Annotated in this window: 54 protein-coding genes (2 of these 54 only partly in view); 39 read left to right on the forward strand and 15 right to left on the reverse strand. The window is 64.6% G+C overall.

Translation table 11 applies throughout. From position 1 onward, the window contains the following. The 3 genes from MWN76_RS04355 to MWN76_RS04365 all read right to left on the reverse strand — a co-directional run. On the reverse strand, window positions 1-1,959 hold the 5' portion of the coding sequence (locus MWN76_RS04355) for a TonB-dependent receptor (protein ID WP_250459628.1). 945 nt of this gene lie to the left of the window's left edge; only the first 1,959 of its 2,904 coding nucleotides appear in the window; the start codon lies at window positions 1,957-1,959; the stop codon falls past the left edge of the window. Between the two features lie 122 nt (window positions 1,960-2,081). Next, a complete protein-coding gene (locus tag MWN76_RS04360; protein ID WP_250459629.1) occupies window positions 2,082-3,116 on the reverse strand; it encodes a FecR family protein in 1,035 nt (344 codons plus the stop codon). A 462-nt stretch (window positions 3,117-3,578) separates the two neighbouring features. Further along, a complete protein-coding gene (locus tag MWN76_RS04365; RefSeq protein WP_250459630.1) occupies window positions 3,579-4,106 on the reverse strand; it encodes an RNA polymerase sigma factor in 528 nt (175 codons plus the stop codon). Window positions 4,107-4,429: 323 nt separating this feature from the next. On the opposite strand from MWN76_RS04365, the gene dnaX reads away from it, so the two are divergent. From dnaX to MWN76_RS04415, 10 genes are all read left to right on the forward strand, one after another. Continuing rightward, the gene (gene dnaX, locus MWN76_RS04370) at window positions 4,430-6,571 is read left to right on the forward strand and encodes a DNA polymerase III subunit gamma/tau (RefSeq protein ID WP_250459631.1); all 2,142 of its coding nucleotides are present in this window, start codon (window positions 4,430-4,432) and stop codon (window positions 6,569-6,571) included. Then, window positions 6,568-6,912 (forward strand): YbaB/EbfC family nucleoid-associated protein, encoded by a 345-nt coding sequence (locus tag MWN76_RS04375; protein WP_250459632.1) that lies wholly within the window; start codon window positions 6,568-6,570, stop codon window positions 6,910-6,912. The genes dnaX and MWN76_RS04375 overlap by 4 nt, the downstream gene beginning before the upstream one ends. 17 nt (window positions 6,913-6,929) lie before the next feature. Beyond that, the gene (recR, locus tag MWN76_RS04380) at window positions 6,930-7,535 is read left to right on the forward strand and encodes a recombination mediator RecR (protein ID WP_250459633.1); all 606 of its coding nucleotides are present in this window, start codon (window positions 6,930-6,932) and stop codon (window positions 7,533-7,535) included. A 55-nt stretch (window positions 7,536-7,590) separates the two neighbouring features. Then, complete coding sequence (gene rnd / locus MWN76_RS04385; RefSeq protein ID WP_250459634.1) at window positions 7,591-8,721, forward strand: ribonuclease D; 1,131 nt, start codon at window positions 7,591-7,593, stop codon at window positions 8,719-8,721. Continuing rightward, window positions 8,718-9,014, forward strand: a complete 297-nt coding sequence (locus tag MWN76_RS04390) for a YcgL domain-containing protein (RefSeq protein ID WP_345780047.1) — start codon at window positions 8,718-8,720, stop codon at window positions 9,012-9,014. The genes rnd and MWN76_RS04390 overlap by 4 nt, the downstream gene beginning before the upstream one ends. A gap of 12 nt (window positions 9,015-9,026) precedes the next feature. Beyond that, window positions 9,027-9,485, forward strand: coding sequence for a YcgN family cysteine cluster protein (locus MWN76_RS04395; protein WP_345780048.1), 459 nt, complete (start codon window positions 9,027-9,029; stop codon window positions 9,483-9,485). A 21-nt stretch (window positions 9,486-9,506) separates the two neighbouring features. Continuing rightward, complete coding sequence (locus MWN76_RS04400; protein ID WP_250459635.1) at window positions 9,507-9,887, forward strand: hypothetical protein; 381 nt, start codon at window positions 9,507-9,509, stop codon at window positions 9,885-9,887. 244 nt (window positions 9,888-10,131) lie between these two features. Continuing rightward, complete coding sequence (locus MWN76_RS04405; protein WP_250459636.1) at window positions 10,132-10,812, forward strand: YEATS-associated helix-containing protein; 681 nt, start codon at window positions 10,132-10,134, stop codon at window positions 10,810-10,812. A gap of 154 nt (window positions 10,813-10,966) precedes the next feature. Beyond that, a complete protein-coding gene (locus MWN76_RS04410) occupies window positions 10,967-11,812 on the forward strand; it encodes an AAA family ATPase (protein ID WP_250459638.1) in 846 nt (281 codons plus the stop codon). A gap of 160 nt (window positions 11,813-11,972) precedes the next feature. Next, window positions 11,973-13,163 carry a vWA domain-containing protein gene (locus MWN76_RS04415; protein WP_250459639.1) on the forward strand — a complete coding sequence of 397 codons (1,191 nt, stop codon included), beginning with the start codon at window positions 11,973-11,975 and terminating at the stop codon, window positions 13,161-13,163. Between the two features lie 99 nt (window positions 13,164-13,262). Here MWN76_RS04415 and MWN76_RS04420 read toward each other — a convergent pair whose 3' ends face one another. Continuing rightward, complete coding sequence (locus tag MWN76_RS04420; RefSeq protein WP_250459641.1) at window positions 13,263-14,738, reverse strand: peptide MFS transporter; 1,476 nt, start codon at window positions 14,736-14,738, stop codon at window positions 13,263-13,265. 229 nt (window positions 14,739-14,967) lie between these two features. Here MWN76_RS04420 and hrpA point away from each other — a divergent pair, with 229 nt between their 5' ends. The 7 genes from hrpA (at window position 14,968) to MWN76_RS04455 (ending at window position 24,352) form a co-directional block, all read left to right on the forward strand. Further along, a complete protein-coding gene (gene hrpA, locus MWN76_RS04425) occupies window positions 14,968-18,891 on the forward strand; it encodes an ATP-dependent RNA helicase HrpA (protein ID WP_250459643.1) in 3,924 nt (1,307 codons plus the stop codon). 354 nt (window positions 18,892-19,245) lie between these two features. Next, on the forward strand, window positions 19,246-19,527 hold the full coding sequence (locus MWN76_RS04430; RefSeq protein ID WP_250459650.1) for an HvfA family oxazolone/thioamide-modified RiPP metallophore: 282 nt from the start codon (window positions 19,246-19,248) through the stop codon (window positions 19,525-19,527). A 108-nt stretch (window positions 19,528-19,635) separates the two neighbouring features. Beyond that, window positions 19,636-20,487, forward strand: coding sequence for an HvfB family MNIO-type RiPP peptide maturase (locus MWN76_RS04435; protein ID WP_250459651.1), 852 nt, complete (start codon window positions 19,636-19,638; stop codon window positions 20,485-20,487). Continuing rightward, complete coding sequence (locus MWN76_RS04440) at window positions 20,474-21,241, forward strand: HvfC family RiPP maturation protein (RefSeq protein ID WP_250459653.1); 768 nt, start codon at window positions 20,474-20,476, stop codon at window positions 21,239-21,241. The genes MWN76_RS04435 and MWN76_RS04440 overlap by 14 nt, the downstream gene beginning before the upstream one ends. A gap of 161 nt (window positions 21,242-21,402) precedes the next feature. Further along, the gene (locus MWN76_RS04445) at window positions 21,403-22,329 is read left to right on the forward strand and encodes an MlaA family lipoprotein (RefSeq protein ID WP_250459655.1); all 927 of its coding nucleotides are present in this window, start codon (window positions 21,403-21,405) and stop codon (window positions 22,327-22,329) included. A 24-nt stretch (window positions 22,330-22,353) separates the two neighbouring features. Beyond that, a complete protein-coding gene (locus MWN76_RS04450; protein WP_250459657.1) occupies window positions 22,354-23,535 on the forward strand; it encodes a PP2C family protein-serine/threonine phosphatase in 1,182 nt (393 codons plus the stop codon). A 298-nt stretch (window positions 23,536-23,833) separates the two neighbouring features. Further along, the gene (locus MWN76_RS04455; RefSeq protein WP_250459659.1) at window positions 23,834-24,352 is read left to right on the forward strand and encodes an STAS domain-containing protein; all 519 of its coding nucleotides are present in this window, start codon (window positions 23,834-23,836) and stop codon (window positions 24,350-24,352) included. A 161-nt stretch (window positions 24,353-24,513) separates the two neighbouring features. Here MWN76_RS04455 and MWN76_RS04460 read toward each other — a convergent pair whose 3' ends face one another. The 3 genes from MWN76_RS04460 to dusA form a co-directional block, all read right to left on the reverse strand. Next, the gene (locus MWN76_RS04460; RefSeq protein ID WP_250459660.1) at window positions 24,514-24,975 is read right to left on the reverse strand and encodes a tellurite resistance TerB family protein; all 462 of its coding nucleotides are present in this window, start codon (window positions 24,973-24,975) and stop codon (window positions 24,514-24,516) included. Then, a complete protein-coding gene (gene tal / locus MWN76_RS04465; protein ID WP_250459661.1) occupies window positions 24,956-25,936 on the reverse strand; it encodes a transaldolase in 981 nt (326 codons plus the stop codon). The genes MWN76_RS04460 and tal overlap by 20 nt, the downstream gene beginning before the upstream one ends. A 71-nt stretch (window positions 25,937-26,007) precedes the next feature. Further along, window positions 26,008-26,985, reverse strand: coding sequence for a tRNA dihydrouridine(20/20a) synthase DusA (gene dusA / locus MWN76_RS04470; RefSeq protein ID WP_284500093.1), 978 nt, complete (start codon window positions 26,983-26,985; stop codon window positions 26,008-26,010). Window positions 26,986-27,428: 443 nt separating this feature from the next. Between dusA and MWN76_RS21340 the strand changes: the two genes are divergently transcribed. Beyond that, window positions 27,429-27,593: a hypothetical protein gene (locus tag MWN76_RS21340; RefSeq protein WP_250459663.1), complete on the forward strand. Its 165-nt coding sequence runs from the start codon at window positions 27,429-27,431 to the stop codon at window positions 27,591-27,593. 58 nt (window positions 27,594-27,651) lie between these two features. Here MWN76_RS21340 and MWN76_RS04480 read toward each other — a convergent pair whose 3' ends face one another. Together MWN76_RS04480 and MWN76_RS04485 are read right to left on the reverse strand one after the other, a co-directional pair. Next, complete coding sequence (locus MWN76_RS04480; protein WP_250459664.1) at window positions 27,652-28,860, reverse strand: glycerol-3-phosphate dehydrogenase/oxidase; 1,209 nt, start codon at window positions 28,858-28,860, stop codon at window positions 27,652-27,654. Beyond that, window positions 28,844-29,533, reverse strand: a complete 690-nt coding sequence (locus MWN76_RS04485; protein WP_250459665.1) for a glycerophosphodiester phosphodiesterase family protein — start codon at window positions 29,531-29,533, stop codon at window positions 28,844-28,846. The genes MWN76_RS04480 and MWN76_RS04485 overlap by 17 nt, the downstream gene beginning before the upstream one ends. Window positions 29,534-29,922: 389 nt before the next feature. Between MWN76_RS04485 and motA the strand changes: the two genes are divergently transcribed. The 14 genes from motA (at window position 29,923) to MWN76_RS04560 (ending at window position 45,874) form a co-directional block, all read left to right on the forward strand. Beyond that, window positions 29,923-30,795, forward strand: coding sequence for a flagellar motor stator protein MotA (gene motA / locus MWN76_RS04490; RefSeq protein ID WP_250459666.1), 873 nt, complete (start codon window positions 29,923-29,925; stop codon window positions 30,793-30,795). Further along, the gene (gene motB / locus MWN76_RS04495) at window positions 30,792-31,646 is read left to right on the forward strand and encodes a flagellar motor protein MotB (RefSeq protein ID WP_250459667.1); all 855 of its coding nucleotides are present in this window, start codon (window positions 30,792-30,794) and stop codon (window positions 31,644-31,646) included. Before motA ends, motB begins: the two co-directional genes overlap by 4 nt. A 2-nt stretch (window positions 31,647-31,648) precedes the next feature. After that, entirely contained in the window at window positions 31,649-33,694 is a 2,046-nt protein-coding gene (gene cheA / locus MWN76_RS04500) for a chemotaxis protein CheA (protein ID WP_250459668.1), read from the forward strand. Then, complete coding sequence (locus MWN76_RS04505; RefSeq protein ID WP_250459670.1) at window positions 33,691-34,179, forward strand: chemotaxis protein CheW; 489 nt, start codon at window positions 33,691-33,693, stop codon at window positions 34,177-34,179. The genes cheA and MWN76_RS04505 overlap by 4 nt, the downstream gene beginning before the upstream one ends. 5 nt (window positions 34,180-34,184) lie before the next feature. Then, window positions 34,185-35,825 (forward strand): methyl-accepting chemotaxis protein, encoded by a 1,641-nt coding sequence (locus tag MWN76_RS04510; RefSeq protein WP_250459672.1) that lies wholly within the window; start codon window positions 34,185-34,187, stop codon window positions 35,823-35,825. Next, window positions 35,822-36,682: a CheR family methyltransferase gene (locus MWN76_RS04515; protein WP_250459674.1), complete on the forward strand. Its 861-nt coding sequence runs from the start codon at window positions 35,822-35,824 to the stop codon at window positions 36,680-36,682. Before MWN76_RS04510 ends, MWN76_RS04515 begins: the two co-directional genes overlap by 4 nt. Before the next feature lie 211 nt (window positions 36,683-36,893). Next, window positions 36,894-37,949, forward strand: coding sequence for a protein-glutamate methylesterase/protein-glutamine glutaminase (locus MWN76_RS04520; RefSeq protein WP_250459676.1), 1,056 nt, complete (start codon window positions 36,894-36,896; stop codon window positions 37,947-37,949). Window positions 37,950-38,145: 196 nt separating this feature from the next. Beyond that, window positions 38,146-39,885, forward strand: coding sequence for a methyl-accepting chemotaxis protein (locus tag MWN76_RS20910; protein ID WP_284500094.1), 1,740 nt, complete (start codon window positions 38,146-38,148; stop codon window positions 39,883-39,885). An 89-nt stretch (window positions 39,886-39,974) separates the two neighbouring features. Continuing rightward, on the forward strand, window positions 39,975-40,361 hold the full coding sequence (gene cheY / locus MWN76_RS04535) for a chemotaxis response regulator CheY (protein WP_250459678.1): 387 nt from the start codon (window positions 39,975-39,977) through the stop codon (window positions 40,359-40,361). Window positions 40,362-40,389: 28 nt separating this feature from the next. Beyond that, window positions 40,390-41,079: a protein phosphatase CheZ gene (cheZ, locus tag MWN76_RS04540; protein WP_250459680.1), complete on the forward strand. Its 690-nt coding sequence runs from the start codon at window positions 40,390-40,392 to the stop codon at window positions 41,077-41,079. A gap of 211 nt (window positions 41,080-41,290) precedes the next feature. Further along, window positions 41,291-42,427 carry a flagellar biosynthesis protein FlhB gene (flhB, locus tag MWN76_RS04545; protein WP_250459682.1) on the forward strand — a complete coding sequence of 379 codons (1,137 nt, stop codon included), beginning with the start codon at window positions 41,291-41,293 and terminating at the stop codon, window positions 42,425-42,427. Then, entirely contained in the window at window positions 42,424-44,508 is a 2,085-nt protein-coding gene (gene flhA / locus MWN76_RS04550; RefSeq protein ID WP_250459684.1) for a flagellar biosynthesis protein FlhA, read from the forward strand. Before flhB ends, flhA begins: the two co-directional genes overlap by 4 nt. Next, the gene (locus MWN76_RS04555) at window positions 44,505-44,906 is read left to right on the forward strand and encodes a flagellar protein FlhE (protein ID WP_250459686.1); all 402 of its coding nucleotides are present in this window, start codon (window positions 44,505-44,507) and stop codon (window positions 44,904-44,906) included. Before flhA ends, MWN76_RS04555 begins: the two co-directional genes overlap by 4 nt. Before the next feature lie 263 nt (window positions 44,907-45,169). Further along, complete coding sequence (locus tag MWN76_RS04560; RefSeq protein ID WP_250459688.1) at window positions 45,170-45,874, forward strand: RNA polymerase sigma factor FliA; 705 nt, start codon at window positions 45,170-45,172, stop codon at window positions 45,872-45,874. A gap of 268 nt (window positions 45,875-46,142) precedes the next feature. Here the strand turns inward: MWN76_RS04560 and traF are convergent, their stop codons facing one another. From traF to flgA, 6 genes are all read right to left on the reverse strand, one after another. Further along, the gene (traF, locus tag MWN76_RS04565) at window positions 46,143-47,309 is read right to left on the reverse strand and encodes a conjugal transfer protein TraF (RefSeq protein WP_250459690.1); all 1,167 of its coding nucleotides are present in this window, start codon (window positions 47,307-47,309) and stop codon (window positions 46,143-46,145) included. A gap of 18 nt (window positions 47,310-47,327) precedes the next feature. Then, window positions 47,328-47,726, reverse strand: coding sequence for an energy transducer TonB (locus MWN76_RS04570; RefSeq protein ID WP_250459692.1), 399 nt, complete (start codon window positions 47,724-47,726; stop codon window positions 47,328-47,330). 227 nt (window positions 47,727-47,953) lie between these two features. Next, window positions 47,954-49,198 carry an EAL and HDOD domain-containing protein gene (locus tag MWN76_RS04575; RefSeq protein ID WP_250459694.1) on the reverse strand — a complete coding sequence of 415 codons (1,245 nt, stop codon included), beginning with the start codon at window positions 49,196-49,198 and terminating at the stop codon, window positions 47,954-47,956. Between the two features lie 90 nt (window positions 49,199-49,288). After that, window positions 49,289-49,738 carry a flagella synthesis protein FlgN gene (locus MWN76_RS04580; RefSeq protein ID WP_250459698.1) on the reverse strand — a complete coding sequence of 150 codons (450 nt, stop codon included), beginning with the start codon at window positions 49,736-49,738 and terminating at the stop codon, window positions 49,289-49,291. Beyond that, on the reverse strand, window positions 49,735-50,019 hold the full coding sequence (gene flgM / locus MWN76_RS04585; RefSeq protein ID WP_250459699.1) for a flagellar biosynthesis anti-sigma factor FlgM: 285 nt from the start codon (window positions 50,017-50,019) through the stop codon (window positions 49,735-49,737). The genes MWN76_RS04580 and flgM overlap by 4 nt, the downstream gene beginning before the upstream one ends. Window positions 50,020-50,128: 109 nt before the next feature. Beyond that, entirely contained in the window at window positions 50,129-50,824 is a 696-nt protein-coding gene (flgA, locus tag MWN76_RS04590; protein WP_250459701.1) for a flagellar basal body P-ring formation chaperone FlgA, read from the reverse strand. 149 nt (window positions 50,825-50,973) lie between these two features. Between flgA and flgB the strand changes: the two genes are divergently transcribed. From flgB to MWN76_RS04625, 7 genes are all read left to right on the forward strand, one after another. Next, window positions 50,974-51,381 (forward strand): flagellar basal body rod protein FlgB, encoded by a 408-nt coding sequence (flgB, locus tag MWN76_RS04595; RefSeq protein WP_250459704.1) that lies wholly within the window; start codon window positions 50,974-50,976, stop codon window positions 51,379-51,381. A gap of 16 nt (window positions 51,382-51,397) precedes the next feature. Further along, the gene (flgC, locus tag MWN76_RS04600) at window positions 51,398-51,802 is read left to right on the forward strand and encodes a flagellar basal body rod protein FlgC (RefSeq protein WP_250459706.1); all 405 of its coding nucleotides are present in this window, start codon (window positions 51,398-51,400) and stop codon (window positions 51,800-51,802) included. Beyond that, on the forward strand, window positions 51,802-52,479 hold the full coding sequence (gene flgD, locus MWN76_RS04605) for a flagellar hook assembly protein FlgD (protein WP_250459708.1): 678 nt from the start codon (window positions 51,802-51,804) through the stop codon (window positions 52,477-52,479). The genes flgC and flgD overlap by 1 nt, the downstream gene beginning before the upstream one ends. Window positions 52,480-52,495: 16 nt before the next feature. After that, window positions 52,496-53,686 (forward strand): flagellar hook protein FlgE, encoded by a 1,191-nt coding sequence (gene flgE, locus MWN76_RS04610; protein ID WP_250459710.1) that lies wholly within the window; start codon window positions 52,496-52,498, stop codon window positions 53,684-53,686. A gap of 184 nt (window positions 53,687-53,870) precedes the next feature. Next, window positions 53,871-54,626 (forward strand): flagellar basal body rod protein FlgF, encoded by a 756-nt coding sequence (locus MWN76_RS04615; protein WP_250459712.1) that lies wholly within the window; start codon window positions 53,871-53,873, stop codon window positions 54,624-54,626. A gap of 146 nt (window positions 54,627-54,772) precedes the next feature. After that, window positions 54,773-55,555: a flagellar basal-body rod protein FlgG gene (gene flgG, locus MWN76_RS04620; protein ID WP_250459714.1), complete on the forward strand. Its 783-nt coding sequence runs from the start codon at window positions 54,773-54,775 to the stop codon at window positions 55,553-55,555. 289 nt (window positions 55,556-55,844) lie between these two features. Beyond that, window positions 55,845-56,333, forward strand: the 5' portion of a protein-coding gene (locus MWN76_RS04625; RefSeq protein WP_250459716.1) for a flagellar basal body L-ring protein FlgH. 84 nt of this gene lie beyond the right edge of the window; 489 of the gene's 573 nt are visible here — the first part of the coding sequence; it begins with the start codon at window positions 55,845-55,847; the stop codon falls past the right edge of the window.

Consider the following 56,333-nt stretch of genomic DNA (forward strand, 5'->3'; position numbering starts at 1 on the left):
TACCGGGCGCCAGCGCAGGGCGATCTTGGGGTTGATGGTGCTGCCGAAGTCGCTGTAGTTCGAGAAACGCGCGGCGCCGTCGATCCACAGGGCGTCTTCTACCAGCGGGACCGAGAGTTCGGCAAAGGTTTCGGCGATCATGCGCTCGCCCTGGGCGGATCCCGCCGCGTGGCCGCCGACAAACGACAGTCCATTGGCATCGTTGGAGCGGAAGTCGATCGACTCGCGGCGAAACTCGACACCGGCGGCGCCGAGGATATCGCCGGCGCCGGTGCTGCGGAGCACGCCGTCCGCTACATAGACCAGCGACAGCATGCGTGAACTGCCTTCGATCAGGCTCTCGCCGCGCACATAATCCAGCTGCTCGCTATCGATGCTGCCGCTGGGGCCCAGCAGGTTGACGGCGACGCAGCCGCTTTGCCGGTCGCAACTGGCCGGCCCCTTGAGTCCCGCGGAGAGCCTGTAGGGGTCGATCAGGTTGCTCAGGCTCTCGGAGGCGCGGGTGTAGTGCAGCGCCGCGGCCAGCTCCCACTGCCAGTTGTCCCGCATTCCCTTGAGGCCGGTATTGAGGCGCCAGGTATCCGTGCGGTCCTGCTGTTCCCGGGGGCCCAGCTCGAGCACCCGCTTGCGCACATCGGTGATTTCCTGTCCGAAGGGGTTGTAGGCCTGGTCCGCGGCAATGGTCAGGTCGCCGTTGTCGAAGCGGGTGAAAACCGGTGTCGGGGCCAGTGTGGTTTCGGCCCAGGTGCGGATACCCATCGCCTCGACGAAGGCGAGCGCATTGTCACCCAGGTCGATATTGCCCTCCAGGTAGAGGGACTGCCGTTCGGACGGCACGACTGCGCTGGTGTACTCGCTGTAATCGTAGCGGTCTTCCTGGGTCCAGGTCCGGTAGCCCCTGTCGCTGTCGTTGGTCACCACGGTGTCGGCGTCCAGGGCGATAAAGGCGCCGGGGGACGCCGCCGAGCGCAGGTCGGTGCCGCCCCGCGAGCGGTTGTCGGCGGAGGCGGAGAGGTCGCGATCGCGGCTCATCAACGCCCCTTGCCGATAGTGCGCCAGGCTCAGCATCATGTGACCGAGCTCGCCGCTTTTGCCCCAGGTCAGGTGAAAGGATTCTGTCTGCTGGTCGCCGGCTTCCGCTGCACCGTAGTAGCTGTTGATCGACAGCCCCTCGAAGTCGCGCCGCAGGATAATGTTGACCACGCCGGCGATGGCGTCGGAGCCGTAGACCGCGGAGGCGCCGTCCTTGAGGATCTCGATCCGGTCGATTGCGGACAGGGGGATGGTATTCAGGTCCGCCGCCTCGCCGCCAAAACCGTTGCTGACGATACGCCGGCCGTTGATCAGCACCAGGGTATTGCTGGCGGGCAGGCCGCGGAGGGTGACCGTCGCGGTGCCATCGCCACCGTTGCTGACCGAGGTGCTGGTGGAGTTTCCGGACACTGCCGGCAGGAATTTCAGCAGTTCTGCGACAGTCTGCGCGCCGGTGATTTCCAATTCCGGCTGGGCCAGCACGTCGATGGGTGCGTAGCTATCCAGTTGGGGGTGGCGCAGGTGGCTGCCGGTCAGGCCGCGGCCGGTAACGGTGATTTCCTCCGTGCGGGCTGCCTCACTGTCGAATGTTTCCTTTTCGGGCGTCTCCACTTCGGGGACAACGGCCACCGCGCCGGGGCCGACACGTTCGTAGGTGAAGGGGGACTCCTGCAGGAGCTGGCGCAGGATAGGCTCGAACTTGCCATCTTTTGTCGCGATCGTCTGTTCGGGAAGCCGATAACTGTCCGCCGCCGAGGCCTGTACCAGAACCGAGATTTTGCACTGGCGGCCGAGCGAGATCAGTGCCCGCGACAACTTGCCGGCGGGCAGGCGCACACCCGTCTCGGGGCAGGTGGCGAAAGCCCCTTCCGAAAACAGTATCAAAGTGGTCAGGGTGGCCAGCGATAGCGTGGCCCGGCGCCGCATGCTCAAGTCTCTGCCTGTCTGCCCCGCCGTGCGGGTTTTTATTTGTTGTAATTCAGTGTGGCGGGCGGAAAGAATCGGCCGGTTGGCTGAACAATAAATGATCGCCCGAGCGCTTTTATAACTCAGTTGCGTCGGGGAGACAAGAGAGTCAGGTTAGGGTCGCTGCGGTCCTGTTCCAGGCCCAGGGCGGTGGCGATGGCCTTGAGGGTGTTGTCGGGATCGGAGAGTTCGAAGGTGCCGGACAGCTTGTGATCGCGGACACTGGGTTCTGCTGCGGCGGGCACCTGCAGGTAGCGGTTCAGTTCTTCCAGGGCGTCGGCCAGCGGCGTCTGCTCGAAGACCAGTACGCCGCGGGTCCAGTCCAGTGCCTCATCGGCGGAGGTGGCGCTGACTTCGCCGAGGCCGGTGCCGGAGACGCTGACTTTCTGGTCCTTCACGAGCCTGACGGATTCCGGCCGCAGGCCGCTGCCGCTCTCCGCTTCGCTGACGGCGACAGTGCCGCCGGTAACGGAGACGCGGGTATTGTCCGGATTGCGCTCGATATTGAATTGGGTACCCAGCACGCGGATATTGGCCTTGCCCGCGGCCACCGTGAAGGGGCGGGCGGTCTGGCGGGCCACCGCGAAATAGGCTTCGCCGCGCAGCAATTCGGTGCGGCGCTCCTCGCGGCTGTAGGCCACGCGCAGCTCGGTATTGGTGTTCAGTTGCACCCGCGAGCCGTCGGTGAGTGTCACGGTGCGGGTCTCGCCGACATTGGTGGCGTACACCTGGCCGGTCGGCTTCTCACCGGCCAGCCACTGGTTGCCGATCCAGAGGGTGACGGTGAGGCAGGCCGCGACCAGGCCCCCGCCCATCAGCCACTGGAGTGGATTCCAGCCGGCTTTGCCCGCAGTGGTGGACGGGCGGCGCGCCGCTTGTGCTTCGGGCCTGCTTTCCGGGTACAGTTCGTCCACCGGCATATGGGCCAGGGCGCCCAGGTCGCCCCAGAGCTCCGCCATCTGGTCGAAGGCCTCGCGGTTGGATGCGGAATCCATCCAGTTGGCAAAGTTCCGGCGATCGGCCGCGGACAGGGCGTCGGAGCGCAGGCGCGCGACCCAGGCGCACGCCTGGTCGAGCCTGTCTTCGTTCGGTACCTCTTGCGCCACCGCTGTACTCACCGTGTTGAATCCTTACCTTGTCTGGGCGACCCGGCGCTCTGTGCCGCGGTCGGTCGATATTTCGGCCCCGCAGATGTCGCAAAGGTTCCATCTTCGCGCCCGCCGGGAGATCATTGCTGCTCTTTTCTGGTGCATTCTAGGAAAATTTGGGCGCTTTGGCGCGAAATTTTCTTTTTATGATCGGGCGGCACAATAAAATGTTTGAAAGCCGGCCAATCGTAGCATTTTCTTTTTCCAGATGCCGTTTTTTTGCCATTCAATGTCGAGCCTCAGGGAATAGACGGCTGGCCGGGGATCTACCTCAAGAAAAAATGTGAGCGATTGGCAACGCCCGCGCACAAAGCTTGTGCGTCAGTGCGCACTTCTGCAATCGGTTTGCGGTGGGCGGGAAGATAATTGCGGTCAGGGCCTGTGTCCGGCGGTCGATTGCCGATTTTTCGGGCAGGCTCCGCGGCACTCGTTTCAGTGGCTCGATTCGACGCGCCGGCGGCATACCTTGAGTGCCTGGAGAATATACTTTTCCACGCTGCTGACCGAGATATTCATCTCCCGGGCGATATCGTTATAGGAGAGCCCCCGGGTGCGGTGCAACAGGAATGCCTGGCGGCACTTGAGCGGCAGGCTGTCCATCGCGTCGTGGATGGACTGCAGCTGCTGGCGCGCCGCCAGTACCCTTTCCGGTGACTGGTGGTCCGCATGGTCATCGGTCGCGGTTTCCCCCTCCGCCGGCATCTGCTGGCTGACATATTCCATATGCAGTTTGCCGCGGCGCAGCTGGTCGACGGCCAGGTTGTTGGCAATCTGGTAGAGATAGGCGCGCGGGTTTTCCAGCTCTTTCTCGTCGCTGAGTTTCTGTAGCCGGAGATAGGCGTGCTGGGCGATATCTTCCGCGTCTTCGGTATTCCTGACCATACGCGAGACGAAGCGCACCAGTGCCTGGCCGTGTTCGGCAAACAGCTTTTCCAGAAGCGTTTTCCGAGTTTTATTCATTGATTGGTGGGATCCCCGTACTGCGCGCGCTGTCGATTGTGATTGTTGTTCTGCAGGTCGGCCCGGGCGCATTGACGTCAACCGCCAAAGTAATAACAGTCACGATAGCGGGCCTGGCCACAGTTATATCACAGGCTTCGCGGCGCCGACGAGTGGCCGCTGCCGCCGCCGGCTCCGGCCGGCGATTGGATGGAGCCCGCCGGGCCCGCTGCGGGATGCCGGCGGGGAAAGAGGGGGAGGCCGCCGCTATGCCTCGGCGCCTATGCCGTTATAATGGCCCCCGATCAGTCACAGGTATGGCGCCCCCGGGCGCTGGAGAGCGGATGAGTTATCAAGTACTGGCGCGCAAATGGCGGCCGCGGTTGTTTCGGGAAATGGTGGGCCAGGAGCATGTGCTCCAGGCACTGATCAACGCCCTGGATAACGGCCGCCTGCACCACGCCTATCTTTTTGCCGGCACCCGCGGCGTGGGCAAGACCACCATTGCGCGCATCCTGGCCAAGTGCCTGAACTGCGAGAGCGGCGTCAGCTCGGAGCCCTGCGGGCAGTGCCCCGCCTGCACCGAGATCGCCGACGGCCGCTTCGTCGACCTGATTGAGGTGGACGCCGCCTCCCGCACCAAGGTCGAGGATACCCGCGAGTTGCTGGAAAACGTCCAGTACGCGCCGACAAGAGGCCGCTACAAGGTCTACCTGATCGACGAAGTGCACATGCTCTCCAACAGCTCGTTCAACGCGCTGCTGAAAACCCTGGAAGAGCCGCCGCCACACGTCAAATTCCTGCTCGCCACCACCGATCCGCAGAAGCTGCCGGTCACGGTGTTGTCGCGCTGCCTGCAGTTCAACCTCAAGAACATGAGCCCGGAGCGAGTGGTGGAACACCTGCGCTTCGTGCTGGAGCAGGAGATGGTGCCCTTCGAGGAGGCCGCCATCTGGCACCTGGGCCGCGCCGCCGACGGCAGTATGCGCGATGCCATGAGCCTGACCGACCAGGCCATCGCCTTCGGTGGTGGCAAGATCGCCGAGGCGGAGGTGCGGGCGATGCTCGGCAGCATTGATTCAGGCCTGGTGTGGAAGCTATTGCAGGCGCTGGCGGAGGAGAGTCCGCCGGCGCTGTTCGCCACGATCGAGGAACTGGCCCAGCAGGCACCGGATTTCAGTGCCGCGCTGGCGGAACTGGCCAACAACCTGCACCGCATTGCCGTGGCCCAGGTATTGCCCGGTTCGGTGGACAATACCCTCGGCGACGGCGAGCGGCTGCAGCAGCTCGCCGGGCAGCTGGCGCCGGAAAACGTCCAACTCTACTACCAGATGGCGCTGTTGGCGCGGCGCGACCTGCCACTGGCGCCGGACCCGCGCAGCGGTTTCGAAATGGCGCTGCTGCGGATGCTGGCTTTCCGCCCGCAGGGGGTTGCGGATATTCCCACGGCGAAGCTGGAGGCTTCGGATGTCGGGACTCGGGACTCGGGACTCGGAACTCGGGAAGGGGGCGCCGAGGCAAAAAAGCCGATAGCTGACCCCGAGCCGACCGCGGAGGTCGGCAGTGTTGCAGTGGAAGCCGCGGTAGAAACCCGGGGAATGGCTCAGCAGGCGCCGGTTTCTGAGCCCCCGATACGGCAGCCGGTCGAGGAGGTTGCACGGCCCGCTGAAGCTGCGCCTGCTGCAAAAGAGGGCGAGCAACTCCGCCAGCAGGAGGCGGAAGTCGAGTCAGCCCCTGCGCCGTCTTCCCCGAGCCCCGGGTCCCGGATCCCGGGTCCCGACTCTGGCGACCCGCAACCCGAACAGGCGCCGAGCGCCTCGGAGACCGGACAACGCCACCAGCAGGTAGCGGAAGTGGAATCGGCCCCCGCGCCGTCTTCCCCGAGCCCCGAGTCCCGGGTCCCGGGTCCCGACAGCAGCGCTCCCCAACCCGAACAGTCACCGGGCGCTTCCGTGGTCGAACAGCTCCGCCAGCAGGTGGCGGAAGTGGAATCGGCCCCTGCGCCGTCTTCCCCGAATCCCGAGCCCCGAGTCCCGAGTCCCGGTGGTACCAACACTGCGCCGGCCCGCCTCGACGCGCTGACGCCGGGCAGCTGGCCGGCGCTCTACAGCCAGTTGGGCATCAGCGGCATACTGCACTCCATTGCCTTTCATCTGGAGTTGGTTGGAAGGCGGGAGAATATACTGTCTTTTACGCTGGACGAGTCCTACAGCAGCCTTTACGACGAGGTGCACCAGCGCCGCCTGGCGGATGTGCTGGGTGACTTTTTCCAGCAGCCGGTCACGGTCCATATCCAGGTGGGCAGCGTGCAGGGCGGTACCCCGGCGCGGCTGGTGGCCGCCACCCGCGAAGCCCGCGCCGAGGCGGCCCGCGAGGCCCTGTCGCAGGACCCGCTGGTGCAGGAGCTACAGGCCGAACTGGGCGCCGAACTGGTGCCGGACTCGGTGGAATACCTGAAAGAATTAGAGAGTGAGCAAAGCCAATGAAAGGTTTGGGCGATTTGATGCAGCAGGCCCAGAAGATGCAGGCCGACATGCAGGAAAAAATGCAGAAAGTGCAGCGGGAACTGAACGACCTGCGCGTCTGCGGCGAGGCCGGCGCCGGCATGGTCAAGGTCACCATGAATGGCCGACACGACGTGACGGCGGTGGATATCGACCCCTCGCTGATGAGTGAAGACAAGGAAATGCTCGAGGACCTGCTGGCCGCGGCCGTCAACGACGCCGTGCGCCGCGCCGAGGAAAAGGCCCAGGCACTGCAGAAAGAGCAGTTGGGCAATCTCGCCGGAGGCATGAACCTGCCCGAAGGCTTCAAGTTTCCGTTTTAACTGCCGGCCGAGTTTCTATGTTCAGCCCCCTGATTGAAGACCTGATCCGCGCCCTGCGCTGCCTGCCGGGCGTGGGCCCGAAGTCGGCCCAGCGCATGGCCATGTACCTGCTGGAAAAGGACCGCGATGCCGCCGGCACCCTCGCCCGCACCCTGGAGCAGGCGGTGGAAAAAGTCGGCCGCTGCAGCCAGTGCCGCACCCTGACCGAACAGGAAGTCTGTGCCCTGTGCAACAATCACCGGCGCGAGCGCCACTCCATGTGTGTGGTGGAGACCCCGGCGGATGTGCTGGCGATCGAGCAGGCCGGCAACTACCACGGCCGCTACTTCGTACTGCACGGCCACCTGTCGCCGATCGACGGCGTGGGGCCGGCCAGCCTGGGCATCGACCTGCTGGAGCAACACCTGGCCGGTGGCGAACTGCAGGAGCTGATCATCGCCACCAACCCCACCGTGGAAGGGGAAGCCACCGCCCAGTTTATTGCCGAGCGCGCCGCGGAGCGCGGCGTGGCCGTCAGCCGTATCGCCCACGGCGTGCCCATCGGCGGCGAGCTGGAGTACATCGATGGCGGCACCCTGGCGCACGCCTTCAACAGCCGCACGGCGTTTTCGGCGGGCAGTTAGCGCACCGCGAAGCTCCGGACCCGGTTCCGGCTCTGAGACCCAAATAGCGATTGCAATGTTGAAAGTAGATACCACCCCGATCTGGATCGACAGCAGTGAAGAGCTGGCGGCACTCTGTGAGCGCTGGCGCGGACAGAAAGCCATCGCGCTGGATACCGAATTCATGCGCAGCCGAACTTTCTACCCGCTGCCGGCACTGGTGCAGGTGGGCGATGGCGAGCGCTGTTACCTGATCGACAATCTCGCCATCGATGACCTGCAGCCGCTGCAGGACCTGTTGCTGGACACCGGCGTGACCAAGATCATGCACAGTTGCAGCGAGGACCTGGAAACCCTGGAGCGGCTGCTCGGCGCGATCCCCGAACCGATATTCGATACCCAGATCGCCGCCGCCATTTCCGGTATGCCGGCCGGGCTCGGCTACGCGGCCACCGTGCGCGAGCTGCTCAATATCGAGCTGCCCAAGAGCGAGACCCGCTCCGACTGGCTGCAGCGCCCGCTGAGCGAATCGCAGAAAAACTACGCCGCGCTGGATGTGGCCTGGTTGCCGCTGGTTTACGGTGTGTTGCTGAAACGCCTGCGCGAGCAGGATCGTCTGCCCTGGCTGGAGGAGGACTGCGCGGCACTGGTGGCCGCGGCCCGCAACCCGCAGCCGCCGGAGCTCTACTACCAGCGCGTCAAGGGGGCCTGGCGCCTGCGCGGTGAGCAACTGGCGGTGCTGCAGGATCTGTGTGCCTGGCGCGAGCGCGAGGCGCGCCTGCGGGATATGCCGCGCAACCACCTGCTGAAGGAAAACGTCTGCCTGGACCTGGCCCAGAAAATGCCGAAGCATGTGGCCACCATGGCCCAGCCGGGGCTGGAAGGGCGCACACTGCGCGAATACGGCGATATCCTGCTGTCGATCATCGAGCGTGCCGCTGCGCGCAGCGATGCGCCGCCCCCGCTGCCGCAGCCGTTGAATCGCCGCGAGGGTGAATGGCTGAAAGCGCTGCGGCAGAAAGTGAACACACTGGCCGGACAGGCGGGGTTGCCGCCGGAGATCCTGGTGCGAAAAAAAGAGCTGGAAACCCTGGTTCAATCCGCGGTGCCACAACTGGAAGGCCGGCTGGCGGGCTGGCGGGCCGACGTCATCGGCGAGCCGCTGCTCGGTACGCTGGGTGAGTTGCGCGGGGAAAAGGTGCAATGAGTACAATGAAAGTCGTCTGTGACCTGTACCGCAGCCCGCGCGAAGAGGAAATGTATCTTTACGTCGACAAGCGCGAGGGGACCGGGCGCGTGCCGGAAAAACTGCTGGAGCTCTTCGGCAGGCCCGAGCATCTGATGACCATGCTGCTGACGCCGGAGAAAAAACTCGCCCGCGCGGAAGCCGGCAAGGTACTGGGCGATATTCGCGAGCGCGGCTACTACCTGCAGATGCCACCGGTGCGCGACGACGAGATGCGCGCGATTGCGGCGCAGAACAGTAAATTGCAGCGCTGAATGCAGACCGCCGTGAACGGGAACAGGCCATTCTGGCAGCGCAAAACCCTCGAGCAGATGACCGGCGCCGAGTGGGAATCCCTGTGCGACGGCTGCGGCCGCTGCTGCCTGCACCGGCTCGAGGACGAAGACAGCGGCGAGGTCTATACCACCAATATCGCCTGCCGCCTGCTGGATACCCACTCCTGCCGCTGCAGTGATTACCCGCACCGCCGCCGGCATGTGCCGGACTGTATCCAGTTGCGGGCGCAGGATGCGCGCGATTTCCACTGGCTGCCGGCGAGTTGTGCCTACCGCGCCCTGGCCGAGGGGCGGCCGCTGGCGGACTGGCACCCGCTGGTGTCCGGCTCTGCGGAAACGGTGCACACCGCGGGCATCTCGGTGCGCGATGCGGTGATCAGCGAGGAGCTGGTGCACCCGGACGACTTTGAAGAACATATCGTCACCTGGGTGGGTGACGAACCCGAATAACGATTGAGAACGAAAAGAATCATGGCTGAAGAATATCGAATCGCCTGGATCGTCTACGTGGCCGGCACGGCAGTTCTGCTGCTGGCGGGCTGGTGGTTTATGCGCGGCTGGAGCTGGAGTTGGCTGCGCCGCGCATTGCTGGTGGTGCTCGCCGCGGCACTGCTGATTCCCGCTCGTAGTGGCGTGCCGGAGACACCGGCGACCCCGGTGCTGCCGCTGTTTGTCTACCAGGCCCTGTTCGAGGAGGAGGGCGCTACGCCCGAGGTGACTGCCAACCTGGTGTTCGCCACCGGCGGCGCACTGGCGCTGCTGGCCGCAATCGGTCTCGGCTCCCTGTTCCTGCGTCACCGTCGCGAAAAGCGCCGCCAGTTTGAAGAGGATCCCTATTTCAATGATCAATGAGCGGAGATCGGTGACCGGCAGTCCCGGTTGTGTCTCCTCCGGCCCCGGCAATTGATCCGAGTCTCTCGATCATCGGGCAAATGGCGCCAGATTTCCCGCCCTGCCGCACCCCATCCCGGCGACAACTGCTATATCTATAGGGCTGGCTCCGCCTGTGGCGCGGCGTCGCTCTCATTAGAAAAATGCCGGCGAAAGCAGGAGGCGGCGGCCCGCTGTCTCGGCTGTGCAGGGCTGAGGAACCCGGATGCTCGATCATCTGCTTATCTTGACCGCCGTAATGCTGGTTTCCGGTATTCTCGGCGGCCTGGTCAACTACTACCAGATGCTGTTTACCGAGGAGGACCCCGCCGGTCTGGCGCGCTGCCTGATCATGGGCCTGTGCGGCGCGCTGATGGTTCCCATCTTCCTCAAGTTCACCCAGAGCGACCTGCTGATCGAGATCCAGGGCGACCCGTCGCGCCTGTTGCTGTTCACCGGCTACTGCCTGCTGGCCGCTATCGCCTCGCGCATGTTCGTGTTCAACGCCGCCCGCCGCCAATTGCGGGATGCCAGTATCGCCCGCGCGCGCGTCGAGAACCTCGAGCAGGAGCTGCGCGCCATGCAGCTGGAGATGATGCCGTTGCTGGAGCACGAAATCGAAGGCGATCCGGAACAGGGACCCACGCTGGACTTCAACCAGATCCGCAAGCTGGACGACAATGCCCTGCAGGTGCTCAACCTGCTCAATAACGGTGACTGTGTATTCCGTTCACTGACCGGCATGGCCCAGGAAAGTGGTATGGAAACCAACTCTGCCGCCCGCGCCCTCAACAGCCTGCTGGTCCTGGAAATGGTGGGCAAGATCCACAGTCACCTGGGTATCCGCTGGTACATTACCGACAAGGGCCGCCAGGTGGTCCACCGCCGCAGTACCCAGGCCGCCTGAATCCAGTCTTCTATCGGCGGCATTCCCCAAAGCCCGAGCCGGTCATTGGCCTATCTTGGCAATGGATCCATGCTGATCGGTCATTGAATCATCTCCCCGATCACTTAGTATGCGTCTTTTCTCTGAGGCGTCTCTTTACAGAGGGGGATCGAGCATGAAATTCACCGGCACTGAGAGCTATGTTGCCACCGAGGACCTGCAGATGGCGGTGAACGCGGCGGTCACGCTGCAGCGACCGCTGCTGATCAAGGGCGAGCCGGGCACCGGCAAGACACTGCTGGCCGAAGAGGTGGCGCGGAGCCTGGGGCTGAAGCTGATCCAGTGGCATATCAAATCCTCCACCAAGGCGCAGCAGGGGCTGTACGAGTACGATGCGGTATCGCGGCTGCGCGACTCACAGCTGGGGGGGGACAAGGTCCACGATATCGGCAACTACATCAAGCGCGGCAAGCTGTGGGAGGCCTTCGCGGCCGACGAACAGGTGGTACTGCTGATCGATGAGATCGACAAGGCGGATATCGAGTTCCCCAACGACCTGCTGGTGGAGCTCGACCGCATGGAGTTCTTTGTCTACGAAACCGGTGAGACGGTCAGGGCGAAACAGCGCCCGATCGTCATCATCACTTCCAACAACGAAAAGGAACTGCCGGACGCCTTCCTGCGCCGCTGCTTCTTCCACTACATCAGCTTCCCCGACCGGGATACCATGCACAGGATCGTCGATGTGCACTATCCCGAGATCAAGCGGCAGCTGGTGGCCGAGGCGATGGATATCTTCTTCCAGTTGCGCGAAGTACCGGGCCTGAAGAAAAAACCCTCCACCTCCGAACTGATCGACTGGCTGAAACTGTTATTGGCCGACGATATCCCCGAGGAGGTGCTGAAAAACCGCGACAATACCAGCGCGATCCCGCCGCTCTACGGCGCCCTGCTGAAAAACGAGCAGGACGTACATATGCTCGAGCGGCTGGCGTTTATGGCGCGCCGCGAGAACCGGTAGGCTTCGTTTAACCTGGGTGGCGGTGCCGATACCGGATGGCCCTTTGTGGGACACGCCGTGCATACATCCCTGTAGGCTTGTCCGCGAGGTCCCTCTCGCAGACAGTCCCACAAAGGGCCATCCGGCATCGGCACCTTCGCCCCGACCTTCGGGGATCAATATGCTAATCGGCTTTTTCCTTAATCTGCGCCGCTACAAACTGCCGGTCTCCATCACCGAACTGCTGGCCTTGCTCGAGGCCCTGCAGCGGCGGCTGGTGTTCGCCGACCTGGAGGAATTTTATTTCCTCGCCCGCACCTGTACGGTCAAGGACGAAAAGCACTTCGACAAATTCGACCGCGCTTTCGATGCCTATTTCAAGGACCTGGAAACGCTCGACGACGTGATCGAGCAGATGATTCCGGAGGATTGGCTGCGCGCTGAATTCATGAAGCAGCTGTCCGAGGAGGAGAAGGCGAAAGTCGAGAGCCTCGGCGGCCTGGAGAAACTGCTGGAGGAGTTCCAGAAGCGCCTCGAGGAACAGAAGGAGCGCCACAGCGGCGGCAACCGCTGGATCGGCACCGGCGGCACCAGTCCGTTCGGCAACAGCGGCTATCACCCCGGCGGTCTCCGCGTCGGTGGCCAGGGCCGCAACCGCTCGGCGTCCAAGGTCTGGCAGAAGCGCCAGTTCAAAAACCTGGACGACAGTGTCGCGCTGGGTACCCGCAATATCCAGGTGGCCCTGCGCAAACTGCGCAAACTGCGCAAATTCGCCCGCAGTGGCGCCGCGGAGGAGCTGGACCTGGACGACACCATTTCATCCACCGCGCGCAACGCCGGCCTGCTGGATATCAAGATGGTTCCCGAGCGCCACAATGCGGTGAAGGTGCTGATTTTCTTCGATGTGGGCGGCTCCATGGATCCCCATGTACGGGTTTGCGAAGAACTCTTTTCCGCCTGCCGCTCCGAGTTCAAGCACCTGGAGTATTTCTACTTCCACAATTTTATCTACGAGGGCGTGTGGAAAGACAACCGGCGCCGCTACCAGGAAAGCACGCCGCTGGCGGAAGTGCTGCGCACCTATGGCAGGGACTACAAGGTGATCTTCGTCGGCGACGCCTCAATGGCACCTTACGAAATCACCCACCGCTACGGCAGCGTCGAGCATATGAATGAGGAGCCGGGCGCGGCCTGGATGGAGCGGGTCACGGACAGCTACAGCGACCTGGTGTGGCTCAACCCGGTGGGTGAAGAATACTGGCAGTACACTCCCAGCATCGGCATGACCCGCCAGCTGGTGGGCGATCAGATGTTCCCGATGACCCTGGAGGGCATGGATCGCGCTATCGCAAGGTTGGTAAAAGGGCGGTGAATCCCGGGGGTTATCCCGTCATACCGGCGCAGGCCGGTATCCAGTTTTTGCCCCTCAGCTTTCGTCAGGTTCAAATGCCGGGATGACCAGCGCGGCGACTCATTCACCAGGGTGCTTCGGCGGCGCCCCCTCGTGATCCGCGGTGATACCGATTTCCTCCCTGGTCGTGGGCGTGATTTCGGTGTGCACCTCCTCGGCGCCGTGCATCCAGTCCACCAGTTTCTCGCGCAGGAAAAACAGCAGCACACCCGCGCCGATTGCGGCGATGGCCACACCGCCAAAGGTGGCCAGCGGGCCCGACTCCCCCACCAGCTTGCCGATCTCCGCCGCGCCCTTGTTGGCGATGCCGATAAACGCGAGCCACAGCCCCATCATCAGCGACAGGTAGCGCAGCGGCGACAGCTTGGTGACCATCGACAACCCGATCGGCGACAGACACAGCTCGCCGATTGTGTGAAAGATATAGGCGAACACCAGCCACCAGATGCTGGCCCTGATGGTCTCCGAAGCGCCGATCTGCAGCGCCGCGCCGCACATGGATACAAAACCCAGCCCCAGGAAAATGAGGCCCATGCTGAACTTGGCCGGCGAGCTGGGCTCGCGATCGCCGAGTCCCACCCAGATACTGGCGATCAGCGGTGCCAGGATGATGATAAACAACGGGTTGACCATCTGCAGCCAGCTGGCCGGAATCTCCCATCCCAGTACGTGCAGGTCGGTATTATGTTTGGCAAACAGGTTCATCGAGCCCGCCGCCTGCTCGAAACCGGCCCAGAAAATGACCGTGAATACCCCCAGGACCAGGATCACCTTGATGCGGTTCCGTTCCTCGGGTGTCAGCGGTTTGTGCCTGTCCGTCACATCGGGCGTCAGGCCCAGCTTGGCGGATGGCTGCTGGCCTATCTCGCCGAGGTAGCGGCGGGCCTGGGTCAGCTGCAGGATAACGCCCAGCAGCATGCCGAGGCCGGCGACAAAGAAAGCCAGTTGGTAATTCACTTTCTCGCCGATCCAGCCCACCACCAGGTAGCCGAGAATGGAGCCGATATTGATCCCCATATAGAAGATGGTGAAGGCGGTGTCGCGGCGCCGGTCGCCCTCTTCGTAGAGATCGCCCACCATGGTGGAAATATTGGGTTTGAAGAGGCCGTTGCCGATGATCATCAATGCCAGGCCAAGCCACAGCATCGTGATCTCGCTGCCGTCCGGCAGCCAGGCGTGGGGGAAGGCCAGGGAAAACTGCCCCAGCATCATCAGTATGCCGCCGAAGATGATACAGCGCCGCTGGCCCCATTTGTTGTCCGCCATCCAGCCGCCGATGATCGGTGTCAGGTAGACGAGCATCGCATACCAGCCCAGGTAACTCAGTGCCTTGGCCTCCAGCGCCACCTGCGGCATGTTTTCCCAACCGAAGGCCGCCACGGCGCTGGCAGACGTCAGGTAGAACACGAAAATGCCGCGCATGCCGTAGTAGCTGAGCCGCTCCCACATCTCGGTGCCGAACAGCAGGAACAGCCCCTTGGGATGGCCGAGCATTTCCCCGGCGGATGTGGGAGGCTTGGGTTTGAGGTCTTGCATGGATACCGCTCGCAAGTGATGTTGATTCTGAACAGGGAACCGTTGTGTTGCGACGCAAGAGCGGCCCCCGCCAGGCGCAGCCCGGATGGAACGTAGCGGAATCCGGGGAGCCCGCCGCATTCCGATACCGCGTTATTCAGTATGTCGGGCCACAAGGACTCCTGAGCAAGTATAGTTCAGCGCCAGAGCACTGATATACTCCGCCGTTTTCGATGATTTCCGGTGACCGATGAGTGACGTCGACTCCCTATCCGAGCAGATATCCCAGTGCATGGGCAGCGATCGCCTGCGCCTGCGCAAAACGCTGAACAACGCCCGCCGGCGCCTGCGCGATGGCAAGCCGGCGGACCGGATGCTGGCGCAACTGGAAGAACAGTTGAAGGCCTCGCAGGCGCTGGCGGCGGCGCGCAGGGAGAAGCTGCCGCAGGTCACCTGGCCGGAGCAACTGCCAGTAGTGGAACGGCGCGAGGAGATTGCCGAACTGATCGCCGGGCACCAGGTGGTGGTGGTGGCCGGCGAGACCGGCTCGGGCAAGACCACCCAGTTGCCGAAGATCTGCCTGGAGCTGGGCCGCGGCGTATTCGGCCAGATCGGTCACACCCAGCCGCGGCGGATCGCCGCTCGCACCGTGGCCAACCGCATCGCCGAGGAGTTGCAGCAGCCGCTGGGGGCGTCGGTCGGCTACCAGGTGCGCTTTACCGACCACAGCACCGAGCATACCCACGTCAAGCTGATGACCGACGGCATCCTGCTGGCGGAAATCCAGCGCGACCCGCTGCTGGCAAAATACGACACGCTGATTATCGACGAGGCCCACGAGCGCAGCCTCAATATCGACTTCCTGCTCGGCTACCTGAAAACGCTGCTGCCGAAGCGACCGGACCTGAAGCTGATCATCACTTCCGCGACCATCGACCTGCAGAAGTTTTCCCGGCATTTCGACAATGCGCCTATTATCGAGGTGTCCGGCCGCACCTACCCGGTGGAGATCCACTACCGGCCGCCGGCGGACAGCGACGGCGACCTGAGCGAGCAGGTGATCGAGGCGGCGGAAGAGTTGCTGCGGGAGGAGAAGGCCAGCGGTCGGCGCGGTGGCGATATCCTGGTATTCATGAGCGGCGAGCGCGAGATCCGCGAGTGCGCCAAGGCATTGCGCCACGCGCAGATTCCACACCTGGAAGTGCTGCCGCTGTATGCGCGCCTGAGCCTGGCCGAACAGAACCGGGTTTTCCACCGCCACTCCTCAACCGGTTCAAGGGGCCGCCGCATCGTGCTGGCCACCAACGTGGCGGAGACGTCGATCACCGTGCCGGGCATCCGCTATGTGATCGATCCGGGCACGGCGCGTATCAGCCGCTACAGCTACCGCAGCAAGATCCAGCGGCTGCCGGTGGAAGCGATTTCCCAGGCCAGCGCCAACCAGCGCGCCGGCCGCTGCGGCCGTGTCAGTGCCGGTGTCTGTGTGCGCCTGTACGAGGAGCGGGATTACGAACAGCGGCCGGAATTTACCGACGCGGAGATCCTGCGCACCAACCTGGCCGCGGTCATCCTGCAGATGCTGCAGCTGCGGATCGGCGATATCCGCGACTTCCCGTTTGTCGACCCGCCGGATGAACGCCTGATCAACGACGGCTACAAGCTGCTGCAGGAACTGCAGGCGGTGGACGCGGGCGGCAAAGTCACGCCGCTGGGTCGCAGCCTGTCGCGCCTGCCGCTGGACCCGCGCCTCGGCCGTATGCTGGTGGCGGCATCGGAAAACGGCAGCCTGCGGGAAATGCTGGTGATCGTCGCCGCACTGGCGGTGCAGGATCCGCGCGAGCGCCCGGCGGAAAAACGCCAGGCGGCGGACGAGAAACACAAACAGTGGCAGCACGAGCAGTCGGATTTCCTGTCCTTCGTGCAACTCTGGGATGCGTTCGAGGAACAACGCCAGGAACTGAGCCAGAACCAGTTGCGCAAGTGGTGCCAGAAAAATTTCCTGTCCTGGCTGCGCATGCGCGAGTGGCGCGACATCCACTACCAGTTGCGCATCGCCTGCCGGCAGATGGATATGAAAGCGAAAGGGGAGGGCGGCGAGCCGGCGGACTACGCGTCGATTCATCGCGCCATCCTGCCGGGCCTGCTGGGCAACATCGGCCTGCGTGATGAAAACAGGGAATTCCTCGGCTGCCGCAATCGCCGCTTTCATATTTTTCCCGGCTCCGGCCAGTTCAGGAAACCGCCGCGCTGGGTGGTGGCCGGGCAGTTGCTGGAAACCAGCCGCCTGTTCGCGCACACGGTCGCAAAAGTCGAACCGGACTGGGTGCTGGCCGCCGCAGAGCACCTGGTCAAACGCCATTATTTCGAGCCCCACTACGACGCCCGCGCCGGCCAGGTAAAGGCGTTCGAGAAAATCTCCCTGTACGGCCTGGTGTTGGTGGAGAAACGCCGCATCCACTACGGCAAACTGGATCCACAAACCGCGCGCGAAGTGTTTATCCGCCAGGCGCTGGTAGAGCAGCGCTATCGCGGCAAGGGCAGGTTCTTTAAACACTACACGGACCTGCTGGCGGAGCTGGAAGACCTCGAGGCCAAGTCACGCCGCCGGGATATCCTGGTCGACGACGAGGTGGTATTCCGCTTTTTCGACGAGCGGGTGCCGGCGGATATCGTCAACCTGGCGGGCTTCGAGCACTGGCGCAAGAAAGCCGAACAGGACGACCCGCAACTGCTGTCGATACCGCGGGAACTGCTGATGCAGCAGACCGCCGACCACGTGGGCGAGGCGCAGTTCCCGGACGCACTGCAGGCCGGCGGTATCGAATACCCGCTCAGCTACCACTTCGAGCCCGGCAGCGCCGCGGACGGAGTGAGTATTCACGTGCCCGTGGGCGCGCTGCACCAGGTGCCGGCGGCGCGCCTGTCGTGGCTGGTGCCGGGGCTGTTGCGGGACAAGTGCATCGCGCTGGTCAAGAACTTGCCCAAACAGTGGCGCAAATACTTCGTGCCGGTACCGGCGGCCGTGGACAGGGCGCTGCCGCGCATGCAGCCGGACAATACGCCCCTGTGGCAACGGCTGGCACAGGAACTCAAACGGCAGACGGCCCAGCAGGTGCCGGACGCAGACTGGGAGGCGGCCGAACAGTCGCTGGAGGATTTCTACCGTTTCAATATCCGCGTGCTGGACGAGGCCGGCGAGCTGCTCGACCAGGGCCGCGACCTGGCCGCACTGCAGGCCCGCTACCGCGACCGGGTGCAGAAAGAACTGGCCACCGCCGGCGACGATTTCGAGCGCGACGGCATCACCGCGTGGGATTTCGGCGACCTGCCGCAGACCCACACCCTGCAGCAGGGCAGCCTCAAGGTGCGCGCCTACCCGGCGCTGGTGGAAGCGGGGGACAGCGTCTCCCTGAAACTGCTGGACAACCCCGGCGAGGCGCGCCGGCTGTCCCGTGCCGGTATCTGCCGCCTGGCGCTGCTGCACCTGCCGGAGCCGGTCAAGTACCTGCGCAAGGAGCTGCTGCGCGGCAAGGAGCTGGGGCTTTCCGCCGCCGACCTGGGCCGACGCGAGGAAGTGGCGGACGATATCCTGCTGGCCGCCGCGCGCGAGCTCTTCTGGCCGGATGAACACTGGCCGCGCACGGAACAGGAATTCCTGGCGGCGCTGCAGAAAAGTGGTGAACTGGTGGGCACCGCCCAGGAAATCGCCGGGCTGCTGGTCAAGGCGCTGGCGCAGCTGGTACCACTGCGCAAACAGATCAAGCAGCAGAAAAACCTGGCTGTGGCCATGGCGGTGGGGGATGTCCAGCGGCAGCTTGCCGGGCTCTTCTACCGCGGCTTCCTGTTCGATACGCCGCTGGAGTCACTGCGCCAGTATGGCCGCTACCTGAAGGCGATCGAGTTGCGGCTGGAAAAGGCGGCTCTGGATCCGAACCGCGATCGCCGCCTGCAGGCGGAGTACGAAAAGGCGGCGGCGCCGTACCTGGCGCTGGCGGAACACCGCAAGCCGCGCACACTGGCGGCGGAGCCACGGCTGCAACAGTACCGCTGGATGCTGGAGGAGTTCCGCGTATCGCTGTTCGCCCAGTCCCTGAAAACCCTGATGCCCGTTTCCGCCAAGCGTCTCGACAAGGCGTGGCGGGGAATAGAACGGGATGGTCCGTTCGCTGTGTAATTGCGTAGAAAATGACGGAGTTCGCATTCGGCAGCGCTGCTTGAACCTATGCTGGGCGCTGATTCGAAGCAGTAGTCGCCGGTGGTGTTTGCTGACTATACTGCTGGCGGCAGTTGAGGTATTACCAGCTCAACTTTCGGAATTTGAGAACTCGCCGGTGGCACAAGCCGGGGCAGGTGGCGCCCTTCTGGGACACGCCGTAAATACATCCCTGTAGGCTTGTTCGCGAGGTCCCTCTCGCAGACAGTCCCAGAAGGGCGCCCCCAGCCCTGCTCCCGGAACTGAGCTCCGAAACTTGAGTTGCCAAGAACGACGTTTGTACCAAGTATCAAGGTCATTTCAGGAGAACCATTTATGTCCAGGAAAAATCTTTCCCCGGTCGCAACAGCGGTCGGCGCCGCCTTCCTGGCGTCCGCCGCGATGAATGTATCCGCCGGCCATGCCGACGCCAACCCGTTTGCCGCTGAAAAACTGTCTTCCGGCTACAATCTCGCCGCCCAGGACCAGGATGATAGCGGCAAGAAGAAAGAGGGAAATTGCGGCGAAGACAAGAAGAAAGAAGGTAAGTGCGGCGACGACAAAAAGAAAGACAAGAAGAAAGAGGGTAAATGCGGCGAGGGCAAGTGCGGCGGTTGATACGCTCCCCTTCCGTTGTAGCAGCCAGCTTCGCAGGTGATGATGTCTATCGCCTGCGGGGCGGGTTGCCACAAATATTTCCTGCCCGCCCATTGCTGCCCGCACCCCATGCCAATTGATTCCCCCAACCGTTATCCGGTCAGCGGCGCCGGCCTGGGCCTGCGACGCTCGATGATGGGTGAGCGGATTTCAGCGGATAGCGTCGACTTTCTCGAAGTCGCGCCGGAAAACTGGATCGGTGTCGGCGGGCGGCTCGGGTGCTGGCTGCGAGAGCACACGGAGCGTTTCCCGTTCGTGATTCACGGCCTGTCCCTGTCCATCGGTTCACCGGCGCCGTTGGACCTGGAACTGGTCAAATCGGTCAAGGCGTTTATTCGCGAGCACGGGATCCGTTGCTACAGCGAGCATCTCAGTTACTGTTCCGATCACGGTCACCTGTACGACCTGCTGCCGATTCCGTTCACCGAAGAGGCGGTGCGCCATGTCGCCGCGAGAGTTCGCCAGGTCCAGGATCTGCTGGAACAGCGTATCGCGCTGGAGAATGTTTCCTACTATGCCGCGCCCGGGTGCGAGATGAGGGAACTGGATTTCCTGTCCGCGGTACTGGAAGAGGCGGACTGCGACCTGCTGCTGGACGTCAACAATATCTATGTGAATTCCATCAACCACGGCTACGATGCGCACGAATTCCTGTGCGGCCTGCCCTCGCAGCGCATTCGCTACGCCCACGTGGCCGGGCATTTCGACGAGGCGGAGGACCTGAAGGTGGATACCCACGGCGCGCCGGTGATCGATCCGGTGTGGTCGCTGCTGGAACAGGCCTACCGCGTCCACGGCCCGCTGCCCACACTGCTGGAGCGGGATTTCAATATTCCGCCGCTACCGGAACTATTGACCGAGGTGGCCCGGATCCGTTCGATCCAGGCGGAGGTCGGGGAGGTGCAGTATGCCGGTCGCTGATTCGGAGCCCGGCTTCCAGCGGCTGCAGCGCGCCTTTGCGGCCCACCTGCGCGAGCCGGATGCGCACGCGGCACCGTCGGAGATCGAGGACCGGCGCATGGCTGTGTACCGCGACCTGGTCTACAACAATATCGAATCCTTCGTCGCCGGCGGTTTTCCTGTACTGCGCAGTCTCTATCGCGACGGCGACTGGCATCGGATGGTGCGCGATTTTGTCGCACACCACGCTGCCGCCAGCCCCTATTTCCTGCAGATCGGCGAGGAATTCCTGCACTACCTGCAGAGTGAACGCAAACCCCGGGCCGGCGATCCGCCATTCCTGTTGGAACTGGCGCACTACGAGTGGGTCGAACTGGCGCTGGATGTCAGTCCGGAGACGTTTCCCCCCGGCCTGTTGCGCGACGGCGATCCGCTGGCGCTGGTACCGGTGGTGTCGCCGCTGGTATGGAGCCTCAGTTACCGCTATCCGGTACACCGGATCGGGCCGGATTACCGGCCGTCGGAGGCGCCGGAGACTCCCACTTTCCTGCTGGTTTACCGCGACCGCGCAGACGAGGTCGGTTTTATGGAAGCCAATGCGGTCACCGCGCGCCTGTTGCAACTGGCGTCGGCGGAACCGGCGAGCGGCCGGGCTCTGTTGCGACAACTGGCGGCCGAATTGCCGTCGATGAGCGAAGAGGCCGTGATCGGTTTCGGCGCCGAGCTGTTCGGGAAGTTGCTGAAACTCGATGTCATTGCCGGTTACAGGCCCTGAAACAGCTGTGCTCTCAATCCCGGGTTTTACGCAATGCTAAATTATCGATGACACAAATCGGAAAATTGATTCGGCTGCTATGCTGCCGAGGGTGGTTTGCGCTTTGCTGGGGCGGTAGAATCCCTGCCCGAGTAAGGCTGATAACATTGAGGAGCAGGGTTTTGCTGGGACGCACAGTTTATTTGCCCTGGTTGTTCGCCGCGACACTGGCCGCTTCGCCGGCCCTGGTTGCGGCACAGGATCCGTTCGGCGAACCCGCCGCGGAACAGGAAACGCCCGCGGCGGAAGCGCCGGCTGCGGTTGATACAGATACCGATGGGGGCGCAGATCCCTTTGCCGAAAGCGGTGAAGAGAGCGCCTCCGGCGATGAAGCGACCTCCTCGCTGGAGGACGAATACGGTTTTGATCCGGCGGACGCTTTTGCCAGTGAAGAGGAGCCGGCCGAGCGGGATCCCTGGGAGGGGTTCAACCGCGCCGTGTTCCGCTTCAACGACACCGCCGACCGCTGGGTACTGAAACCCGTGGCCACCAGCTATCGCCAGATTACGCCGATCTTCATGCAGACCGGTATTCACAACTTCTTTTCCAATCTCGGCGAAATCACCAATATCTTCAACGGCGCACTGCAGTGGAAGTGGGGCCAGGTGGGCAACGATACCGGCCGTTTCCTGGTGAACAGCACCGTGGGACTGGCGGGGCTCTTTGATGTGGCCAAGCACATGGGGATGGAGGCCGGCGACGGCGAGGACTTCGGCCAGACACTGGCCGTCTGGGGCGTGCCGTCGGGGCCCTACGTGGTGCTGCCATTTATGGGGCCGTCCACCGTGCGGGGGGTGCCCGCGCAGGCGGTGGACTGGTATTCCAACCCGGTCAGCTACATCGACCACGACCCCACGCAGTATACCTTTCGCGGCGTCGACCTGATCCAGACCCGCGCCGGCCTGCTGCAGGCCGAGACCCTGTTGCAGGGCGACCGCTACCTGCTGATCCGCGATGCCTACCTGCAGCGGCGCGATTACCTGGTGGTGGACGGCGAGCAGGAGGACGATTTCGGCACCGAGGTCGACGATGACGAATACGATTTCTGATTCCCATTGCCGACAGGCCGCTTCATGGCCGCTTTCCAGAGCCTGTTACTGATTGAGGAAGACCAGCCGTCGCGCGATTTCGTGCGGCGCGCGGCGGCGCGCCTGGGGTTCCGGGTCGAGGTGGCCCAGAGCGGTGTCGAGGGCATCGGCAAATTTGCGCCGGGGCTGTTCCAACTGGTCATCACCGACCTGCACCTGCCGGATATGGGCGGGCTCGAGGTATTACGCAAGATCAAGCGGCTGTCGCCGGAGGCCGCGGTCGTGGTACTGGCCTCCAACAGCCAGGTCAACGACGTGGTGCAGGCCCTGCGCCTGGGCGCTGCGGATTACCTGTTGAAACCGATCGAGGACGCGGCGGTCATCGACCACGCGATCTGCCGCATCACCCAGGGGGAGACCCTCAAACAGCAGAATCGCGACTACCGCGAGGAGCTGGAGCGGCGCAACCGCGAACTGCACGAGCACGTCGAGGTACTGCAGCGCGACCACCAGGCCGGCCGCCTGTTGCAGCAGCATCTGTTGCCGCGCACCCCCTACCAGTATCCCGGCGGTATCGAGGCCGCCTACCGGCTGGTGCCGTCGCTGTACCTGAGCGGCGATTTTATCGACTACGGCCTCTTCGGCGAGCGTTTCGTGGCCTTCTACCTGGTGGACGTCTCCGGCCACGGGGTCTCCTCGGCACTGGTGACCGGCCTGATCAAGCACAGCATCATGCACCTGCTGGGTGAGCGCCCGCTTTTCTCCCGCCTGGATACGCTGGACCTGGATCTGCTGGAAATCCTCGAGATGGTCAACCGCGAACTGCTGTCCACGCGGCTGGACAAGCATGCCAGCATGTTCGTGGGCGTGATCGACAGCCGCGCGCGCCAGCTCCACTACGCGGTCGCAGGCCAGGTGCCGATGCCGGCGCTGGTGACCGAAACCGGCGCCGAGTGGCTGCCGGGCAAGGGGCGGCCGCTGGGGCTTTTCCAGCGGGGAGACTGGCAGGTGCTGTGTGCCAGCCTGCCCACCTCCTGGCGCCTGGTGGCCTGTTCCGACGGGGTGCTGGACCTGCTGCACGGGGACCTGCTGGAGAAGGAGGCACACCTGCTGCAGGCGATCGACAGCAGCCGCGGCGACCTCGACAGCCTCTGCACCGCTCTGCACATCGACACTTCCGAGGCGCAGCCGGACGATATCACCATCCTGACCCTCCGCCAGGGGTAGGGCCCTTTCCCTGCAGGCTGCGCGCCAACGTCGATCAGAGACTGAGGTATAGCGGCGCGCGAACGTCTAGTTCCCGGGAGCCCGCCCGGGCCATTGCGAGCCTGACCCGCCGGTCCAAGTTGGCGACACCGGTACCCTTGTCAGTCCCGCCGGTCAGGAGTAAGCTCCGCCCACTTTATGCACAAAACTGCACTGCGACGCTCCAAACCGGGGCGCTGTCAGTCCGGTTCTCCACAAGTGAACTTGCCGTCCGCGCGCCCGATCCTGTCGAGGTGGGGTGGATGTGCCAGGGGTTGTTATGCAGTCCGGGCAAATTATGGTTGGGGCCCACGAGGGCATCTACGTGATCAAACTGGTCGGTGATGTGCGCCTCAACCTGTGTACCTCGTTCGATGATTTCATCGACAACATGTTTGCGCACGACGAGTTCAATGATGTCGTGTTCGACCTGCACAGCGCGGACGGCGTCGACAGCACCACCCTGGGGTTGATGGCCAAGATCGCCATCCGCGCCCTGGAGCGCGGCTGCCAGAAACCGCTGGCGCTGAGTGCCGACAAGGGTATCCGCCACCTGCTGGATGCGATGGGGTTCGACGCGCTGATCGAGGTCAGTGACGAGCGGCGGGACTACGGCGCAAAGCCGGAGCCCCTGCAATGCAAGACCCCGGACGAGTGCGCCGCGCGCGAGAAGGTGCTGGAAGCCCACCGCGTGCTGATGAGCATGAACGAGCAGAACGCGGAGACCTTCCGCGATCTGGTGCACACGCTGGAGCGCGAGTGCGAGCCTTACGCCAAACCCACGGCGCGGATGCACTGACTTCCCGAGTGGGGAATGATGGGCGCGGAAAGCGCATTCCGGGATAGCGGTCGCTCAATCTGCCCGGGCCGCGCCCACTCCGTAGGGTGCGCCGCGCGCACCGCTTGAAATGGGGAGAACCCCGCTTACTTCCTGTTCCGCATTCATTCCTCTTTCCGCATTTATCTGTCTTTCCGCATCGCCCGCGCCTCTGCCCGCGCCCGGGTAAACAGCCCGTGCGGCAGGTAGATCAGCTCCGCCACCCGGCGGATCAGGTGCTCCTCGAAAGCCTCGATCACATCGTCCGAGAAGGCCACCTGCCACATCTGCAGCACCAGCAGGTACTTGTCCTTTTCATTGAACTGGTCGTTGACCGTCTGCGTAAACTCGTACAGCGAGGTGGCCTCGTCGCGGTGGGCGAGGGCGTTTTCCACCAGTTCATCGGTGGTTTCCGCATCCAGGCGGTAGTGCTGTTGCAGCACCTGCACCAGCGTCTGCCGCTCGCGGTCGTCCAGCTTCTGGTCCACGGTGGCCACTTCCGCCAGCAGTGCGGCGCTGATCATGCGCACATCCTTTTCGTCGCGCACTTCCACGTCGGCGCCGCTGCCGATCTGTTCAAACAGTTTACGAATCTGTTGCAACATCTTCCGCCACACTCCCGGCCATCTGTTCCTGCAGCAGCGTTTCCAGCCGCTCCTGGTCTTTGACAAAGTTGCGAATGCCCTCGGCCAGTTTTTCCGTGGCCATGGCGTCGCCGTTCAGTTGGTAGCGGAACCCGGCCTCGTCCAGCGCGCGCGCCGGTCGCGGCGCGCTCTCCTGCTGTGCATCCAGGCCGCTCGCCAGGGTGCCCGAATCCTCCTCCAGCTCCTGCAGCAGTTGCGGACTGATGGTCAGTCGATCACAGCCGGCCAGCGCCTCTATCTCGCCGGTGTTGCGGAAGCTGGCGCCCATGACGATGGTCGGGTAGCCGCGGGACTTGTAGTAATCGTAGATACTGCGCACCGACAGCACGCCCGGGTCATCTTCGGCGGTGAAGTCGTCGCGGCCGCTGGCGGCCTTGTGCCAGTCGAGGATGCGGCCCACGAACGGCGAAATCAACGTCACGCCGGCCTCGGCACAGGCCACCGCCTGGCAGAAGCTAAACAGCAGCGTCAGGTTGCAGTGGATACCTTCGCGTTCCAGCACCGCGGCGGCGGCAATCCCCTCCCAGGTGGAGGCCATCTTGATCAGCACCCGCTCGCGCGCCACGCCCATCTGCTCGTAGAGGGCGATCAGCCGCCGCGCATAGTCGATGGTGGCGCGGGTGTCGAATGAGAGGCGCGCGTCCACCTCGGTGGAGACCACGCCGGGCACCAGTTGCAGTATCTCGCCGCCGATGGCCACGGCCAGCTTCATTGCCGCCAGCTGTGCCCGGTCGCCGGAGTGCCCGCCGGCCCAGGCCAGGGCGTCGGCGATGTGCTGGCGATACTGTGGCAGCTGCGCCGCCTTGAACAGCAGTGACGGATTGGTGGTGGCATCCTGCGGTACATAGCGGCGAATGGCCTCGATATCGCCGGTATCGGCGACCACCTGGCTGCGCTGCTTGAGTTGTTCCAGTTTATTCATGTCCGTCTCTCAATATTGCATTTGTTCCGTGATTGAATCGGCCCGGGGCCTGTCGCCTGGATGGTAGATGGTTACGCCGCCTCCTGCACCAGCGCCAGCGCCCGCTGCAGTACTTCCGGCCCGGCGCCCGGTTTGTGGGCGTTCTCGCTCAGGTGGCGGCGAAAGCGGCGCGCTCCCGGCACGCCCTGGAAAAGCCCCAGCATATGGCGGGTGATATGGTTCAGGCGCGCGCCGCGCCCCATCTGTCGCTCGATATAGGGCAGCATCCGTTGCACCACTTCCGCCGGGGTTGGACCCGGCTCGCCCCCGAACAGTTCGCTGTCCACCTGCGCCAGCAGGTTGGGCATCTGGTAGGGAGCGCGCCCCAGCATAACACCGTCCAGTTGCCGCAGGTGCTCGCGGCACTCGTCGATACTGTTGATGCCGCCGTTCAGCACTATCTCCAGCTGTGGGTAGTCGCGCTTCAACTGGTAGACCATATCGTATTTGAGCGGCGGTATTTCGCGGTTCTGTTTTGGGCTGAGACCGTCCAGCCAGGCCTTGCGCGCGTGCACGATAAAAGTGCCGATACCGGCCTGCGCCTGGGCCTCGACAAAGCGCGTCAGGCCGGCGTAGTCCTCCATGTCGTCGATACCGATGCGGTGCTTGACCGTCACCGGGATGGACACCGCCCCGCGCATTGCCGCCAGCCCCTCGGCCACCAGCTCTGGCTCCGCCATCAGGCAGGCGCCGAAACGCCCGGACTGCACCCGATCGCTGGGGCAGCCGCAGTTCAGGTTGATCTCGCTGTAGCCCCACTGCTCGCCCATGCGCGCGCACTCCGCGAGCTCCCGCGGATCGCTGCCGCCCAGCTGCAGTGCCGTGGGCAGCTCGGCGGTGTCGAACTGCAGGTGCCGCTCGCGGTCGCCGTGAATCAGCGCACCGGTGGTGACCATCTCCGTATACAGCAGCGCGTGCCGGCTGAGCAGGCGCCACATATAACGGCAGTGACGGTCGCTCCAATCCATCAGGGGGGCAGTGCAAAAGCGGTGGGAGAGTGGGTCCGGCATATCTCGACTTCAGATTTCGGGGGCCTGCGGGTGATCCGCGGCGGAGGCGGAAAAAGGTGCTATATATTATCGCCGATTGTACCGGCAGTCGAAGCCGGGAGCCCGGTTTGCCGGGTTCACGATAGGGCTGGCAGTCCCCCGTCCGGCGATTGTGTGGACAGTTGCGTGTTTCCCCCCGCGCGGATTTTTTACACTTCCGGCAGTTGAGTCTCCAGGGAGTTGGATATGAAGTCTCTCACCAGGCTGGCCGGATCGGTCGGTACCCGGAGCAGGAATTTCCCCGGCGATGTCGGGCTGGTACAGGAACTGTTGAACCGGGCCGCGCGGGTGCTTTTTCCCTTCACCCGTCGGGCGTTGGGACTCCGGCGGGCGGGGCCGCCGGCGACGGTGCGGAGGTCCGCTTCCGCTCCTATGGCAACGGTGAGGTCAAGAATATCTACGGTGTGCAGGTTTACCGGGTAGACGAGACGCTGTTTCGCCTGCGGCGGCGATCTGCCGGGGCCGAAGCGCTGCTGACGGACTGGGTTGGCCTGGTGCCGGATTCGGTCGAGGAGAAATCCGGCCGTTACTTTCGCCCGCTGGAAAGCGGTGCGAGCCACGCACCCTGAACAATCGGCCGACCCTCCCGGGCCGATCGAATCCCGAAGCCCGACTCAGAAGCCCGGCTCAAAGATTGCGTTCCTTTTCCGACACGGCCGTCCGGCCCCTGCCTTTCGACAGCCCGCCACCGCCGTTGCCGCCGGCCTTGAGCGTCGGCCGCAACGTCTTGACGATCCTGCGGGCCGTGGCGCGATAGCTGGTGAGTTTGCCGCCGGCCACCGCCAGCATGCGCGGTTTCCGGTCGCTCTCGGCACAGATCATGGTTTCCCGCGGCCGCGAGAAGGGCCGCTTGTTGTCCCGGGGCAGCACCCGCAGGCCGGCGTAGCTGTCGCAGATATTGTGTACCTGCAGTGAGCGGGTCTGCGGAAAGCAGCGCTGCACCGTGCGCAACAGGTAATTCTCCTCCTCGATGGTCGGGGCCAGGTCGCGGGGATCCCCGCCGTAGCTGCGCTCGGTGGTGCCCACCAGGGTCTTGCCCTGCCAGGGCATCACGAATACCGCGCGGCCGTCCTCCGCCTCCAGGTAAAAGATCCGTTCGCCCAGGGAGATCGGCAGCTGGATATGGGTGCCGGCCACCAGGTCCAGCGGCGGCAGCGGCACCGGCGGGCTGCAGCGGGAGTTGGTGTCGGCGACCCAGGGCCCGCTGCAGTTCACCAGCGCCCGCGCGTGCAGGGTACTGAGCTGGCCGTCGGCCACATAGTCGACCCGCACGCCGGTGGCGGTCAGCTCCGCGCCAACCAGGCTGCCGGGGCAGATCAGTCGCGCGCCGCCGGCGATGGCGGATTCCACCACGTCGCGGGTCAGGGCGGCATCGTCGGTCTGGGCATCGTAATAGCGGAACACGGCGACCAGGTCCTCGGTTTCCAGGCCCGACAGCCGCTCCCATTCCGACCGGCGCAGGGTGCGAAAGCGCGAGTGGCGGTCGGCAACCCCGGCCAGCAGTGCGTAGAGGGTCAGGCCCAGGCGCACCAGCCAGGCGGGCCTCTGGCTGTAGCGGTAAACCGGGATATAGAAGGGTACCAGGCGCACCAGGCGGGGCTTGTTGGCCAGCAGCCAGCGGCGCTCGCGCAGGCATTCGCGCACCAGCCCCAACTGGCCGCTCTCCAGGTAGCGCAGGCCGCCGTGGATCAGCTTGGAAGAGCGCGACGAGGTGCCGGCGGCGATATCCAGCTGCTCCAGGATCGCCACCCGGTAGCCGGCCCGGGTCAGGGCCTCCGCTGCGCCGGCGCCCTGGATACCCGCGCCGACAACGAGGACGTCAAAATCCGTAGACATCGCTGGCTTCCCGGGAGCGCATCAACAGTGGCAGGTTGCCGGTGAGGATATGGTGCGCACCGCGCGCGCGCCAGCGCACCGCCTCCTCCGCGGAATTGATCTCGTACACCACCCACTGCCAGGGACCGGGGGGCAGTTCCTCGCATTCCACACTGCGGTCGCGAATCAGCAGGTAGTCCGGCGCCAGCGTGACCACCTCCGCCGACAGGCTGCGGGCCACGCTGTCCACCTTGAGCGCCACCCGGTGGCAGCCGAGGTTGCGCGCCAGGCGCAGGCTGCGGTTGTCCCGCGAGAGCAGGGCGACGGATTCGCTCTGCGGCAGCAGTTGTCGTACCAGCGGTGCGACGGCGGCGTCGGCCCCCATGCGCGCCAGTGTTTCCGGCGCCACTTCCACAAACCATTCCAGGTGCCTGTGGCGGGCGGCCCACGCCATCAGTTGCACGAATGAGGTGAGCCCCAGGCGCGCCAGCTGGTGGTCGCGCACCTGTGCGAACGGTCGGCTACCGCCGTGCGGCAGTGCGACCTCGCCGCAGTGGAAACACCACGGGGTGTCGTCGGCGCTGAACTGGATTTCGGTCTGGATGGCGCAGGCACCCAGGCCGTGTGCGCCCTCGAAGGCCGCGATGGTGTTCTGCGGATGGCGGGTTTTGTCGCCGCGGTGAGCAATCAGCATTGGAATCAGATCCGGGTGGCAGACGTTATTGTCATCCAAATGCGGGTAATACGGCGCCGGTAGCGCGCTGGATTACTCGAGTCTGAGCGGTTCCCGGCGGCGCTGTCACTGGCCGCCTCTCCTGATGGGCCCGGACGGAATTCCGCAACCGCGCTGCTTCAAAACGCCCGGCCCACTAAAAAAATAGTCGGTGCGGAAGATGTTGCAAGGTGGCTCGTCGACTCCCGCCGGCCCGGACCCGGGGCGTCGCATGGCACTGCGCCCGGACACCGCGGAAGCCGCCCGCGACGGCGGGTAAAATACTTTGTCCGCACCGCTAAAGCCCCCGGACGAGCCGCCGATAGAGACGCTATACGCAACGCGCACAGCGGTGGAGGGAGAGAGCAGTCGTGCTGATTATTGTCGGGTTCGTCATTGTCGCGCTGTCGGTGTTCGGGGGCTTCGCCCTTTCCGGCGGCCATCTGGGGCCGCTCTACCAGCCGATGGAGGTGCTGATCATCGTCGGCGCCGCGGTGGGGGCCTTTATCGCCGGCAACAACGGCAAGGCCATCAGCGCCACCCTGCGTGCGGCCTCCCGTCTGAAGCGGACCGGCGGCTACGACCGGGAACTGTCCATGGACCTGATGGCGCTGCAGTACCGGCTGCTGACCAAGATGCGCCGCGAGGGCGCCATCGGCATCGAGAAAGATATCGAGAATCCGCAGGACAGCCCGCTCTTTTCCGAACATCCGCGCATCCTGCGGGACCCGATGATCATGGGTTTCGCCACCGATTACCTGCGCCTGATGGTCAGCGGCAGCATGGACCCGCTGGAACTCGACGAACTGATGACCCACGAAATCGAGACTTTCGAGCACGAGGCGCGCATCCCGGCGGACGCACTGGCCAAGGTCGGCGACGCCCTGCCGGCGTTCGGCATCGTGGCCGCGGTGCTGGGGGTGGTGAAAGCCCTGGCGTCGGCCAGCGCCGGCGTCAGTGAAATCGGTGTGATGGTGGCCCAGGCCCTGGTGGGGACCTTTCTCGGCATCCTGCTGGCCTACGGTTTCGTCAACCCGATGGCCAGCCGTATCGAGCGCCAGGTACAGGAGGCGGTGAAGATACTGCAGTGCGTGCGCGTCACCCTGCTGGCCAGCCTCAACGGCTACGCCCCGCAGCTGGCGGTGGAATTCGGGCGCAAGACCATCGGCACGGCCGACCGGCCGTCGTTCGAAGAACTCGAGACCCATGTGCGCGCCGGCCGGGGCGGTGCGGCAGCGGCATGAACGGAATCGACAGCCGCATCGTCATCCGGCGCCCGCGCAAGGTCCGCCACGAACACCACGGCGGCGGCTGGAAGATCGCGCTGGCGGACCTGATGACCGCGCTGATGGCCCTGTTCCTGGTGCTGTGGATCGTCTCCACCGCCACCCCGCGGGAACTGCAGGGCCTGGCCGAGTATTTCCGCACGCCGCTGGCCGTGGCGCTGTCGAAGGGCGATCGCAGTACCGCCAGCACCAGCGTCATTCCCGGCGGCGGTCCGGATCCGGCCCACGCCGACGGCGAGCGCGCCCGTATCGATATCCGCACCCAGCGCCTGCCCGCCGATGTGCGCCGCAGCCTGATGGAGTTGCGCCACCGCATCGAGTCGGTCATCCAGGCCGACCCGGAACTGCGCGACATGCGCCAGCAGATGCGCTTTGAAATGACGCCGGAGGGGCTGCGTATCCAGCTGCTGGATACCGAGAGCCGACCCATGTTCCGCCTCGGCAGCGATGCTGTCGCGCCCTATATGCGCCGCCTGCTGCGCACCCTGGCGCCACTGCTGAACGAGTTGCCCAACCGCATCAGCATCAGCGGCCACACCGACAGCCTGCGCTACGCCGGCGGCGACAGCGGCTACAGCAACTGGGAACTGTCCGCCGACCGCGCCAACGCCTCGCGCCGCGAGCTGGTGGCCGGCGGTCTCGACAGCGACAGGTTGCTGCGGGTCACCGGCCTGGGGGACCAGGTGCCGATGCCGGGCAGCAATCCCGGCGATCCGGTCAACCGGCGTATCGCCATCCTGGTACTGGGGGAGCGGGCATCCACACGAATCGGCACCGCACCGCCGCGGTCAGTTCAAGCGCGTGAGTGAAGATGGATATTACCGAATTTTACGACACCTTTTTTGAGGAGGCGGGCGAGCTGCTGCTGGAGATGGAGACCCATCTGCTGGAGCTGGATCTGGACGCCCCGGACGCGGAGCAGCTCAACGCCATTTTCCGCGCGGCCCACTCGATCAAGGGTGGTGCCGGCACCTTTGGTTTCGAGGCTCTGCAGCGCACCACCCACCTGCTGGAAAACCTGCTCGACTACACCCGCCGCGGCGAACTGGCCCTGCGCCGGGATATTGTCGACATCTTTCTGGAAGCCAAAGATATGTTGAACGACCAACTGGACGCCTATCGCGGTGGCGAGGAGCCGGACCCGGAAGCGCTGGAGCGTATCTGCCAGACCCTGCGGCAACTGGCCCTGGAAGAGCTGGGGGAAGACGCCGACGTCGGCGGTGGCGCGGTTCCCGAACCGGCCCCGCGGGAGAAACAGGAGAAAAACGCGGAGCCCGCGCCGCAGCCGGAAACGGCCAGCGGCCGCCACTGTGTGGCGCTGCTGGATATGGTGGAAAAGGACCGCCAACTGCTGGTGGAGGAGCTGGCGCAGCTCGGCGATGTCGAGCGCCAGTCCGGCGACGACAGCCGCTACGAAGTGATCCTGCAGTCCACCGTCAGCGCCGCGGATATCGAGGCGGTGATGTGCTTCGTGGCCGAGCCGGAACAGCTGCAGGTGAGCGCATTGCCCGCGGCGCAGGCAGCGCCCGCGGCCACTGCCGAAAAAGCGCCGCCGGCCAAAGCCGGGCCCCCGCCGGCGGAAGCACCGGCGGCGAAGAAAAAACCGGCCGCCGCGGCAAAGAGTGGCGAATCCACTTCCATCCGCGTGCCGGTCAGCAAGGTGGACCAGATCATCAACCTGGTGGGCGAGCTGATCATCACCCAGTCGATGCTCAACCAGCAGCTGGAATCCTCCGGCAGCGACGATGGCGGCAAGCTGGCCAACGGCCTCAACCTGCTGGCGCGCAACGCGCGCGACCTGCAGGAAGCGGTGATGTCGGTGCGCATGGTGCCGATGGATTATGTCTTCAGCCGCTTCCCGCGCCTGGTGCGCGACCTGGCCGGCAAGCTGGACAAGGAAGTGGAGCTGGTGACCGAGGGCAAGTCCACCGAGCTGGACAAGGGCCTGACGGAAAAAATCATCGACCCGCTCACCCACCTGGTGCGCAACAGTCTCGACCACGGCATCGAATCCCCCGAGCGGCGCGAGGCGGCCGGCAAGTCCCGCAGCGGCTGCCTGACCCTGTCGGCCCAGCACCAGGGCGGCAATATCCTGATCGAGGTGGCCGACGACGGCGGCGGCCTGAACCGCGAGAAAATTCTCGCGCGGGCGCGGGAAAACGGTCTCTCCGCACCCGACAGCATGAGCGACGAGGAAGTCTGGCAACTGATTTTCGCACCGGGTTTCTCCACCGCCGAGGCGGTCAGCGATGTCTCCGGTCGCGGCGTGGGCATGGACGTGGTCAAGCGCAATATCCAGTCCATGGGCGGGCGCGTGGAAATCCTGTCGCAACCGGGGCAGGGCACCACCACCCGCATCGTGCTGCCGCTGACCCTGGCGATCCTCGACGGCATGTCGATTCGCGTGGGCACCGAGACTTTCATCCTGCCGGTGACCGGTGTGATCGAATCCCTGCAGCCGCAGCCGGACGACCTCTTCCCGATGGCGGGCGGCGATCTGCTGCTCAAGGTACGCGAGGACTACCTGCCGCTGGTGGCAACCCACAGCGCCATGGAAGTGGACGGCGCGGAGACGGATCCGACCCGCGCCATCGCCGTGATCGTACAGGGTGAGGGACGCCGCTACGCACTGATGGTGGACGAACTGGTCGGCCAGCAGCAGGTGGTGGTGAAAAACCTGGAAACCAATTACCGCAAAGTGCCCGGCGTGTCCGCCGCCACCATCCTCGGCGACGGCAGTGTGGCATTGATCCTGGATATTGCCGGCCTCGACCGGCTGGGCCAGAGCAAAAAAGAAAACCCGATTTTTGCGGCCGCATCACCGGCCCGCAGCGCACAGGAGATCGAACTGACATGAGCAACGCCGCCAAGGAAACTGTCGCCGAAGCCGGCAGCCGGGAGTTCCTGGTCTTTTCCCTCGGGGACGAGGAGTACGCCATCGATATCCTCAAGGTGCAGGAGATCCGCGGCTACGAAAATGTCACCCGTATCGCCAACGCGCCGGAATTCATCAAGGGCGTGGCCAACCTGCGCGGCATCATCGTGCCGATCGTCGACCTGCGGCTGAAATTCCGCCTGGAGAAAGTCGAGTACGACGAGCAGACGGTGGTGATCGTGGTCAATATCGAGGATCGCGTCGTGGGTATTGTCGTCGACCGGGTCTCCGACGTCATGACCCTGGAGGCGGAACAGATCAAGCCGGCACCCGAATTCGGCGTCAGCCTGCCGCTCGCCTACCTGGACGGCCTGGGCAACCTGGACGAGCGCATGCTGGTGCTGGTGAATATCGAGAAACTGCTCACCAGCGAGGAAATGGCGCTGGTGGAAGAAGTCGGGGAGTAGCGGCGATGCGCAACAACCAGCCGGTGACGGACCGCGAGTATCCGCTGCGCGAACACCACTTCCTGATTTCCCGCACCGACCTCAGCGGGCGCATCACCTACGCCAACCCGGCGTTCGTGGAAGTCAGCGGGTTCGATCGCGGCGAACTGGTGGGCGCACACCACAATATCGTGCGCCACCCGGATATGCCGCGCGAGGCATTCGCCGACCTGTGGGCCACGGTCAAGCGCGGCGAAACCTGGATCGGGCTGGTGAAAAACCGGCGCAAGGACGGCGATCACTACTGGGTCCGCGCCCATGTGACGCCGGTGCTGGAACAAGGCGAGGTCACCGGTTATGTATCCGTGCGGCTGTGCGCCGAACGCGAGGAAATCGATCGCGCCGAGGCCCAGTACCGCGCGCTGCGCGAAGGTGACGGCCGGCGCCTGACGGTTCGCGATGGCCGCGTGGTGGCGCGCGGCCCGCTGGGCCGGCTGCCGCGCCTCGGTATCAGTTCCCTGAAAACGCGCCTGCGCCTGCTGGCAGTGGCGGCGACACTGCTGCTGGGCGGCAGCGCCGCACTCACCTGGCGTGCGCTCGGCGATACCGTGTCGGCGGAATTGCTGCGCGCCCAGTTGCTGCTGTTCGGGCTGGGTGCGCCGCTGTTGATCGCGCTGGCCTGGATCGCCGGGCGCGCCGCACTGCACCCGCTGCGCGCGGCCCGCGACTGCACCCTGCAGATCGCCGCCGGCAACCTGGGGGCGCGCCTGCCGCAGGGCGTCGGCGGCGAGGCCGGGCGGCTGGTGGCGGCGCTGGAGATCATGCGCCGCAGCCTCGCCAGTATCGTCGGCGAGGTCAACGGCGGCGTCGCCGTGGTGGAACCGGCGGCACGCGAGATCGCCGCCGGCAACGGCGAGCTGTCCGCGCGCTCCGAACAGCAGGCCGCCTCGCTGCAGCAGACCGCCTCCAGCATGGAGGAAATGACCGTGACCGTGGGCCAGAACGCGGACAACGCGCGCCAGGCCAGCGGCCTCGCCCGCGACGCCGCGCGCGCGGTGAAAGACAGCGGCGAATCCATGGGGCAGCTGGTGGAACGCATGGGCCGCATTACCGGCAGCTCCAAGCAGATGGCGGCGATTATCGAGACCATCGACGGCATCGCCTTCCAGACCAACATCCTCGCCCTCAACGCTTCGGTGGAGGCGGCCCGCGCCGGCGAACACGGGCGCGGTTTCGCTGTGGTGGCGCAGGAGGTGCGCAGCCTCGCCGGGCGTTCCGCCGACGCCGCGCGCGAGATCCGCGGCCTGATCGACGGCTCCGCGCGGGAGATCGACGGCGGCGCGCAACTGGTGCGCAGTGCCGAGTCGTCCATGGCCTCGGTGATCGACGCGGTCACCCGCGTCAACGATATTGTCGAGGAGATATCCGCGGCCTCCGCGGAGCAGACCACCGGCATCTCGCAGATCAGCCAGGCGGTGACGCAGATGGACGAAGTCACACAACAGAATGCCAGCAGTGTGCAGGTCACCGCGCGCGCGTCCGCATCGCTGGAATCGCGTATCGAACAGCTGTCGCAGGCGGTGGCGGTATTCCAGCTGGCGGGCGATCGTCCGCGCCGGCGGGCGACCGGTGCGGCCGCCGCGCAAATACCGGAACCGTCACGTTGAACGCCGGGGTGTCTGCCGCCGCCGGCGGGGGCGCGCCCGCTCCCGGGCGCGACCTGCTGTTTACCGAGACCGATTTCGCGCGCATTCGCGAACTGATCGGCCGGCGCGCCGGCATTGTGCTGGCGGAGCACAAGCGGGATATGGTCTACACGCGTATCGGCCGGCGCCTGCGCCAGTGCGGGCTGAACCGTTTCTCGGACTACCTGGCACTGCTGGAACGGGAGAGCGGTGGCGCCGAGTGGCAGGAGTTCACCAACGCGCTGACCACCAACCTCACCGCTTTTTTTCGTGAGCTGCACCATTTCCCGTTGCTGGTCGAACACCTGCGCGGGCGGCGCCGGCCGCTGACCGTCTGGAGCGCCGGCGCCTCCACCGGCGAGGAACCCTATTCCATCGCCATGGCGCTGCTCGAGGCACTCGGCGACGGCGCCGATCTCGAGGTGCGCGCCACGGATATCGATACCGGCGCACTGGAGCGGGCCCGCAGCGGTATCTACCCGCTGGACCAGGTGCGGCGCCAGGTCGACGAACAGCGCATCAAGCGCTTTTTCCTCCGCGGCGGCGGCCGCCATACCGGCTTTGCCCGCATCCGCCCCGAGGTGGCCGCGCGGGTGCGTTTCGAATCGCTGAACCTGATTGCGCCCCAGTGGCCCGCCGCCGGTACCTTCGACGCGATTTTCTGTCGCAACGTGATGATCTATTTCGATCACGCCACCCAGGCCCAGATACTGCAACGCTTCGCGCCGCTGCTGAAGCGCGACGGCCTGCTGTTTGTCGGCCACTCCGAGAGCCTCTCCCATATCAGCGACCGGTTCCTCCTGCGCGGCCAGACGGTCTACACCCGCACAGGCGGCTGAGCCGCCACTGCATTCCCTCCCATCGACCCCCTTTTCAGTTGAGTGCACGGCAGTTCGCCACACAGTGATTTTTTCCATCACAAAAGCATCGGAAAAATATTTTTCAACCGCCAGCTAAAGCGCCGCCCGGATCGGCCGATGCATAGGGAAAGCAAAGGCGAAGTGCGTCGGTCCGGCCGGCAGCGGCCGCGAGTAAAAGCAGGTTTTGCGCATGGAGAAAATCAGGGTCCTGTGTGTGGACGATTCGGCGCTGATCCGGGGCTTGATGCGCGAAATCATCAATGCCCAGCCGGATATGGAAGTCGTTGCGGTTGCGCCGGACCCGCTGGTGGCGCGCGACCTGATCAAGAGCCACAACCCGGATGTACTGACGCTGGACGTGGAAATGCCGCGCATGGACGGGCTGGATTTTCTCGAGCGCCTGATGCGCCTGAGGCCCATGCCGGTACTGATGGTGTCGTCGCTGACCGCGGCCGGATCGGAAATCACCCTGCGGGCCCTGGAACTCGGCGCGGTGGATTTCCTGCAGAAACCCTCGATGGGTATTCGCAGCGGCCTGATGGAATACAGCGCGGTGATCGGCGAGAAGGTACGCGCAGCGGCCCGCTCGCGCCCGAAGCGAATCCGGGCCCGGCAACAGTCGCCGGTGCGGGAGCTGGAGCCGGTCATGGTGTCCAGCGAAAAGCTGGTGGCCCTGGGGGCCTCGACCGGCGGCCCGGAGGCGATCCGCCGGGTGCTGGAACCGCTGCCGGCCAACAGCCCGGCGATCCTGATCGCCCAGCATATGCCCGGCGGCTTTACCCGCTCCTTTGCGGAGCGGCTCGACCGCCTCTGCCGCATCCGCGTGAAAGAGGCCGAGGCCGGCGAACGGGTACTGCCCGGGCACGCCTATATCGCCCCCGGCGACCGCCACCTGAAATTGAAACGCAGCGGTGCCAACTATGTGGTGCAACTGGACGACGCGGCGCCGGTCAACCGGCACCGGCCTTCGGTGGACGTGCTGTTCCGGTCGACCGCGGAGCAGGCCGGCCGCAACGCCATCGGCGTACTGCTGACCGGCATGGGCAAGGACGGCGCGCCGGGGTTGCTGGCAATGCGTGAGGCCGGCGCGCCGACACTGGCCCAGGACGAGGCCACATCGCTGGTTTTCGGAATGCCGCGCGAGGCGATCGCGCTGGGGGCGGCCACCGAGGTGGTGGCGCTGGAAGAAGTGGCCGGGCGCATGATGGCACTGGCCGCGGCGTCCGGGCGTGCGCAGAGGGTTTGATCGTGTGAAGAAAGAACCGATACACCAGTTTTTGACCCGGCGATGGCCGCAGTGGCGCGCCGTCGCCGCCGGGGTGATCGAGCGCGGACGCGATCGATTTTCCAGGTTTTCGACCCAGTTGCTTTTTCGGCTACCCGCCAGACAAAGCGCAACACTCATCAATAATGCGAGATTGCACGAGGAGGATACGCCGGCCATGATGAAATTGATCCGGAATCTCAATATCAACACGATAGTGGCGGGTGTGCTGGTGTGCTGCACCCTGCTGATCGGGGCGCTTTCCGCCCTGCGCTTTACCACCAACCAGGTCGGCGAAAACGCCGTGCAGACCCTGCACCGGATCAACGTGCAGGAACTGCACGATATTTTCCGGGCCATCACTGTGCTCAACCAGGCGCGCATCGAAATGGACCTGGGCGCCGACGAGCTGGCTGCCGGCCGCAGCCTGACCGCGAAAACCTACCTCAACGGCGTGCCCGAGTACCTGGCGCGCGCCGAGCAGCAGTTCACCGCCGTGCGCGAGCTGGAGCACGACGACAAGGCCGCAGCGCGCCTCGAGGAACTGAACGTCGCCTTCCCGGAAGTATTGGGAGAAGTGCGCGGCCAGTTGCAACTGCTGCTGCAGGACGATCCGGACCTGGAGGGCTACAGGGAGCGCCAGGAGGATGTCAGTGTCCTCAACGATGACCTCAACACTGCGCTGCTGGCCATTCTCGACACCGCGGGCCAGGAGAGCGCCGACCTGATGGACGAGTACCACGATAAAATCGGGCTCTACGGCAATATCGGTATCGCGGTACTCGCCACCATTTTCGTGATCCTGGTATTGATCTACCTGCTGCTGCGCCAGGTCGTCGTGCGGCCGCTGGGCGAGGCGGTGGAAAACCTGCAGCGTATTGCCCGCGCCGACCTGTCGCGCCCGATCAGCGACCGGGGCCGCAACGAGATCGGCAAACTGTTCAGTGCCATGCGCGAAATGCGCGACAGTCTCAGCGGTATCGTCACCCAGGTGCGCACCGGCAGCAGCTCCTTCCATACCGGCTCCTCGGAAATTGCGCGCGGCAACGCCGACCTGTCCTCGCGCACCGAGCAGCAGGCCGCCTCCCTGGAAGAGACCGCCACCAGCATGGAGCAGCTGACCGCCACGGTGAAACAGAACGCCGACAACGCGCGCCAGGCCAGCGGCCTGGCCAGCGATGCCTCCGGTACCGCATCCCGCGGCGGCGAGGTGATGCAGCAGGTCTCCAGCAAGATGCAGGGCATTACCGAGAGCTCGCGCAAGGTGGCGGATATCACCGGCATGATCGACTCCATCGCCTTCCAGACCAATATTCTCGCGCTCAACGCCTCGGTGGAGGCGGCGCGCGCCGGTGAACAGGGCCGCGGTTTTGCGGTGGTGGCCGGCGAAGTGCGCAACCTGGCCGGCAACAGCGCCGACGCCGCGCGCCAGATCAAGGAGCTGATCGAGAATTCCGCCACCGAGGTGGAAGAGGGCTCCGCGCTGGTGCAGCAGGCCGGCGATACCATGCGGGAAGTGCTGGATGCGGTCACCCGTGTGGCCGACATCATGGACGAGATCTCTGCAGCCTCCCAGGAGCAGAGCGGCGGTATCGAGCAGGTCAGCCAGGCCGTCAGCCAGATGGACGAGATGACCCAGCAGAACGCCGCGCTGGTGGAAGAGACCACCGCCGCCGCCGCCTCCCTGGAACAGCAGGCGCAGCGCCTTGCGGAAACCGTGTCCGTGTTCCGCCTGCGCGCCGGCAGCGAGGCGGGTGCCAGCGATGGGGAAAACGCCCGGGGGCCCGCTGATCGCGAACAGGGCAGTGCCCGGGAGCGCACCCCAGCCGCTGCAGAGCGGCGCCCGGCGCGCGACACCGCCGCGGAAACCCGTGCGGAAGCGGTGGCCGAGAGCGACGGCGACTGGGAAGAATTCTGAGCCGGTGCGGCCGCGCCGTGGCTGCACCCTGAACAATTTATTGCCGGCCATCTGCGCCGGGCCATCGACGATCGAGTGAGAAGTGAAAAATGGATAAGGGTATGAAAATTCTGGTGGTGGACGATTTCCCCACCATGCGCCGCATCGTTCGCAGCCTGCTGAAGGAGCTGGGATTCAACAATGTGGACGAGGCCGAAGACGGCCAGGAGGGGCTGCAGAAACTCGCCAGTGGCGACTTCGAATTCGTGGTTTCGGACTGGAATATGCCCAACCTGAACGGCCTCGACATGCTCAAGCAGATCCGCGCCGACGACGCGCTGAAATCCCTGCCGGTGTTGATGGTCACCGCCGAGGCGAAAAAGGACAATATCGTCGCCGCCGCCCAGGCCGGCGCCAACGGCTATATCGTCAAGCCGTTTACCGCCGCCACCCTGGAGGAAAAGCTCAACAAGATTTTCGAGAAGCTGGGCAAGTGACCGGCCACTATGGTGAGGAGAAGCGACTATGAGTGGTGAGGCACGGCAGATGGCCGCCCCCGGCAGCGCGCCCAATGACGATCTGGTACAGCGCATCGGGCAGCTCACGCGGATGCTGCGCGAGAGCATGCGCGAACTGGGCCTGGACAAGGAAGTGGAAAAGGCCGCGGAGGCAATTCCCGATGCCCGCGCCCGCCTGAACTATGTGGCCGCCATGACCGAACAGGCCGCGGACCGGGTGCTGAACGCGGTGGACCGCGCGCAGCCGCTGCAGAACGATATCGAGAGCCGCGCCGAGGCGCTCGACCGCCAGTGGCAGGCCTGGTTTGAAAACCCGGTGGAGCTGGAGGATGCGCGCGAACTGGTAAAAGACACCCGCGCCTATCTCGGCGCCGTACCGGAAATGGCCCGCGGCACTGGCCGGGAACTGCTGGAAATCACCATGGCCCAGGATTTCCAGGACCTGACCGGCCAGGTGCTGAAGAAAATGATGGATGTGATCAGCGAGGTGGAGCGCCAGCTGGTACAGGCGCTGCTGGAAAATCTGCCCGAAGACGGCGAGCGCGAGGCCTTGCGCCAGCGCATGGAAGGCGGCGAAGCGGCGGAAGCCGGCGGCGACGCATCCCTGGTCAACGGCCCACAGATCGATGGCGGCGGCGAGGATGTAGTCAGCAGCCAGGACCAGGTGGATGCGCTGCTGGACGAGCTGGGGTTCTGATCTCCCGGATTCCGCTGCGCTCCATCCGGGCTACGTTTGCCCGCGAGTCATGTAGCCCGGATGCAGGCGCGCAGCGCCGGAATCCGGGGGCCGGCCCGAGCGCATCTCTTCCGGCAAACAGACGCCGATAAATCACTCTAATCGTCGAATCGACGCGATCAGCTTTTATCCACAATGGCGGCAGTAAAGCGAAACTGCGCAAGTTGCCGCCATGGCCGACGAGACCGAAGATCAGGAGAAGACAGAAGCCGCCACACCCCGGCGCCTGGAAAAGGCGCGCGAGGAGGGGCAGGTGGCGCGCTCGCGGGAACTGGCCACGGTGCTGCTGCTGGCCGGCGGTGTGGGTGGCCTGTGGGCCATGGGGCCGCTGCTGTTCGGCAAGGTGGGGCTGGTCATGGAACAGTCCTTCCTGTTCGAGCGCCAGCAGGCGCTGGACCCGGCGGTGATGCTGTCCCACGTCGCGGACCTTTTTGCGCGCGGCCTGTTCGCGCTGATGCCGCTGTTCCTGCTGCTGGCGCTGCTCGCGCTGGTGGCGCCCAACCTGCTGGGCGGTTTCCTGGTCTCCGCCAAGTCCCTCAAGCCGCAGTTCTCCAAGCTCAATCCCCTCAAAGGCCTCAAGCGGCAGTTCTCTTCCCAGGCGCTGGCCGAGCTGGCCAAGGCGGTGGCCAAGTCGGTGCTGGTCGGGTCGGTGGTGGCCGCCTTCCTGGCCAGCCGCCGCGGCGAATTCTTTGCGCTGATGGACCAGCCGGTGGAGCAGGCGCTGGCCGGCGCGCTGTCGCTGGCGGCACAGGCCTGTGGGCTGATGGTGTTTTCGCTGGTGGTGGTGATCCTGATCGACGTGCCCTACCAGCTTTGGAGCCACGCGAAAAAACTGCGTATGAGCAAGGAAGAAATCAAGCGCGAGCACAAGGAAACCGAGGGCGATCCGCAGCTCAAGGGGCGCATCCGCCAGCAACAGCAGGCCATGGCTCGCAACCGCATGATGAGCAAGGTGCCCGATGCGGATGTGATCGTCACCAACCCGACCCACTACGCGGTGGCACTGCACTACGACGAACACCGCATGGGCGCCCCGCGCGTGGTGGCCAAAGGGGTGGACGCGGTGGCTGCGCGCATTCGCGAACTGGGCGGCGAGCACCGGGTGCCGCTGTTGGAAGCGCCGGCACTGGCGCGCTCGCTGTACCGGCACGTGGACCTGGATTGCGAAATTCCCGGCCCGCTCTACACCGCCGTGGCCGAGGTGCTGGCCTGGGCCATGCGCCTGAAGAGCGCCCGCCGCGACGGCACTGAATTGCCGCAGACCCCGGCGCAGTTGCCGGTTCCCGAAGAATTGGAGGTAGCGCCATGACAACGGCAAACGCAAACCCGGGGGCGGGCGGCTGGCTCGGCGCACCCGGTGGCAAGGTACTGGCGGGTCCGGTGTTGATCCTGCTGATCATGGCGATGCTGATACTGCCGCTGCCGCCCTTCGCGCTGGATGTCTTCTTCACGTTCAATATTGCGCTGTCGCTGATGGTGCTGCTGGTCAGCATGTTCACATTGAGCGCGCTCGAGTTCGCCGCCTTCCCGGCGATACTGCTGTTTACCACGCTGTTGCGCCTGGCCCTGAACGTGGCCTCCACCCGCGTGGTGCTGATGGAGGGCCACAGCGGCGGCGCCGCGGCGGGCAAGGTGATCGAGGCCTTCGGCCAGTTCCTGGTCGGTGGCAATTTCGCCGTGGGGCTGGTGGTATTCCTGATCCTGGTGGTGATCAATTTCATGGTCATCACCAAGGGCGCCGGCCGCATCGCCGAAGTGGGCGCGCGCTTTATGCTCGACGCCATGCCCGGCAAGCAGATGGCCATCGATGCCGACCTGAACGCCGGCTTGATCGGCGAGGAAGAGGCGCGCCAGCGCCGCACGGATGTGGCGCAGGAGGCGGATTTCTACGGCTCCATGGACGGCGCCAGCAAATTCGTGCGCGGCGACGCCGTGGCCGGCCTGGTGATCATGGCGGTGAATATTATCGGCGGCCTGCTGATCGGCATGCTGCAGCACGACATGTCCTTTTCCGATGCCGGCCGTACCTACACGCTATTGACCATCGGCGACGGCCTGGTGGCGCAGATACCGGCGCTGGTGATTTCCACCGCCGCCGGCGTGACCGTATCGCGGGTCAATACCGATCAGGATGTGGGCCAGCAGATGATCGGCCAACTGCTCACCAACCCGCGGGTGCTGTTCCTGGCCGCGGGTGTGATGGGCCTGTTGGGGCTGGTGCCGGGTATGCCCAATTTCGTCTTCCTGCTGTTTACGTTGCTGCTGGCGGGCCTGGCCTGGTTCCTGATCCGGCGTCGCGACAACCAGCTGGCCGAGGAACAGGTCAGCGCCGAACCGCCGCCGCAACCGCAGGACCCCGAGGCGAGCTGGGACGACGTGCAGCTGATCGATACCCTGGGCCTGGAAGTGGGACACCGCCTGATTCCGCTGGTGGACCAGCGCCAGCAGGGCGAACTGTTGGGACGCATCAAGAGCGTGCGCAAAAAATTCGCACGGGAGGTGGGTTTCCTGCCGCCGGTGGTGCATATCCGCGATAACCTCGAACTGGGGGCCAACAGCTACCTGATTGCGCTCAAGGGCGCGGAAGTCGGTCGCGGCGAGGCCTATCCCGGCAAGTGGCTGGCGATCAATCCCGGTGAGGTTACCGGCGAACTGCAGGGCACCGTCACACAAGATCCCGCTTTCGGCCTGCCGGCGGTGTGGATCGAGTCGGAGCAGCGCGAGCGCGCGCAGGTTTACGGTTACACGGTGGTGGACGCCAGCACCGTGGTGGCCACGCATTTCAACCACCTGCTGCACCGCCACTCGGCGGAGATGCTCGGTCGCCAAGAGGTACAGCAACTGCTGGACAAGCTCGGCGGCGAAAGCAAGAGCCTGGTGGAGGAAGTGGTGCCGAAAACGGTGTCGCTGACCGCCGTGCAGCGGATACTGCAGAACCTGCTCGACGAGGAGGTGCCGATCCGCGATCTGCGCACCATCCTCGACACCCTCGCCGATCGCGGCGGCCAGCAGGCGGACCCGCTCGAGCTCACCGCCTGGGTGCGCGTGGCGCTGGGCCGCGCCATTGTGCACCAGTGCTTCCCGGGCAGCGGCGAACTGCATGTGATCGGTCTCGACAGCCAGCTGGAGCAGGTGCTCGGCCAGGCGCTGGAGGGCGGCGGTGCGCTGGAACCCGGCTTGGCGGATACACTGATGAACCAGGCCGCCGCGGCCCTGGAGCGCCAGGAGGCCGCCGGCGAGCCGCCGGTGCTGGTTGTACAGCACAGCCTGCGCCCACTGTTGGCGCACTTCCTGCGCCGGCGCCTGCGCCACCTGGCGGTACTGTCCCAGGCGGAAATCCCCGAGGACCGCACGCTGAAAATCACCAGCCTGATCGGCGGTCGCTCGTGAATTGGCGCGCGATGCAGATCGCGGTGCTGGTCGCCTCGTTCGGTGTCCCCCCGTGCACTGCGGCACCGGGCAGCTGGGCCGCTTCACCGGAGGTGCCGCGGCCGGCGGTGGCCGGGCGCATTTATCGCAGCGCAATTGTCGCAGTACCGGAGCGGGCCGCGGCACAGGAAATTCGCCGCGTGGCCTGGCACTGGCGCGCCGGCGCTGCGCTGCAGGCCTGGTTGTGCCAGCGCGAGCACTGCAGGAAACTGCCGGGCCGGCGCGGCAGGGAGGCACTGTTCAACGGCCGGCCCGCCGCTATACCGCTGCATTTCCGCTTCCGCCTGCCCGCGGGAAAAACCCGCGCGGTAGATATCTCGCAACTGTCGCTGGTGGTGGAGTACGGAATGGCCCGCTAGCGGGTCGTAGGAGCCTGCCCTGCAGGCGAATGGTAACGCTGGCCGCGGAACTGGCTCGCGCCCCGGCGACCTTGCGCGGTCGGCCGCATCCGCGATCGCCACACCCGACACTCCCGTCAAACCCCCGATAAGCCGACAACAATCCCCGCTTTTCCCCGCTTCCGATTTTCCCGCAGCGCAAATAATAGCGATGCGGGGTTTTATTTTTGCCGCGGCATTTCCGCGGCGCTCCGCGGGAATAAGAAAACAGCCCGGGGAATGCAATGTACACGGCACAGGGAACCATCAATCGGGAGGACCTGCTCGAGCAGCACCTGCCCAATGTCCGTCGCCAGGCGCTGGCGCTGCAGGTCAAACTGCCGTCCGGTATCGATCTGGACGACCTGATCCAGGCGGGTACCGTCGGCCTGCTGGATGCCCTGCAGCGTTTCGACCCCAACGCCGGGGCGAGCTTTTCCACTTTTGCCAGCCAGCGCATTCGCGGCGCCATGATCGATGAGCTGCGCAGCCGCGACTGGTTGCCGCGCAGTGTGCGCCGCAATGCCCGCGCGGTGGAACAGCACCTGCTGCGGCTGGAGCAGCGTCTTGGGCGTTCGGCCAATGAGCGTGAAATCGCCGAAGAGATCGGTATGAGCCTGGAGGAGTACCGCCAACTGCTGAGCGATACCAACAACGGTCACCTGTTGCCGTTCGAGGAACTGGTGGCGGAAAGCGGCGAGCCGGAAGCCGGCAGCGGCGGACCCATGTCGCCGTTTGCGGCGCTGGTAGACGGCGAACAGCGCGAGCGACTGGTGGCGGCCATCGATGCATTACCCGAGCGTGAAAAGCTGTTGATGGGGCTCTACTACCAGGAAGAGCTGAACCTGAAAGAGATAGGTGCGGTACTCGGTGTCACCGAATCCCGTGTCTGCCAGCTGCACAGCCAGGCGGTCAAGCGGCTGCGTGCGAGCCTGGTGGGTAGTGATTAAGTGTTGAGGGTCTCATCATTGTATTGACCGTTGCCCGGAATCCTTCAATAACCTTGAGCCTTGTATTCACTCCCTTGAATCGTCATTCCGGATCGAGTCCGGGATGACGGCTCCAAAGAGCGGGCCTTGGTCAGGATGATTTTGAGACAACCAATAAATGGATGTTCTGAAATAACGGATTTTTTACACGCGCGATTGTTGTCGCCTGTAGCCACTGCGGGAAATCCGCAGTGGCTTTTTTTGTGCTGGAAAAACTTTCCGTGACAACTTAAAGGTCCAGGCCGAACTCGAATGCCGCGCCCAGCGTATCGTTGGAGGACTTCACCGCGGCCAGGTGCAAGTGCAGCACATCGAACGGCGAGAAGCCGATACCGGCGCTGGCTGTATCCTCGACAGTGCCCTCCAGGTCGTGGCGATACCCGAATCGCAGTTGCGCCCAGTCGGCCATGTCCAGTTCCAGTCCGGCGCGGGCGAACTGTACCTTTTCCTCGCGGGCGGAAAGCCGGCCCGGTATTGCGGCACAGGTCAGGTCCAGATCGAACAGGGCTGTCAGGGTTTCGCCATTGTAACCGGCACCGGCGGTGACCCGGGTATCGAGTGGCATCCGGTTGCCGTAGACGGTTTCGTACTCGCGCGCCACCAGGTTGCGCGCGGAGAGGCCGAAGCGCGTATTGCCCCGCACCAGGGTCGCGCCCAGGTCGAGATTCAGGTCCGTCTCCTCCAGCGTGTAGGTATCCGCATCCAGGTCGTCGATATCGTAGTCGCCGGCGGTGGCGATATACTCGATGGTTTCGATCGCCTGGTGTTTTGCGGTCGCCCCCAGAGACAGTTGCCAGTCCGGGTTGCCGATAGCAAAGCTGTGCCCCAGTGCCACACCGGTTTCGCGCACACTGTAGCCGCGGGCAATGGCGGTCGACGTCAGGCTGTTTTCGTCGAATGCTGTCGGCGTCGGGTTTTGCAGGAATGCGCGGTCCCGGTCGCTGTAGCGGAATTCGGCCGAGATCAGCGCGTTCTGCCTGGCAAAAAATACCGCGCTGGCAAGCTGGTTGGGAATCGCGGCACTGAACTGTGCGCCCGCTTCGCCACTGACGCCGCCACGGTCTAGGTCATCGAGCAGTCGGGAGAGCGCGCGAGCGTCCTCCATTTGCAGTCGCACACCATCGAGCCGGTCCAGCTGGTCTTCCAGCTGGTCGCCGGTATCGAGAAAATCCTCGCGCTCATCGGCGATGGCGCCGACATTCAGCAGTACGGCGAAGTCGTCGTCACTGCGGAAGAAAGTGGCGTTGGCGGGATTGAGGATGGCGCCGGCGGTATAGTCCCCGCCGGCCACACCCGCGCCGCCCATCGCCGTGGTGCGACCGCCGAATACCTCGTTCGCAGATGCCGCCGAGGTCAGCAGCAGCGCGGCAGAAAATGTGGCCAGTTCTGTTTTCACGTTGTCTCTCGCGATCTGTTACTGGGACAGGCGGAAGGTGATGGGCACAGTGAACTTGTAGCTGCTGATACCCAGTTCGGCCGGAATCGGCGGGTAGGGATTGGCGCGCTCGACACTGCGCAGGGCCTCGCGGTTCAGGTTGGAATAGCGGGACTCCTCCAGGACTTCCAGGCCCTGTACCTGGCCGTTGGCGTCGATGGTAATGCTCAGTTGTACCTCGCCTTCCCAGTTGCGCTCGAGTGCGCGGCGCGGGTACTTGATGTTCTGGAAAGTGTGTTTCTTGAGTGTGTCGACGTAGTGGCTGAGCGTATCGGAGGCGGCCTGCTGGGTGCCGACGCGGGCGGTCAGTGGAGTGGCCTGCGCGCAGACTGCCAGCGCGGACAGGGACAGGGCAAAAGCGAACTTGATCGGATGCATGATGGTTTTCCCGGTGTGTCTGAAACCGGACGAATTCCGGTAGTTGAAACGTTTGGCACCTCCCCCTGGAGGTGCTCCCGACAGATCGCGGGGATCTGTACTGACGCTATCGGCAGAATTCCGGTGGGCTTTAGCCCCGATGGCCGTGCGGCCGATTCGACAATCGCAGGACTGGTCGGCATCCGATAGCGGGTGATCGGAAAATATTGTCCGGACACCCGCGGGGATCAGTCCCGGTAGGTCATCGCTTCCTGGACCTGGCGTGCCCAGGCGGTGCTGTGGCGGTAGGCCACTTCGTAGTAGCGCTTGTCCGCCAGCAGGGTCAGGTCGGAGAAACGGCCCTTCTCGTAGAGTTCCGCTTCACTGAGGACTTCCCCCAGGCTGCCGCTTCGATCCAGCAGCGCTTCCTTGACCTCGCGGCTCAGCGGTACCTGTTCCATCAGCTCGGGCATGGAAATGTCCATCAGCGCATCCAGCTGCGACAACAGGCCGACGATGAAATGGTTGATGGCGCTGTCGCGCCCGGAAATCTCCGCCAGCACCTCGCACATGCGCCCGCGCACCAGCATGTTGCGGGTCAGTGCCTCGGGCTTGTCGCGCTCGTTGCTGACCAGGAACAGGTTGGCCCAGCGTTTGACCTCCTCCATGCCCAGCAGGCCGATGGCGTGGGACAGGGTATCGACCTCGCGCCGCAGGCCTACAGCCACCGAGTTGACCACCTTGAGGATGCGGAAGGTGAGGTCGGCATCCTTGAGTGCGATCTCCTCCAGGCGCATCGGCGAGACGTCCGGGTTGTGCAGTTCCGACAGCAGTTGCAGCAACAGCAGTTTGTTGCCGGTGATTTTCTTGCCGCGCACCGGCGAGGGCTCGCTGAGGAAATCCCCCTGGTAAAAAGTGAAACCCAGTTCCATGCAGTCGCGGAACTGCCTGCCGTTATCCAGGTTGTCCGCCAGCAGGTCGACACCGAAGTGGCGCAGCTTTTCCGCCGCGCGGCGCAGGCCGTCGCGGTCCAGGCGGCGCGCGTCCAGCTTGACGATGTGCACCACCTCCAGCAGCGCATCCAGTTCCGAATCGTCGGGATCGTAGCCGGCCAGCGCCAGGCGGTAGCCGCGGTGGGCCAGGTCGCGCAGCCGCTCCACCCGCTCGGAGGTCAACAGCATGCCCTCGGGCACTTCCAGTATGTACTGCTGTTTGGGCAATTCCGGCAGCTGCGGGGCCATCAGCACTTCGTCGGTGATTTTCAGGAAGCTGGGTACGCTCTGCACCCGACCGCGCTGGAACAGGCGGGTGTAGGTGCCGAGGATTACCGGGCTGGTGGCCTGGATGTCCGACAGGGTTGCCCCCTGGTTTGGATTTTCGCCCTGCAGGAGCAGTTCGAACGCGCTCACATCGTGGTTGCGGCTGTAGATGGGTCGGCAGGCCAGCACCACATCGAGCATGTCCTCTTCAATGGCTGCTTGTACTTGTGTCACGCTTGTGGACTCCGTGTGTCGCGCTTGAAATCGGGAAAACCGGGCAGGGCCCGGCGTCGGAAGTCAAATGGTTGGGCGGCTGTCACGGGCTCAGGCCCGCGAATTCACGCGGGCGCTGCGGCCGTTCGCCTGGCCGTCGGGGCCGTAGAGATTCTTCCCGGCCGCGTCGCGCAGTGCGTTCAGCAGCCGCTGGTTGTGTTGCAGGCGGAGGCCGATCATGGTGCCGTTGCCGCGGTTCAGGTCCGCCGCCCGGCCGGCACTGTCGCGCAGCGCGCGCCACAGCGCCGCGCAGTCCGCGTCGGCGGCCGCGCGCTCGTCACCGTCGCGGTCGTCGCTGTATCCCAGTTGGGTCAGGCCGCGGCGCCGTTGCTGTTCCAGCTTTTCAATCTGTGCGAGCCGCGTGTTTTTTTCCTCTGCCACCTGCGACAGCCGCTCGCCGTCCACCTGCCCCTCGGCCAGCAACTGGCGCTCCTCATGCAGCAGCGCCAGCAGTTCCTCCAACTGTTGCCGCTGGCTGGCGAGGTGGCGGGGCAGGGTCATTGCTCCTGTGTCCCCAGCATTTCGCGCACACTGTCGACCAGGCCGTCGGCGATCCTGTCGGCGCGGATTTCAAGGTGGCCGTCGGCGATCGCCTGGCGGATCTCCGCCACCCGGGTGCTGTCGATATCCCGGCTGTTGTCGGCGGCGGGGCGTCGCAACTGGCTGACATTGGAGGATTCCGCGGCGGCGCTGTCGCCGGTCGCAGCGGCGCTGTTGTCGCCACTTTTGCGTTCGCCGACCGCCTGGGTCCCCGGCAGCTGGGAAATATTGTCGATCTTCAAGGGGATATCTCCGTCGTGCTTTGGCCGGTATATCGGCGCCTGCGCCGGTTCCTTTAGTGGCCGCGTGTGATTCTTGTCACACTTCTGTCAATTCATGCGGTTTTGCTGGTCAGCGGATGATTTCCACCTGGCCGGGGCCGCGCACCGTGGCCGACAGCACGCTCCGGTCCGCCAGCCGCACCCGCACCGATTCCCCCAGCGCGCCGCTCTCCAGCGCCCGCGCCTGCCGCGCGATGCGGAAGCCCCGGCCGCGGACTGCGACTGTGACCGGCTGCCGCCGCTCCACCAGTGGCGGCTTGCTGAGTTGGTAATCACAAACCACCGCGCCGGCATTCAGCGGGCGGCTGGCCACCTGGCCGATGATCCGCGTGCGATCGAGTACCGCGCCGCGCGGCAACCGGGCCAGGTCGCCACGCACCCGCTTCAGCATCCCGGCGGAGATGGGCGTATTCGCCGCGATGCGGCCGGCCGCCACCCAGTAGTGGCCGCTGGCACTGACGCGCGCCTGCAGGAAGCGCTGGTGCCCGCCACCACAGCGCACGCCCACGGTAACGCGACCCAGGCGATTGCGGGCGCCGCCGGGCATGAACGGGCGCGGCCGGTCGCAGGCGGGCATCTGTGCCGCCGGTGGCCGCACCTCCACCTGTACCTCTTCACCCAGGCCCCGGCTGCGCTGCATCAGGAAATCGTGTACCGCGCGCAATACCGGATCCCCCGCGCGCGCCTGCAGGGCGCCGGGCAGTGCGAGCCCCGCCAGCAGCGGGGCGACGAAAATCAGTCTGTGCAGTTTCACAATCGCAGCCATCGGTTTTACCGGTTTGCGGCGCATTCTAGGTGGGAGCGGAGAAAACGAAGGGGGGAAATAGGATCAAAACTTGATTCTGTTTGCGCCTTTGTTGTGACACAGATCCAATTAATCTCCAGCCTGACCAATAAACATCCGGGAGCATCGGCATGATCGACCGACTCGCCGCCGCACTGAACTTCGACCGCCAGGCGCTGGACCTGCGCCACGAGCGGCAAAAAGTGCTGGCCAGCAATATCGCCAATGCGGACACGCCGGGCTACAAGGCCCGCGATTTCGATTTTACCAGCGCGATGTCGCGCGCATTGGAAAACGGCAGCGCGGATGGCGGCCTGTCACTGAGCAGGACCTCCTCGCGGCATATTGCGGCCTCGTCTGCGAACACCGCGATGAACCTGAAATACCGCGTGCCGGACCAGCCCAGCCTGGACGGCAATACCGTCAATATGGATGTGGAGCGCAGCCAGTTCGCCGACAACTCGGTGCGCTACCAGGCGGCGCTGACCCTGCTCAACAGCCGTATCCAGGGGCTCAAGTCGGCGATGCAGCCAGAATAAATGACAGGATTTTGATATGTCGATGTTTTCGATTTTTGAAATATCCGGCTCGGCCATGACGGCCCAGGCCCAGCGCATGAATACCACCGCCAGCAACCTGGCCAACGCCGACAGTGTGGCCGGCCCCGATGGCCGGGCCTACCGGGCCAAGCAGGTGCTGTTCGAGGCGCGCACCGACGACAACGGTATCGGCGGCGTCGGTGTCAGTCGCGTGGTGGAAGACACCTCGCCGATGCGCCTCGAATACCGGCCGGAGCACCCGCTGGCCAACGACGAGGGCTATGTGGAAATGCCCAATGTGGAACCGGTCAACGAAATGGTGGACATGATTGCCGCGTCCCGCTCCTACCAGGCGAACGTGGAAGTGCTCAACACCAGCAAGCAACTGATGATCAAGACCCTGACCCTGGGAGAAAACTGATGGCGGTAAGCAATGTGATCGATAGCGGTGTCACCGGTGCCATGAATGCCGCAACCGGCAGCGCCTCCAGTGCCAGCGCCGACCTGCAGGACAGCTTCATGACCCTGCTGGTGACCCAGCTCCAGAACCAGGACCCGATGAACCCGATGGAAAACGCCGAGATGACATCGCAGCTCGCGCAGATCAACACGGTCACCGGGATCGAAAAGCTGAACGATACCCTGGCCGGTATCAACGGCCAACTGGATACCAGCCAGGTACTGCAGGCCAGCGGCCTGATTGGCCAGGGCGTACTGGTGCCGGGCAGTCGGGTGCTGGTTGGGGAAGAGGGCGCGACCACGCCCTTCGGTGTGGAGCTGGGCCAGGCCGCCGAGGATGTGCAGATCACCATTCGCAACGACAGCGGCGAAGTGGTGCGGACATTCGACAGCTTCTCGCTGGATTCCGGTGTCGAGACCTTTACCTGGGACGGCACCATGGATGACGGCAACACCGCACCCGAAGGGTCCTACACCGTTTCCATCGAAGCCAGCAGCGGTGACGACGCCATCGATACCACCGCGCTCAATTACGCACTGGTCAACGGCGTCAGCCTGGACAGCGACGGCTCACCGCTGCTCGACCTGGGCGGCGTATCCGAACAGATCACCCTGGACGATATCCGACAGATTCTCTAATAAAGGAGCAACAGCAATGGGTTTTTCACAGGCACTCAGCGGCCTCAACGCCGCCGCCACCAACCTGGATGTGGTGGGCAACAATATCGCCAACTCCCAGACCGTGGGCTTCAAGGGCTCCAGCGTGCAGTTCGCGGATGTCTATACCGGCGCACTGGCCGGCCAGGGCACCCGCGTGGCCGCGGTACTGCAGGACTTCTCCAACGGCACCCTGGAGTCCACCGGCCGCAACATGGACCTGGGGATCAATGGCAGCGGCTTTTTCCGTTTTACCCAGAATGACGAAGTGGTCTACTCGCGCAACGGCCAGCTCACCCTGACCAGCGAGGGCTACCTGGAAAACGCCCAGGGCGCGCGCCTGACCGGTTTCCCCGCGGGCGTCGGTACCGGCGGCCAGCCGGAAGTGCTGCAGGTACCCGCCGGTGCCATGAACGCCTCCGCCACCACTGGTGTGGAAGCGTCCTTCAACCTGGATGCGACCGTCGACCCGATCGACCGCGCCGCGACCCCCTTCGACACCGCGGATGGTGACAGCTACTCCTATGCCAATACCGGCACCGTCTACGACTCCCTCGGTGTCCAGCACACCATGACCAGCTACTTCACCAAGACCGGCGACAACACCTGGGAAGTGCGCGTGGCCGTGGACGGTGTCGAGGACACCGCCAATAGCGGCGAACTGGTGTTCAACAACAACGGCACCCTCGATGAAGCCGCGAGCACCTTTCCCACCTACAGCTTTACCCCGGGCGGCGGTGCCGACCAGCTGGATTTTGCCATGGAGTTTGACGGCACCACCCAGTTCGGCAACGACTTCGCGCTGGACTCCCTGACCCAGAACGGCTACTCCGCCGGTGCATTGGTCGGTGTCAGCTTTGACGAGGCCGGCAATATCGTCGGCAACTATGCCAACGAGCAGACCCAGGTGCTGGGTACCATCGCGCTGGCCAATTTCCGCAACCCCGAGGGACTGCAGTCCCAGGGCGACAACGCCTGGGTGGAAACCGGCAGCTCCGGCCAGCCACTGCTGGGCCTGGCCGGCAACGGCCAGTTCGGCAGCCTCGAGAGTGGCGCGGTGGAAGTCTCCAATGTCGACCTGACCCGCGAACTGGTGGACCTGATCGTGGCGCAGCGCAACTACCAGGCCAACACCCAGACCATCAAGGTCCAGGATGAAGTGTTGCAGAGCGCAGTGAATCTCCGCTAACGGCGGCAGATTGCGGATTCCTTACCTCCGGGCTACGGACTGAAACGGACGTAGCCCGGATGGAGCGAAGCGGAATCCGGGATGTAGTGCGGGTAAGGCGATACAGTGGTGGCACTTTGCCTTCGCATCTGACGATTGAATTTTTAAGGGGGGCCCGGACTTCCCCTGAACAACGGAAAAGACAATGGACCGCATTCTCTACACCGCCATGAGCGGCGCCCGCCAGAGCATGGAGCGGCAATCGGTGGTCAGCCACAACCTGGCCAATGTCACCACCGCCGGCTTTCGCGCCCAGCTGCACGAACTGCGCGCGGTGCCGGTACAGGGCGACGGCGCCCTGGATACCCGCGTTTCGGTTGCGGCCACGGTGCCCGGTTCCGATTTCGGCAGCGGCCCGGTCAACGCCACCGGGCGCGACCTGGATATCGCCGTGCGCGGCGACGGATGGATTGCGGTACAGGCCGCCGACGGCGGCGAGGCCTACACCCGCCGCGGTGATCTGCAGATCAATGAAAACGGTGTGATCACCACCGGCGGCAACCCCGTGATTGGCGACAACGGCCCCATCGTCGCGCCACTGGGCGCCTCCCTGTCCATGGGTGCCGACGGCACCGTCGGCGCCATCGGTGCCGGTGAGAATCCGGACGCACTGGTGCAGATCGGGCGCATCAAACTGGTGGATGCCAGCGAAGTGGACCTCCTGCGTGGCGGCGATGGACTCTTCCGCGCACCCGCGGGAGCGGACGGGGAAGCCAATCCGCTGCCGCGCGATGAAGAGGCGCAGGTGATTACCGGCGCGCTGGAAGGCAGCAATGTCAGCGCGGTGGAATCCATGGTGGCAATGATCGACAACGGCCGGCGCTATGAAATGCAGATGAAGGTAATTGAAAGCGCGGACGAAAATGCCCAGCGGGCGGATAACCTGCTGTCGATGTCATAAGAGTCTGCCTGGACTCTTGAAACTAGAAAAAATTATGAGCTCAAGGTTCGGAGTTGAGAAGGCTTGAAAACAGGCACGCCACCCGGCGCCCCGACCTGAACCCCGAAACTTGAGTTATGGAAAGCCGGAAACGGCCGGAGAACAGAATGATCAAATCCCTGTGGACTGCCAAGACCGGGCTGGAATCCCAGCAGGTCAAGATGGATGTCATCTCCAACAACCTGGCGAACGTCAGCACCAACGGTTTCAAGAAATCCCGCGCGGTGTTCGAGGACCTGCTGTACCAGAACCTGCGCCAGCCCGGCGGGCAGAACGATATCCAGAATACACTGCCGTCCGGCATGCAGGTGGGCAGCGGCGTGCGCCCGGTGGCCACCGAGCGGCTGCACTCCCAGGGCGGCCTGGAAAACACCGGTAACTCCCGCGACCTGGCCATCAACGGCAAGGGCTTTTTCCAGGTGCGCATGATCGACGGCAGCACCGCCTACACCCGCGACGGCAGTTTCCAGTTGGACGAAAACGGCCAGATGGTGACGTCCAGCGGCTATCCGCTGGAACCCGCGGTGATTATTCCCGACAACGCCCTGTCGGTCACCATCGGCAAGGACGGCCTCGTCTCCATCACAGAACCGGGATCTACCCGCAGCGTGGAAGTGGGCCAACTGACCCTGTCCACCTTCGTCAACCCGGCCGGCCTGGAAAGCATCGGCGAAAACCTCTACCTGGAAACCAGCGCCTCGGGCATGCGCACCGAGAGTGTGCCGGGCATGAACGGCGCCGGCAGCCTGTACCAGTCTTACGTGGAAACCTCCAACGTCAATGTGGTGGAGGAAATGGTCAGCATGATCCAGACCCAGCGCGCCTACGAAATCAACAGCAAAGCGGTGCAGACATCCGACGAGATGCTCTCGCGCCTGACCCAGCTGTAGAGCGTTGTCGGCCATGTTGCGGAAATTGAAAACTCAACTTCCCGGGTTCGTTGTCGGGAGCCGGGGCGGGGTACGCCCTCCTGAGACACGCCGTGAATGCGTCCCTGCAGGCTTGTCCGCGAGGTCCCTCCCGCAGACAGTCCCAGAAGGGCGCACCCCGCCCCGGCCTGTGCCGTCGGCGAAGCATCGAGTCCGGAAGCTGGCGTTGAAAACCCTTGCGACAGCAGCCGTTCTTGTCGCGGCCGGTTGTGCACAGCTGCCGCAGCCCTCGGTAGTGGGAGAGCAGGAAATGGTGCCTGTCGCAACACCGCCGCCGGCGGTGCCAAACGGCAGCATTTTCCAGGCCCGCGGCGGCTACTACCCGCTGTTCGAGGACCGCCGGCCGCGCATGGCGGGCGATGTGCTGACCGTGGTATTCAACGAACAGGTGAGTGCCTCCAAGAGCGCCGACAGCAACGCCGGCCGCACCGGCGAGTCATCGCTGACTGCCACCACGGTACCGGACGGCCTGGAGAGCCTGGCGGACTACGGCTTCGAACTCGAGGGCGACAACAATTTCGAGGGCGGCGGCGCCTCCCAGGCGCAGAACACCTTTACCGGTACCCTGACGGTGACAGTGTTGCAGGTACTCGGCAACGGCAACCTGCGGGTGCGCGGGGAAAAGCAGATACTGATCAACCAGGGTACCGAATTTATCCGTTTCTCCGGCGTAGTGGACCCGCGGGAAATTTCCGGCAGCAATACCGTGCGTTCCACCCAGGTGGCGGACGCGCGCATC

This window comes from Microbulbifer litoralis, assembly GCF_023634065.1.
Classification (GTDB): Bacteria; Pseudomonadota; Gammaproteobacteria; order Pseudomonadales; family Cellvibrionaceae; genus Microbulbifer; species Microbulbifer litoralis.

What these genes read in the sequence shown, in the direction of transcription:
- flhA (WP_250459684.1), top strand. Translation starts at nt 42,424, where the DNA reads ATGACAACGGCAAACGCAAACCCGGGGGCGGGCGGCTGGCTCGGCGCA.
- dusA (WP_284500093.1), bottom strand. Translation starts at nt 26,985, where the DNA reads ATGCCGGACCCACTCTCCCACCGCTTTTGCACTGCCCCCCTGATGGAT.
- MWN76_RS04580 (WP_250459698.1), bottom strand. Translation starts at nt 49,738, where the DNA reads ATGACCCTGCCCCGCCACCTCGCCAGCCAGCGGCAACAGTTGGAGGAA.
- MWN76_RS04615 (WP_250459712.1), top strand. Translation starts at nt 53,871, where the DNA reads ATGGACCGCATTCTCTACACCGCCATGAGCGGCGCCCGCCAGAGCATG.
- MWN76_RS04520 (WP_250459676.1), top strand. Translation starts at nt 36,894, where the DNA reads ATGGAGAAAATCAGGGTCCTGTGTGTGGACGATTCGGCGCTGATCCGG.
- cheA (WP_250459668.1), top strand. Translation starts at nt 31,649, where the DNA reads ATGGATATTACCGAATTTTACGACACCTTTTTTGAGGAGGCGGGCGAG.
- MWN76_RS04435 (WP_250459651.1), top strand. Translation starts at nt 19,636, where the DNA reads ATGCCAATTGATTCCCCCAACCGTTATCCGGTCAGCGGCGCCGGCCTG.
- MWN76_RS04375 (WP_250459632.1), top strand. Translation starts at nt 6,568, where the DNA reads ATGAAAGGTTTGGGCGATTTGATGCAGCAGGCCCAGAAGATGCAGGCC.
- flgA (WP_250459701.1), bottom strand. Translation starts at nt 50,824, where the DNA reads ATGGCTGCGATTGTGAAACTGCACAGACTGATTTTCGTCGCCCCGCTG.
- recR (WP_250459633.1), top strand. Translation starts at nt 6,930, where the DNA reads ATGTTCAGCCCCCTGATTGAAGACCTGATCCGCGCCCTGCGCTGCCTG.
- flgE (WP_250459710.1), top strand. Translation starts at nt 52,496, where the DNA reads ATGGGTTTTTCACAGGCACTCAGCGGCCTCAACGCCGCCGCCACCAAC.
- MWN76_RS04390 (WP_345780047.1), top strand. Translation starts at nt 8,718, where the DNA reads ATGAGTACAATGAAAGTCGTCTGTGACCTGTACCGCAGCCCGCGCGAA.
- flgC (WP_250459706.1), top strand. Translation starts at nt 51,398, where the DNA reads ATGTCGATGTTTTCGATTTTTGAAATATCCGGCTCGGCCATGACGGCC.
- MWN76_RS04480 (WP_250459664.1), bottom strand. Translation starts at nt 28,860, where the DNA reads ATGTCTACGGATTTTGACGTCCTCGTTGTCGGCGCGGGTATCCAGGGC.
- tal (WP_250459661.1), bottom strand. Translation starts at nt 25,936, where the DNA reads ATGAATAAACTGGAACAACTCAAGCAGCGCAGCCAGGTGGTCGCCGAT.
- MWN76_RS04485 (WP_250459665.1), bottom strand. Translation starts at nt 29,533, where the DNA reads ATGCTGATTGCTCACCGCGGCGACAAAACCCGCCATCCGCAGAACACC.
- MWN76_RS04365 (WP_250459630.1), bottom strand. Translation starts at nt 4,106, where the DNA reads ATGAATAAAACTCGGAAAACGCTTCTGGAAAAGCTGTTTGCCGAACAC.
- MWN76_RS04415 (WP_250459639.1), top strand. Translation starts at nt 11,973, where the DNA reads ATGCTAATCGGCTTTTTCCTTAATCTGCGCCGCTACAAACTGCCGGTC.
- hrpA (WP_250459643.1), top strand. Translation starts at nt 14,968, where the DNA reads ATGAGTGACGTCGACTCCCTATCCGAGCAGATATCCCAGTGCATGGGC.
- MWN76_RS04455 (WP_250459659.1), top strand. Translation starts at nt 23,834, where the DNA reads ATGCAGTCCGGGCAAATTATGGTTGGGGCCCACGAGGGCATCTACGTG.
- MWN76_RS04405 (WP_250459636.1), top strand. Translation starts at nt 10,132, where the DNA reads ATGCTCGATCATCTGCTTATCTTGACCGCCGTAATGCTGGTTTCCGGT.
- MWN76_RS04450 (WP_250459657.1), top strand. Translation starts at nt 22,354, where the DNA reads ATGGCCGCTTTCCAGAGCCTGTTACTGATTGAGGAAGACCAGCCGTCG.
- MWN76_RS04570 (WP_250459692.1), bottom strand. Translation starts at nt 47,726, where the DNA reads ATGCATCCGATCAAGTTCGCTTTTGCCCTGTCCCTGTCCGCGCTGGCA.
- MWN76_RS04460 (WP_250459660.1), bottom strand. Translation starts at nt 24,975, where the DNA reads ATGTTGCAACAGATTCGTAAACTGTTTGAACAGATCGGCAGCGGCGCC.
- flgB (WP_250459704.1), top strand. Translation starts at nt 50,974, where the DNA reads ATGATCGACCGACTCGCCGCCGCACTGAACTTCGACCGCCAGGCGCTG.
- MWN76_RS04505 (WP_250459670.1), top strand. Translation starts at nt 33,691, where the DNA reads ATGAGCAACGCCGCCAAGGAAACTGTCGCCGAAGCCGGCAGCCGGGAG.
- cheZ (WP_250459680.1), top strand. Translation starts at nt 40,390, where the DNA reads ATGAGTGGTGAGGCACGGCAGATGGCCGCCCCCGGCAGCGCGCCCAAT.
- flgD (WP_250459708.1), top strand. Translation starts at nt 51,802, where the DNA reads ATGGCGGTAAGCAATGTGATCGATAGCGGTGTCACCGGTGCCATGAAT.
- flgG (WP_250459714.1), top strand. Translation starts at nt 54,773, where the DNA reads ATGATCAAATCCCTGTGGACTGCCAAGACCGGGCTGGAATCCCAGCAG.
- MWN76_RS04430 (WP_250459650.1), top strand. Translation starts at nt 19,246, where the DNA reads ATGTCCAGGAAAAATCTTTCCCCGGTCGCAACAGCGGTCGGCGCCGCC.
- MWN76_RS04510 (WP_250459672.1), top strand. Translation starts at nt 34,185, where the DNA reads ATGCGCAACAACCAGCCGGTGACGGACCGCGAGTATCCGCTGCGCGAA.
- rnd (WP_250459634.1), top strand. Translation starts at nt 7,591, where the DNA reads ATGTTGAAAGTAGATACCACCCCGATCTGGATCGACAGCAGTGAAGAG.
- MWN76_RS04410 (WP_250459638.1), top strand. Translation starts at nt 10,967, where the DNA reads ATGAAATTCACCGGCACTGAGAGCTATGTTGCCACCGAGGACCTGCAG.
- MWN76_RS04400 (WP_250459635.1), top strand. Translation starts at nt 9,507, where the DNA reads ATGGCTGAAGAATATCGAATCGCCTGGATCGTCTACGTGGCCGGCACG.
- MWN76_RS04440 (WP_250459653.1), top strand. Translation starts at nt 20,474, where the DNA reads ATGCCGGTCGCTGATTCGGAGCCCGGCTTCCAGCGGCTGCAGCGCGCC.
- cheY (WP_250459678.1), top strand. Translation starts at nt 39,975, where the DNA reads ATGGATAAGGGTATGAAAATTCTGGTGGTGGACGATTTCCCCACCATG.
- MWN76_RS04560 (WP_250459688.1), top strand. Translation starts at nt 45,170, where the DNA reads ATGTACACGGCACAGGGAACCATCAATCGGGAGGACCTGCTCGAGCAG.
- MWN76_RS20910 (WP_284500094.1), top strand. Translation starts at nt 38,146, where the DNA reads ATGATGAAATTGATCCGGAATCTCAATATCAACACGATAGTGGCGGGT.
- flhB (WP_250459682.1), top strand. Translation starts at nt 41,291, where the DNA reads ATGGCCGACGAGACCGAAGATCAGGAGAAGACAGAAGCCGCCACACCC.
- dnaX (WP_250459631.1), top strand. Translation starts at nt 4,430, where the DNA reads ATGAGTTATCAAGTACTGGCGCGCAAATGGCGGCCGCGGTTGTTTCGG.
- motB (WP_250459667.1), top strand. Translation starts at nt 30,792, where the DNA reads ATGAACGGAATCGACAGCCGCATCGTCATCCGGCGCCCGCGCAAGGTC.
- MWN76_RS04420 (WP_250459641.1), bottom strand. Translation starts at nt 14,738, where the DNA reads ATGCAAGACCTCAAACCCAAGCCTCCCACATCCGCCGGGGAAATGCTC.